The sequence below is a fragment of the Halovenus halobia genome (assembly GCF_051414135.1).
GTDB lineage: Archaea > Halobacteriota > Halobacteria > Halobacteriales > Haloarculaceae > Halovenus > Halovenus halobia.
In genome coordinates this window covers 112181-165975 of record NZ_JBLKOA010000006.1, presented here as the reverse complement: position 1 = coordinate 165975, position 53795 = coordinate 112181, and the positions used below count along the sequence as shown (strand labels likewise).

The window sequence follows — 53795 nt, the reverse complement described above, 5'->3', positions numbered from 1 at the left end:
CGAGGGCGGCACGATTCACGAGGGCGAGGTGCTGGGCGTCGTCGGTCCGAACGGAATCGGGAAGTCGACGTTCGCACAGATGCTCGCGGGTCGACTCGAACCAGACGAAGGCGAGGTCGATTCAAGACTCGATATCGCCTACAAGCCACAGTACATCGAAATCGACCAGCCGATGCGGGTCGACGCGTTCCTGTCGACGATTACCGACGACTTCGGGAGTTCGTTCTGGAAGACCGAGATTGCCCAGCCCCTGCAACTGGAGGCGATTATGGAGCAGAACCTCACCGACCTCTCCGGCGGCGAGCGCCAGCGCGTTGCGATTGCAGCCTGTCTCTCCGAGGACGCCGACCTCTACTTGCTCGACGAGCCGTCGGCCCATCTGGACGTCGAACAGCGCGTGCTCGCTACCTCGGCCATCCGTCGATACGCCGAGAACAACGACGCGACGGCGATGGTCATCGACCACGACATCTACATGATTGACTTGCTCTCGGACCGCCTGCTGGTCTTCGAGGGCGAACCGGCAGAGCACGGGCTGGCCGCCAAGCCAGAGGGAATGCGCGAGGGGATGAACAGTTTCCTCTCGAATCTGGATATTACGTTCCGCCGCGACGAGCGAACCTCCCGGCCGCGGATTAACAAGCCCGGCAGTCAGTTGGACCGCGAGCAGAAGAACGCTGGGGAGTATTACTACTCGCCGTAAGCGAGGCCGACCGCAGGGAGGCCTCGACAATGCGAACGGCGACGGTAGGAGCCGTGAGCAGCGAGATTCGAGCCACGCGAGAATCTCGGTATTGCGAGCGGCAAAGCCGCGAGCAGCGAGGACGACCGAAGGGAGTCCTCCGAAACTCGAACGGGGAGCGTAGCGACCCGTGAGCAGCGGAGGGGCGAGCACCGCGAGAATCTCGGTATTGCGAGCGGGGAGGCGTAAATCGGAAAGACAACTGAAGTTGGACCTCGGGAACGCGAGTATGTAATGGACATCCGCCACCGCCGGACCGTATCGGCCCGCAACGACCTCGGTGGTACATCACCAGAATGCACTTGAGAGACACAGACGAATAGGACGGTAATGCGACTCGTTGCCCATCGCGGCTTCGACGAACAATACTCTGCAAACTCTGTCGCAGCAATCAGGGGAGCGATTCCACACTCCGATATGGTCGAGGTCGACGTTCGCCGGTGTGCGTCGGGTGAACTCGTCGTGGCACACAACGCGCTCGTGGACATCGGTATCGACGGTGTAGACGAGGTAGACGAGTTGACCGCGTCGGAACTCGCCGCGCTCGACGCCCACGACGGCGAGGGTATCCAGACCCTCGAAACTGTGCTGGACTCGATTCCCGCCGATGTCGGCGTCAATCTCGAACTGAAAGACCCCGAAATCACCGAGCAGGCCCTCGACGTGGCCAGTTCGATACCGCACGATGTCGTGGTTTCGTCGTTCGACCCCGAGGCACTCCGTGGTGTCAGTCCCGAAGCGGACGCGAACGTCGAACTGGCCTACGTGCTCGGAGCGACACCAACCGACAGTCTCGCGGTGGCGAAGAATCTCGACTGTGCGTTCGTGCATCCGAATGCGTGGCTCTGTCTGCTTACCGGCATCGTCGGGGACGCTCACGACGCTGGTCTGGAGGTCAACGCCTGGACCGTCGACTCGAGACCCGGCGCCTGGGCACTCACGCGGCGTGGCGTCGACGGACTCATCGCAAGTTCACCACACGTGACCGCCTGGGTCGACTAACAGCGGGAGCGACGGCAAACAGACCCACTCAGTCAGCGGTCAGCCGTTCGGGCTGTGCTTCGGTCTCGCGGTAGATTGCTTCGAGTTCGCTCTCGTAGGCCTCGTAGATGTTGCGTCGTTTCTTCTTCATCGAAGGCGTGAGCAGGTCGTTGTCGGGCGTCCACTCCTCGGCAACAAGCCGGAACTCCTTGATCTGTTCGTGGCCACCGAGGCGGTCGTTAATCCGGCCAACCTCTTCGGCAATCCACTCCCGGGCGCGGTCATCGTCGACGATGGCAGCGTGGCCCTCCGGCAGGTCAATCTCCTCCTCCAGTGCCCACGAGCGAATTTCCTCGAAGTTCGGGACGATCAGCGCGCCGACGAACTTCTCGTTGTCTCCAACCACGACAATCTGGTCGACGCGGGCAGAGGTGGCAAATTCGTCTTCGATGGGTTCGGGCGCGACGTTTTTGCCCGTGTCGAGCACGAGCAGATTCTTGAGTCGGTCGACAAAGCGGAGGTAGTTCTCGTCTTCGCGGGCAACGATGTCGCCGGTGCGGAACCAGCCGTCATCGAACGCTTCCGCCGTCTTGTCGGGTTTCTCCCAGTAGCCGTCGAAGACATTCGGTCCGCTGACCAGCAGTTCGCCGACTTCGCCGGGGTTGTCCTCACGAGTGCGTTCGTCGACAGCCGCCGAGTCAATCTTGATGTCGACCTCACAGAGCGGCGTGCCCATCGTGCCGACACGGATGTCTTCCGGTGGGTTGAACGAGACGCCCGGCGCAGTCTCGGTCAGCCCGTAGCCCTCGATAATCGTGATTCCCATGGCGCGGTAGAGGCGAGCGAGGTCCTCTGAAAGCGAGCCACCGCCGGAGATGAACATCTCGATGTTACCGCCGAGCGCGTCTCGGACGGACGAGAAGACCAGTCGGTCGGCGACAGCGAGTTTCCCCTTCTGGACGAGCGTGGGGCTGTCAGCGCGGTCGTACTCCTGTGCCGCCGACACCCCCCACTCGAAGATGCGCTTTTTGACGGTCGATTCGCTTGCCTGCTCGCGGATGCCGTTGTAGATGCGTTCGTAAACACGAGGGACCGCAGCGGCAAACTCCGGCTCGAGAAGCTCGATATCGTCGCCGATGGTGTCCGTGCTCTCGGCGTAGCCCAGAGTTACTCCCGACGCGAAGTTCTGGAAGTGATTCGAGCGCTCGAAGGCGTGTGCCAGCGGGAGGAAGGCGATCGAGCGCTTGCCGGGTTCGAGTTGTGGCATATCGGCGGGTTTGTCGGGCCGGGGGCCGATCCGGCGGTGGACCTGATTCAGACAACTCCGCCAGTTTTTGTGCGTGAGTTTGACACCTTTGGGGTCGCCGGTCGTTCCGGAGGTGTAGACCAGACTGGCGAGGTCGGTCCAGTCCTGGTCGTCGATCCAGCCGTCGACAGTGTCGTCGTCGTCGTACTCTGTGCCGGCGTCGTAGACATCTGCCAGTGTGTACAGGTCAGCGTCGAGGTCCCAGTCCTGAGTTGGCTCGTCGATCAACACGACAAACTCCACGTCAGTCTCGCCTTCGACCTCAGCCAGCGTCGAGAGCAGGGCTTCGTTCTCGACGACGACTCCGGTCGCTCCGGGGTCAGTCAGCAGATACTTGGCCTGCTTGGGCGAGGATTCAGTATAGACAGTTGTGACGACTGCACCGGTGGTGAGCAGGCCAAGGTCGGCCTGAGCCCATTCCATGCGGGTGTCGGCGTAGATACCGACTCGGTCCCCCGGGTCGACACCGAGAGACCGAAACCCACCAGCGAGGTGGCGGACAATCTCGGCAACGTCTGGATACGGCAGCGCCGCGTACTCGCCCGGCGGAGCAGCCCCCACGATATCCCCGGCGACGAGCGAGCGGTCGTAGACCCCACCCTTGTACAGTTGGCAGTCGATGTCGGCGTAGCGCTCGGCGGCGTCGAAGAACATCCGGGGGATGGTTGTCTCGCCAAGCACATCGTTGTCGTACTCTCGTTCTGCCTGAAGCCAATCCATGCTTATTTGTGACACACACCCAATACTTGAATCTAGCTGACCGTTGATTTACAAGACAGCGCCGCTCGGGGCAGATAGCGGCCGCTACGGAGCGAAGCGCGTGGCCGCCGAAAAACCGGCGGCGCAAATGTCCCGGACGCCGTCAGAGAGGGCGGCGAATCAGTCTGACGGGCGATGTCGTGGAGGGCGGTCAGTGACCCGTCATGCGTTAACCAGAGGTATCGCCGGGGTCGCCTGCGTCGGCTTCGGCACCCTCGATGGCGTCAGTGAGACCGTCACGGACGGCTTCGTCGATCCGACTCTCGCCGGGCAGTTCGCGGTCCATCGTGTCGTCTTCCTGCTCTTCGGTCACTTCCTCGTCACCGGTGACGGAGACGAAAATGTCGCTCAGTTCTTCGGTGCGTTCGGCGTTGGATTGTGATTTGCTCATGAGCGTCTATATCTATAACACGAACTACTAAAGAGATTATACCAAACTGGTATGGTGTATCTGTCTCGTATGTATACCTACCAGATTAGGTTTGTATGGTAATAACACACAAGAAGTGCGATATCGTCAGTATTGTCAGAACGAGGAAGTCCACGGACTGATTCGGTTGGTGAGAGAGAGGCTGCGTTCAGAGTGTGCTTCGCTGGCAGGACCCACAGAGCGTCTCTTCTTTGACGTCGACTTCACGGACCGTCGGCGAGAAGTTCATCACACAGCGCTTGTTGTCACAGTGCTCCAGTCCGAGTGTGTGACCAATTTCGTGGACGACCTCTTTGCGGACGCGGTCTGCGAAGATATCGTTGGCTGACCGGTTCGAGAACCCCCCATCGGACGATGTTCGGAGTCTGTACGTCGAGATGACGCTGCCGCTGCCCCCCAGATAGGCAAGTCCGAAGACGTAGTTGCGGCGGTGATAGAAGAGGTCTTTCGGCGTGATGGCGATGTTTTTCTCGCCGCTGCCGGTCCGTTTTGCCAGATCGATGAACTCCTCGGCGCGATACTGTTCTCGGGAGGAGTCGTATGCTCCCGCTGGTACCGGTTCGGCGTCGTGAACGGTAACATCACAGTCGTAGACAGACCGCAATCCCGTTGAGGCCTGACGTTTGACGACTGCATCGACGTCGCCGACCGGCACGATGTCGACGTGCATGTACCTATATATTGGCCACCCCCCAATAAAAATCCAGTGCGACCAGCAACGGTCGAAGCGCTCGCAGACCGGCTCGACCAGTACGACCGTATTGTCGAGATTGGGATTGGCCGTCGCCCGGCAGTCGCTGGCGAACTCGCGGCTCGCGGCGTGACTGTCACCGCGACCGATATTGTCGACCGCGACACACCCCCTGGCGTCGATTTTTACCGCGACGACGTGACGGACCCCGAACGCTCACTCTACAACGGAGCCGAGGCGGTATTTGCCCAGAATCTCCCGCCAGAACTGCACAGGCCGATGGCACAGCTGGCCCACGCCGTCGGAGCCGAGTGTCTGTTCACCACGCTCGGCGGGGACCCGCCGCTTGTCGAAGTCCGACGAGAGACGGTGTCCGGGGAGACGCTGTTCGTCGTCCAGTCGATACAGGGGGCCGGCCGCGAGTGACTATCCCGTCCCGCAATCCCCTTCAACCAGGAACTCATCAGGATTGGTAATGAACGTCGGGGCAGTCGTTCTGGATATCGACGGTGTGCTCGTCGATGTCGAGAACTCCTATCGGCGCGCGATCATCGAGACAATTGACACACTGTACGACGCGGATATCGACCGTGAGACCATCCAGCGATTCAAAGACGCTGGTGGCTTCAACAACGACTGGGAACTGACCGACGCAATTGCGTTGTTCGTGCTTGCAGACCGAGAGGGTGCAGACCTGACGATGGACGAGTATATCGACACCATCGCGGGCACTGGCGGCGGCATCCCGGCGGCAACGGCGGCCGTCGGAGAGTCGCTCACCCCCGCTGCTCGGGAACTCGTGCTCGCGAACTGGGACACCGACCGCCACCGCGAGGTGTTCCAACAGCTGTATCTCGGGGCGGAACTCTACCGCGACATCGAGGGCAAAGAACCGACCGACGAGACAGAGGACTACATTCACGACGAGCCACTGCTTGTCGACCCGGCCACGATCTCGGCGCTAACCGACCGTTTCGAGGTCGGTGTGCTAACTGGGAGACCAGCCCCAGAGGCCAAGATTGCGCTGGAGCGAGTCGGACTGGACTTGCCCGAGGAACGAATTATCACGATGGACGACTGGGACGAAGGCAAACCAGACCCGACAGCGCTGATTGGCCTCGCCGAAGAGTTCGGCGTGGAGTCGACTGTCTTCGTCGGCGACACGCTAGACGATGTGCGAACTGCGGTCAACGCCGAAGCGGCCGACGACCGAACGTATCACGGGATTGGTGTCCTGACCGGCGGGTTGAGCGGCGAAACGGGGCGCACAAAATTCGAGCGTGCGGGAGCGGCGGCGGTACTTGATTCGGTGACGGAACTGCCCGCGTTTCTGGAGTAACCGTCACACCTAACGGTTACCAACCCCTCTATTTGGTATGGATTGGCGCGCGCTCGCCGCTGTTGCTGCAGTTGTCGTCGTTGCCGGGCTCGCCGCACCCGGCGGGGCGGTTCCCAACGCCCAGTTGACCGTCTCCGGCGTGACCACCGCACCCGCGCAACCGGCGGTCGGGGAACCGGTAACCATTACGCCCACAGTCGCAAGTTCTGTCGGCAGTGACGAACCCGTCGAAATAACGACGGTCACCGCAACGGTCGACGGCGAGGAAATCGACACGAAGCGTAATCTCGGGACCCTTTCGCCCGGCGATTCGTTGGGTGTTCCCTTCACCACGACATTCGACGAACCCGGGACATACACGGTGACGTTCAGGTTCACCGGGACCGACGACGCTGGCGAAGAAGTCAGCGTCACCCGCGAGGAGACCATCGTCGTCTCGGCAGTTCCAGCAGTTCGGTTGACTGTCGATGACGTGAACGTCCAGCCCGCAACTCCGACCGCCGGAGCGCCGGTGACCGTCCCAATTACTGTTGGGAACTCTGCGGGGAGCACGCAGCCGCTTGCAGTGGATACGGTCGAACTGCTCGACGGCAACCAGACGCTCATGAGCACGGGCGGCGTCGGGTCGGTATCGGCCGGTGAGTCGATTACCGTCCCGCTGACGACGACGTTCGCGCGCCCGGGAGAGAAACAACTCACGGCCAGACTGACTGGCACGAACGCCAACGACGAACCCGTCACCGTGACGCGACCGGTACAGATTGTCGTCGAGGCCGGTGCGCCAGCGCTCGAAATCAACAACCGGTCTGCCATTCAGGAGACGGCTTCGACCATCTCGATGACCGTCTCGAACCCGACACAGAGCACACTCAGGAATATCGTCACGACAGTCAGTGTCGACGGTGCTGAGACCGTTATCAACCGCCGGGTGGTGCCGACGCTGGCCGCAGGCGCACAGTCCGACATTACGTTCACGATTCGCCCAGATGTCGCTGGCGAGGCGTTGCTCCGGACGAACGTCTCGTATACAACAGCAGCGGGCACGGCGGCAACTACACAGCGCTCGACGGTGCTCTCAGTCTCACCACTTGAGACGGATGTCTCTGTGCGCGTCGAGACACAGCGCGCCGACCAGAATCAGCAAACCCAGAACCTCGGTGTCGGCGTCGATGGCATCCTCAACGCCAACAGCGGCCAACAAGAGGAGAGTGACCAGCGAGGAGCGGTCAGCGTCGTCGTCAGCAACCTCGGCAACGCACCGGTCAGCAACGTCGTGCTCGACCCGCGGGCCGGTAACCGCTCGCTGGGACCACGCCCAGTGACCGACGTACTCGCGCCCGGAGAGGAGGAATCCGTAACCGTCTCACTCGCCCGGACGCCGCCCAGTGAGGTCGTCTTCGAGACGTTCTACAACGCAGGAGCGAACCGGTCATCTGCGACAGCTACCTTCGACCCAGCCGGGAGTCGTGGCGCGGTCAGCGTCACCGGCGTCGACCTCGAAACCAGCGGCCAGGAGGTCGAAATTACCGGCGACATCGGCAACCCCGGCGCCAGCCCAGTCTCGGGCGTCGTCGTCGCGGTGGCCGGAAGTGAGGAGGTCAGCCCAGTGTATCCGAACCGGGATTTCTTCGTCGGCGAGGTTGACGAAAACGCCTTCGCTCCTTTCGAGTTGACCGCCGAAGTAACCGAAAACGCGACGGAGATTCCACTGCAGGTGACCTACTTCGTCGACGGTGACAGGCGAACCGAACAGCTCACCCTTCCGCTGGAGGACCCGGTTAAACCGGAGGTAGACAACACCCCCTCGCCGGTACTCGTCGCCGGAGTCGTCGGGATGTTGCTGCTCCTGTTGAGTGTGATTGTCCTCTTTGTCCGGAGACCATGAGCGAGACGCAGCGAGCCGCCGACCCGGCGCTGACGCTGGAATCAGTCACCAAGCGCTACGTCGGCGCAGAGACAGTAACGGCGCTGGCTGACGTCGACCTGCCCATCTACGGCGGAGAGTTCCTCGCTATCGTCGGCCCGAGTGGCAGCGGCAAGTCCACGATGTTGAATCTGCTCGGGTTACTCGACGCGCCGACAGAGGGCGTCGTCCGGCTGGGTGACCGCGACGTAACCGACCTCTCAGAGTCGGAGTTGACCGACGCTCGCCGGGAATCCATCGGCTTCGTTTTCCAGGACTTTCATCTCCTGCCGACGTTGACCGCCGTCGAGAACGTGACACTGCCGACAGCGTTCACGAGCGGTCGGTACGCCGACCGCGCGGTCGACCTGCTCGGCCGGGTCGGACTCGGTGACCGACTCGACCACACCCCAGACCAGCTCTCCGGCGGCCAGAAACAACGCGTCGCGATTGCTCGCGCGCTCATCAACCAGCCCGAGGTTCTGCTGGCTGACGAACCGACAGGCAACCTCGACCGTGACACAGGCGTCAAAATTCTGGAGGAGGTCAGGCGCATCTGTGAGCGCGGCGTCGCGGTGGTTGCCGTGACCCACGACGAACTCGTGACCGAGTACGCCGACCGGACGGTCAGGCTGGTCGACGGCCGCCTCGGGGAGGGTGACGATGGCTTCGCCACCTGACCCAGAGCCGGCTGCCACCGAGCAGTCGGCGATGTCCGGCGGGCTCTGGAAGTTTCCCGCGCTGGCGCTGGCCTGGCGCAACCTCCGGCGCAACCGGCTGCGTTCGATTCTCGCTGCGCTGGGCATCGCTATCGGCGTGTTCGTCATCGTCGTGCTGGGCGTGTTCGGGACCGTTCTCCAGCTCTCGGCGAGTCAGGAACTCGGCGGTATCGGGAATCAGGTAATCGTCTCACCCTCCGCCGAGACGGGGACTGACGCGCTGACGCCGCGGCAGATCCAAACTGTCGAACGGGCCGCGGTCGGTCGCGGGACAGCGGTGCCCGTCTACATCGAGAACAGCCTCGTCACTGCCGGCGGGGAGCGCGCTCCTGCACAGATTTATGGAATCGACAATCCGGCGGCGCTGTTCACAGGGGAAGGTGAGTCGCTGCCGGCCCGCCATCGAGGTGGTGCCTACGTAGGAACGAGCGTCGCGAACTCGCTGGACCTGCAGGTCGGTTCCACTGTGGATGTCGAGGGCGAGCAGTACCGAATCGTGGGGTTGCTCGCTTCGAGCGAGGACATCACGCCGATTCAGGCAAACAACGCTATTGTCCTCGCAGAGCGAGAGTTTACCGGCGGCTACGACCAAGCGGTCGTCGTTGCCGACTCGCCAGACGACGCCAGAACCGTCGCCGCAGAAATCGACTCCCAGATCAACGTTCGGACCGAGCGAGTCGACATCTTCGAGCTCTCAGAGTTACTGGCGACGATTTCTGAGTTCTTCACACTGCTGAACCGGTTTCTCATCGCACTCGGGAGCGTGTCGCTGATTGTCGCCGGCGTGAGTATCTTCAACCTGATGCTCATGTCTACCGCCGAGCGACGTGGTGAGATCGGACTGATGCGAGCGGTCGGCATCCACCGTGAGAGCGTGCTCAGACTGCTACTTGCGGAGGCAATGCTGCTCGGCGCGATCGGTGGCTTCCTTGGGGCAGTGCTGTCGGGACTCGCGGCGCTGCTGTTGTGGGCAGTCACGCCAGTTGGACTCGACGTGGTGCTCGTCTCACGCAACGGCGGGTTCCTCGTCGGCGGATTCGTCTTCGGAATCGTCGTTGCGCTCATCAGCGGTGCCTATCCAGCGTGGAAAGCAGCAGGCGAACGCCCGGTCGAAGCGCTCCGTGGTTAGGTCCACTCGGTGTAGCCGCACTTACCCCTCAGGTCCATTCCGTGTAGCCGCACTTGCCACAGTGCAGGCGGTCACCATGGTCTGCAAGGAAGGAGTCGCCGCAGCGAGTACACTGTTCGCGGTCGGTCGAGCCGTCGTCCTCGTAGAGTTCGTGTCGGGCCATCTTATGCCTCCTCGGCCTCAGTCTCTTCCTCAGCGCCGATCTTGTTGCGGTCGAGCATGTGGTCCTGCTCGACATCCTGTGCGTGTTCCGGCGAGTCGTAGACCTTCGCAGCGCCGATGGTCGTTCGCATGCCGTACTTGGTGTCGAGTTTCCGGATTACGACTTCGTTGGCGTCCTTGTTGAGCGTGGCCGCAAGCGAGTCACGCACGGAGAGTCGCGACGGCGTTGCTTCCTCGTGGGTGAGTTCGAAGGTCACGTCTGTCCTGTGCAACATCGGATTCTCGGTTTCCTCGATGATGTCGATATCCATAGTCTTGTCATATACTCCCGGCGAACCGGCTAAAAGGATTTCGAAGGCGAGAGTAATCAATCAAATACCCCGGACAGTTTCGATAACGCCGGTGGATTCGAGCGTCATCCAGAGGAGAAATAGTCCGTAGAGGGCGAGAAAGCCGTAGGACTCCAAGTTTGTCAGTTCGAGGTCAGTTCGGGTGAAGACGATGAAGACGAGCGTCGCAACGCCCAGAAACCCCATCGTCGGGACCGCAACGAGGAAGTTTATTGTTGCCGAGCCAGCCAGCAAGACGCCGAGCGGGATGGCGACGAGGAGATTGAACGTGTTGCTCCCGAGGACGTTTGTGAGACTGGTGACACTGTCGTCGTTCCGGGCGGCGCGAACGCTGACGAAGGTATCCGGGAGGCTCGTTCCGGCCGCGATGACGGTCAACCCCCACAAGAAGGATGGCGTGTCGAAGATGTCGCCAAACGAGAGCGCCGCACGAACCAGCCCCTCGACACCGACAGCGATGACCACCAGCGCAACCGCGAGTGTTCCCCACTGCTTGAGCGGGCTAATCTCGGGCCGCGTGTCGGCGACGTAGTCGGCAGCGTCCTGCTGGTGGAGGAAGATGTAGACAGCGTACGTGGCAAGCGGCAGGATGGTCAACTGCGGGGTGAGAATCGCCGCGCTGTTCGTCCCGCCGGGGACGTAGGTCGCACCGAGTGCAAACGTGAGAAACAGGATGAGAATGCTAATCGCGTAGAACTGGGCGTCCTTGTGAACGAGGGTGCGGGTCGCGCTCAGGTCTTCGCTGGTGAGTGCAGAGACCGCAGGAATCACGAGAATATTGAAAATCGCACTCCCGACAATAGCCCCGACGCCAAGGGCAAACTCGCCGTGAACAACGGTGCTGATAACGATAGAGCTAATCTCGGGAAAGCTAGAGCCGACAGCAACGACGATGGCCCCGTGGACTGCGACCGGCAGCCCGTAGTACTTGCTGAGCTGTTGAGCCGCGCCCTCGAAGTACTCGCTGCCCTTCCAGATGACGAGCACTGCAACGCCAGCAAGCGCGAGCGAGCCGAGCAGTCCAACCATCAGAACCTCCGTCTCGCGGCCTCGCAGGTCGAGCGTTCGAGAGTCACTCTTTGATGCGGATGGCTGGCCGGCCGGGTTCGGCCTTGCCGGTGAGGTCGCTGCTGGCTTCCTCGCCGCTCAGGACTGTCACCTCGGCGTCGAACTCCTCGGCGACGAGCCACGTCGCTCGGGCGAGGACGTCCTGCTCGCTCTCAGGGGTGAGCTGGCGCGTCAGCGACTGGCGCTCGGCCTGAAGATCCTTGGCGTACTCCGGTGCACCGTTGTACTCGCGGAACTCCTCGCGACCCATAATCTCGCCGACGAGGTTGTCGCCGTCGAACTCACGGGCGAGTTCGTGGGCTTCGTGTTTCCACTCGGGAGCCACCGCGATGACAACTTCCGATGGGTCTGCGATGTCGGCGACATCGACAATCTGGCGAACGTCCTCGCGCGTCTCCTCGATGAGCGCGCGTTCGAGTTCGAGGTCGGTCAGGTCGCCGTCGAAGGCTGGCCACGAGGCATTGACAACGAAGTCGTCGTAACCGAGCGTCCGCCACAGTTCCTCGGTGATGTGGGGCGCAACTGGTGCGAGAACGCGAACAATCGTCTCCAGCGCTCGCCGCACAGTGTCGGGCTCTGGTTCGGTGTAGCGACCGTATCGGTCGAGCAGCGAGAGGAGGTCCTGGGCCTCCCGCAGCGCCGCCGTGAAGGTCATTTCTTCGTAGCTCTGGCTGGCAACGGCGGCGACGTAATCAGATTCGCGCTCGACGTAGTCGGTGACAGCACCGCCGTCGCCTGCCGGCGGGTCGGCGGCGAACTCCTCGACAGCGTTGTACAGTTGCGTGAGGAAGCGATGGCTGGACTCGACACCTTCGTCGGTCCAGTTGAACTCTCGCTCCGGGCGAGCAGCCTGCATCGTGAACAAGCGGGCGGTGTCAGCGCCGTACTCCTCGACGATATTCTGCGGGGAGACGACATTGCCCTTCGATTTGGACATCTTCTCGCCTTCGAGCAGGACCATCCCCTGCGTGACGAGTCGCTCGAAGGGTTCGCGGTGGTCGAGCATCTCCATGTCCGCGACGGCTTTCGTCACGAACCGGGAGTACAGCAGGTGCATCACGGCGTGTTCGATGCCGCCGACGTACTGGTCGACGGGCATCCAGTCGTTGGCACGCTCGGTGTCAAAGGGCGCGTCCTCGAGGTCCGGCGAGACGTACCGCAGGAAGTACCACGAGGAGTCGACGAAGGTGTCCATCGTATCCGTCTCTCGGCGGGCAGGACTGCCACACTCTGGACATTCTGTCTCGACAAACTCGTCGACTTCTTCGAGTGGGTTGCCCGTCGTCTGGACGAACTCCGGCAGTTCGACCGGCAACTGGTCGTCGGGAACCATCACCGGCCCACAGTCGTCGCAGTGGATGACGGGAATCGGCGTCCCCCAGTAGCGCTGTCGGGAGACACCCCAGTCTCGCAGTTGGTACTGGGTGTCGTGGCTCGCGCCGGGCAGGTCGTCTTCGAGTTTGGAGCGAGCGTCTTCGCTCGTCAGCCCGTCGTACTCGCCGGAGTTGACGAGGACGCCGTCCTCGGTGTAGGCTTCTTCCTGCACTTCGGGAACGTCGCCGTCTTCGGGTTTGACCACTGGCTCGATGGGGACGCCTTTTTTCGTGGCGAAGATGTGGTCGCGTTCGTCGTGGGCGGGCACGGCCATCAGCGCGCCAGTGCCGACGTCTGAGAGCACGAAGTCCGCGACAAAGACGGGAATCTCCTCGCCCGTCGCGGGATTAGTGGCGGTGAGGTCTGTGGCGACGCCGTTTGGTTCGTCGCCGTCAGGGTCGGCCTCGTGGTCGATGAACTGTGCCACGTCGTCGTCTTCGGCGGCGATATCCTGTGCAATCTCGCTGTCGGGCGCGAGCGCGAAGAAGGTCGCACCGTGAATCGTGTCGAGTCGGGTGGTGAAGATGTCGACGTCGCCGTAGCCCTCCACCTCGAAGGGAACGACAGCGCCGTGCTGGCGGCCAATCCAGTCACGCTGCATCGCGCGGACGCTGTCCGGCCAGCCCTCCAGTTCGTCGATAGCGTCGACCAGTTCGTCGGCGTAGTCGGTAATTGTGAAAAACCACTGGTCGAGGTTGCGCTGCGTAACCGGTGTATCACAGCGCCAGCAGAGTTCTGCGTCGCCTTCGACCTGTTCGTCGGCCAGCACCGTCTCACAGGAGGGACACCAGTTGACCTCGGAGGCTTTGCGCTCGACCAGGTCCTCCTCGTGGAAGCGTTTGAACAGCCACTGGTTCCAGCGGTAGTACGCTGGGTCACAGGTCATGACCTCGCGGTCCCAGTCGTAGCCAAAGCCCATCGCGTCCATCTGCTCGCGCATCGTCTCGATACAGGACAGCGTCCACTCCTCGGGGTTCGTGTCGCGCTCCTCGGCAGCGTTTTCAGCTGGCAGTCCGAAGGAGTCCCAGCCCATCGGGTGAAGGACGTCTTCGCCCTGCATTCGCTTGTATCGGGCGAAGGCGTCGGTAATCGTGTAGTTCCGGACGTGGCCCATGTGCAGGCTGCCGGAGGTGTAGGGGAACATTCCCAGCACGTACGCGGGGTCCTCGGCGTCGTCCGACGTCCGGAAGACATCTGCCTCGTCCCACGACTGTTGCCACTGGTCCTCAATCGCACCCGGGTCGTACTCGCGCTCGCTGTCGGCCATATACCGTCTAACAGTACCGCGACTCAAATTAGTATTTATTCACGTGCGGGAACACGGACCACACGTTGCAGCGAGCGGCAATACTTTGCTGATGGAGGGCAACAATCGAGATATGCGATATGGAGACCAAGTGCTGAACCGAATCTATCGGGAGGGGATGCTCGAGGACAAACGACCGGATTTTCCGGTGGGTTACGAGGACCTGCGCGAGCGCGCTCACGAGGAAATGAGCGAGGAGGCGAAAGCCTACATTCACGGTGGAGCGGGGTCGGAGACGACCTTCGAGCGCGAACAGGACTTCTCGGCGTGGCGAATCGTGCCGCGGATGCTGCAGGGTGTCGAAGACCGTGACCTCTCGACGGAGTTCATGGGGCAGGATATCGACTTCCCGCTGGCAATCACACCGCTGGGCATCCAGAACCTCGCACACGAAGAGGGGGAACTGGCGACGGCACGGGCCGCCCGAGAGATGGACGTGCCCTTTATTCTCTCATCGCTGTCCTCGACGCCGATGGAGGATGTCGCGGAAGAACTCGGTGACACGCCGAAATACTTCCAGTTCTACTGGTCCTCGGACGAGGATATCGCCCGCTCGTTCCTGAATCGTGCAGAGGAGTCTGGCTACGACGGTATCGTCGTGACAGTTGACGCACCAATTTTGGGCTGGCGCGAGCGACTCATCGAGCGCGGCTACTACCCGTTCCTCAACGGCGACGGCGTGGCCAACTACTTCAGCGACCCCGAGTTCCGCTCACAGCTCGACAACCCGCCGGAGGAAGATACCGAAGCCGCAGTCCAGCACTTCCTCGACATCTTCGGCGACTCCTCGCTGACGTGGGAGGACCTGTCCTTTGTCTTCGAGAACACCGACCTCCCGGTCCACATCAAGGGCGTCCTGCACCCCGACGACGCCGAGAAGGCTGTCGACGCAGGTGCGGAAGGTATCGGTGTCTCCACCCACGGCGGCCGGCAAGTCGACGGCTCGATTACCGCAATCGAGGCGCTGCCGGCGATTGCTGACCGCGTGGGTGACGAGACGACCATCACCTTCGATTCCGGGCTCCGACGCGGGTCGGACCTGTTCCGTGCGCTTGCGGTCGGCGCGGATGTCGGGCTACTCGGGCGACCGTTCATCTACGGACTGGCTGTCGGCGGACAGGCCGGCGTCGAGCACGTCCTGCAAAATACGCTCGCCGACTTCGACCTGACGATGGGACTTGCGGGCCGAGACGCTGTCTCGAAAATTGACCGGAGCGCGGTTACGCACGAGAGCGAACTGTAAACTGGTGGCCAAACTGTCGGACAACGATCCAGCCGGTTGTTGTTTTCTCGGAGAACTGGCTGAATACGCTGGTACGTAGCGAGGCATATTGAGTGATTTGCGGTGTGTTGAGCATACGCCGAGCGAAGCGAGGCGTTTCACCGACGGCGAGGAATAGCCGAGCCGTCGGCCTTTTTCACCCATGTTTTTCAAGGAGTCTTCCCGCAGCGGCCGAAAGGCCGCGAGGAAAGGCGACGATGAAAAAGATGGCTGTACCAACCAGTTCAACGGGTCAAAAGGTCGGTGTGGGACTTGTTCGATGACAGTCTACTGGGAGCGGTACATTCTGAAAATAGCCGACACACCGGTGTGAGTTTTTGTACAGCCACCAGTATGCGGCCCAACATCTTGGCCCAATTCCTTTTTCAGTTGCCGACGAAGCGCAGTTATGTCACTGGAGACCGGTATAGTACTCGGCGTCCACGTACTGGCTGGCGTCCTCGCGCTGCTGGCGGGCCTGGGCGCAATCGCGACTAAAAAAGGGAGGAATCGACACAACACGGCCGGAAAGGCCTACGTCGCGGCGATGGGCGTCGTCGTCGTGACTGCCGTCCCGCTGGCCGTGTGGATCGAGAGCTGGTTTCTGCTCGCAATCGCAATCTTCAGCGGCTATCTCGTCGTTTCGGGTTATCGGATTATCCGTCGACGACGCCGTCGGGTCGAGCGGCCGACCAAGCGAGATTACCTGTTACAGGGATCGATGCTCTCCGCGGGGGCGGTGATGCTCGCAACGGGCGGTCTTGGGACCGTCGAACTGGGACCGGTACTCGTCGTCTTCGGCGTGATTGGTATCGTGCTCGCGGTCCGGGAGTTGTGGACACTGCGGCGAGCCGGCGGCGCGCCGTGGATCGACCGCCATATCACCTACATGGGCGGGGGCTACATCGCAACCGTCACCGCAACAGTCACTGTCAACCTGACCATGCTGCCACCACTGGCGCGCTGGCTTGGACCGACGGCAGTCGGGACACCGCTGATTGTGTACGCGGTCAACCACTACCGCCCCGTGTTCGCGCCGAACGCAGGGACTTAGAGTAGTCCTTCTTCAGCGAGTGCGAGCGTGACCAGCCGTTTGTACGCGAATTCTTTGGGCGTTGACGGCGACGCCAGCCCCATCCGGTCGAGATACGGGAGCGCTGCACTCGGTGTAAACAACGCTTTCGGGAGATTTCGGGCAGAGATGTCGGGGAGACCGCCGCCACCCACAGCAGACTCTAACCCTTGCAGCGAGCGGGCCAGCGCCTGTTCTTCCTCGGTGAGGTCCGAGCCGTACGGAAACCGGGGGAGCGCCCCGTCGTCGCGGTAGGGCGCCAGCGCCGACTCGATTGTTTCGGGGTAGTTGTTGCGAGCGTCTTCGGGGAGTTCCCACTCCTTCGGGAGTTTGCCGGCGTCTTTGGCCTGTTCGATGAGTTTGTCCTGAAATCGTGAGTCAGCAATCGAAATCATCTCGGCAATCACCTCGGCGTCGGATTTCCCCCGGAGGTCAGCAACGCCGTACTCGGTGACGACGATATCCCGGAGATGGCGTGGGATGGTGATGTGGCCGTAGTTGAAGACGATGTTCGATTCGGGCTCACCGTCGCTCTGTCGGGTCGCGCGAATCATGATAATCGAGCGGCCGTCGTCGAGTTCGTGGGCCTGATTGACGAAGTTGAACTGGCCGCCGACGCCGCTGACGACCCGCCCGTCGCCAGTTCCGTCGGACGCAACACCGCCGGTGACTGTCGCCTTCATGCCCGTATTGACGAAGCGAGCGTGGCGGCGCTGGCGGCGTTTCAGTTCTTGGTTACCGTACAGCGCGTTGGTGAACTGGACGCTGGTCATCGCGAGTTTGCGGCGGCGGTCGGGCGAGAGGTCGCGCAGTCCCTCGTAGAACTGCTGGGCACCCATGAAGAAACCGCCGTGCAGGACACGACCACCAGACAGCGAGTCACCAAGAGCGTGCTCGGCGATGGCACTGCGGGCTTCGCTCCGACCGAGGTTCGCCGGGATCGATTCGCCAGCGACCTGTAGACGGTCGTCGTCGTAGGTGACGTCCTCGGAGAAGATGCCCCACTGCTTGAGGAACGCAACATCGTCGGCGTCGAGGTCCGGTGAGAGTGTCCCCTCGGCGAGCAGTCGGTCCAGCGTTTCGAGGGTGATGCCTTCGGCAAAGACATCTTCCTCGGCGAGACGCTGGATTGTCGGGTCGTCGTAGACTTCTCGGGAGAGAACACCCGCGTTATAGAGTTCGAGAAAGGCCTGTACGAACATCTCCGTTGCGCCGTACAGCCCTTCCTCGAAGGGGTCGAGGCCGCCGAGTTCGTCGACGAGCGAACCGTCCGTGGCGTCGATGTCTGCGATGATGTCGCGGTAGGTGTCGTTGTCGGTGTGTCGGAGTTGGGTTGCCCAGCCGATGGCGTCACCGAGCGAGCCAATTCCAATCTGGAGTGTACCGCCGTCACGCAACAGCGTACTGACTCGCAGGCCGATCGCCTGGTCGGCGTAGCTGACCGCCTCGTTTGGCGGGCCGAACAGCGTGGTTTCGGTGTCGCTGTCGAGGACGGCGTCGAATTTGTCGGTCGGAACCGGCGCGTCACCGTACATGAACGGCATCTCTTCGGAACGTTCGCCGACGACCATCGTTTCGCGCTCGCCACGTTCGCGGGCCTCTCGCATCGACGCGATGAGGTCGTGGGAGATGTCGGTGTTCGAGCCAATGTTGTAGTGCATCTCGCCCTCGTATTCGCCCGCGCCGACGAGCTGGAGCAACAGATTCGGTTCGGCCTCTCGGAACGCCCGCAGTGCGTGGGTGTAGTTGACGCTGTGGTGGGCCTGCTGGGCGTCGGGGTTGTCCATGTGCCGACCCGGCGGGAAGTAGAACTGGTGAACTTCGATATTCTCCGGAAGTTCCTGCTCGTCCAGCAACTCGGCGTAGCGGAGGTTCGGGTACGAGCCGAACAGTCGGTCGAGAATCGGGTCGAGGAGGCGGCGTTCGAGGTCGCTTCCGGGCTCAGGTTTCGAGAGTGTCAGTGCCGTCCAGATAGAGAGTTCGATCTCCGGGTCCGCCAGCGCACGGTCGACGAGTTCGTTGAGGATATGATTCGCCTTCCCGATGCCAAGCGGTGTCCCGACGACGATGTCGGTCCCGAGTTCGTCCAGAATCGCGTCGACAATCGCCTCGGGGTCGTCGTACGTAGTCGCCATGTCGGCCATCTTTAGCACCCGCCTACATCAACGGTTTGGAACCGATGTCACGTCACAACACATTTTCCGCGTCGTCGCGTTCGTTCAAGCATGAGCGACGAATTCGACAAAGAAGCCGAACGTGAGAAGTTAGAAGAAAAATACGAGCGAGACAAGCAGAAACGCCAGGCGACCGAGCAGATGAGCGAACTGCTCCTGCAGGGCGCGACGATGACCAACGCCCACTGCTCGGAGTGTGGCGACCCAATCTTCCGCTACGAAGAACAGGAATTCTGTCCTACGTGTGAAAAACCAGTCGACAGGGAGACCCAGAGCGACGACGAGGAGGACAGTGAGGATGATGACAGCATCCAGGTGACGACACCGAGTAACGACGCGCGCGTCTCCTTCGGGCAGAGCGAAGAGGGCGAGCAGCCAGCCGAAAACGGACAGGCAACGTCCGACCAGCCCGTCAACGAGGAGACTCCACAGCAGCCGCGTCAGCCCGCCAACCGCCAGACTGAGCCGCCACAGCAGACCCAGCAGACTGGAACCCAAAATCAGCCAGCGCAGCCGACCCAGCCACCCGCCAGTCCACAAGCCAGTCAGCAGGCCGGAGCCGAACCAGGCGTCGCCGCGGCACGAGAGTCGCTCGTGCAAACACTCACCCGATTTAGCCAGCAGGCCGCCGCCGCTGACGACCCGGCCAGAGCACAGGAGCATCTTGCCGCCGCGCGCGAAGCGGCCGAGGCACTGGCAGCACTGCGCCAGTAGCGAGTCTTAGTTTCGTGGTGTCGGGTCGAGATACCGCGCCAGTTCAGTTCCAAACGAGTCTGCGAGTGTTGCAACGTCCTCACCGACGAGCAGGTCGTACTCCGATTGGAGTGCAGACTCGACGTGCGCACCGAGTGCGACATCGAACAGCGCGTCGCTATCGAGCAGGTCGACTGCCGAGGTGACCGCGCGCTCGCGCTCGACGACGTAGCGGTCGCCCTCGATGAACGGCCCGTAAACATCATCGTCGGCGTAGGCGTCGTAAAAGCGCTCGGCGTGCTCCCCGACGTGGACCGGCGGTCCCTCGTGGCGCTCGACAGCGGGTCGCTCGGCGACGGCGAGTTCAAGCAGGAGGACGGCGGTGCCGTCGTCGGCGAACGCAGCCGCCCGGAGCACGTCGAAGCCACGTCGGTCGAGTTCCTCACGAATCCCCTGTCTGGAGCGTTCGAGTTGGGGCCAGAGTTGGTCGTCGACGATATCCGGCGCGGCGAAGCGGATCGCCATCGGCGTCGTCCCCCGGCGCTCGAATTCCGCCGCGACAGCGTCCGAAGCGAGTGCGTCAGGCTGTGCCTCGGTGAACAGCGAGTCGCGGGGGGCAGCGAGTAGTTCCCGGGCGAAGTGTTGGACCCGGGCAACGTTGGAAGCCGAGAGGACAGCGGCGACGTTCCGTCCGGGGTCAGTCGGGTCGATCATCACCATCGGGTCATCGAACGTCTCCGTAGCGTGTTCTTCAGGGTCGAATTCGACGGGCGGTTGCCACGCTGTCGCGGCTTCGACGAGCGGCCGGAAGCCGCCATACTCGACGACGAGCAGTTCGGTCAGAAAGCCAGAGAAACCACGCGTTTTCAAATCACTGCCGTAGGCGCCGATTCCGGTGAAAAACTGCTTGCAGACGCGGACATCACTCGCGAGGTCGGGCGTCAGGCGCTCGCTGATGTACTCAGTATGAAACGGCGTTCGGTCGACGGCCGACCGAATGTCAGCAGCGTCCTCGACATCGTAGCAGGGGACGAGGTCGACCGCGAAACCCTCGAACTCGCCGACGACGTAGGGATGTTCGGCGTACTCTTCGCGGCCGTCGGGCAGCACCTCGTGGCCGATGGCGAGACCGTGAGATTCCAGCTCCTCGCGGTCCAGATCCGACGGAAAGCGGACAAACAGGTCGATGTCGCGGTCGCCAGCCAGCCACGTATTCCGGGCTGTCGAGCCGACGCGGACGACATCTGCCTCGACTGCGCGGTCAGTGATGGCCTCGCGTGCGCGGTCGGTTAGCTCCTCGGTCACGGCTGCCAGTCGCTCACGCTCGTCGTCAGCGGGCTCGACGCGCTCGCGGACGCGCTTGACGGTTGCGTCGAACTCGTCGCTCATGTCCATCGCTTGCCGGCAGGTGCGTGAAAGCGTGTCGGTGCAGGACGGAAGCGAAACGCCTATCAAAAAACCCCATCTATCAAAGAATGCGTGCCGCCGTAGCTCAGTTGGTAGAGCACCACGCTGTTACGGTGCGTAGGTTGTCTGCGTGCCGCAGATACGTGGTTGTCCCAGGTTCGAGTCCTGGCGGTGGCGTGTTTCTGTCGTGAACAACACGGTGAGCGGAGCGAACCGTCAGTGAACGACGAAACCGCGACTCGGCAGACTCGAACACGCAAGTCGCAGTCCGCGCAGCCGAAGAACTGAGGCGAGCAGAACCGTCTTACCTCGGTTTGAGTCCTGGCGGCGGTCACAGAGAACGACTTTCTCGCGGACGGACCAGCATAACATTTATATAGAACCGCGAACAATTATCTCATGTAGTGAGGTGATCAGTAATGGCATTGCCACGAACAGCACCAAGCTCCTGGATGCAGAGTCTCGATTTCCCAAGCCAACTGCTCGAAACTGGTAGTAACGACTACGAACTGTACGAGGAGGACAACGAGTTCGTGCTCAGCGTCGAGCTTCCGGGCTTCGACCCCGAGGAGATAACCGCCTCCTGGGACAGCGGCGTACTGAATATCGCGGCGGAACACGACGACGAACAGCGAGGGGAACGGCGCACCTATCACCAGCGGTTCCGCTTCCCGAAATCGGTCGCTGACGAGGAAATTACCGCCGAGTACACGAACGGTATCCTCGAAATGCGGCTTCCAGTCGAGGAGGCTGTCGTCTCCGGCCGTGAAATCGAGATTACGAGCTAACACTCACTCCCGACACCCATTTTTTCCGTCGCGACCCCTCGTGCAGTGATAACTACGGGCTACTATTTTACCGGTCGCGTTCGAGTACCGAGGTATGGTGTATTCAGGGGACCACCGGTGGGAGAAATGAAAATCAATATCGACGCACCACCGGACGAGGAGAGTGCACGCGCAATCGCGAGCGCGCTCGCGAACCATCTCGGGCAGGAGGTTGACCTGGTCGTCAACGACGAGTCCGTCGCCAGCGCCGGCGGCGAGAAGTACGGCGACCCGGTTATTACCGACCGTGAGCAGCAGTTACGGGACGAAATCGAGCAGATTCTCTCCGGGGGGCCAGAGCGCGGTCACGAGAAAATCAACGAACTCGGAAAGCTGTTCGTGCGCGACCGACTGGACCGTATCTTCGACGAGATTAGCTACGAGGACGGCACCTTCGCCAGACACTCCGCCGGCGACGAACTGCCAGCCGACGGGCTCATCACCGGCGTCGGGAAGATTCACGGCCGGCAGGTCTTCTTCGCGGCGCACGACTACACGGTCAAGGCTGGGTCGCTGGGCCAGATGGGCGTCGAGAAGGAGATTCGACTGGCCGAGCGAGCGGTCGAGGCGGGCGCACCAATCCTGCGACTCATCGACTCGACCGGAGCGCGGTTGAACCTCGACGAGCGCGAGGAGGGCGACACTCACATGGACCGCTACCGTGGCGGCAAGATGTTCTACAATCAGTGCATCCACTCCGGCCAGGTGCCACAGATTGGGGTGCTGTACGGCCCGGATATCGCCGGGTCGGCGTACACCCCCGTCTTCTGTGATTACCTGATTATGGTCGAGGAAATCGCCGGAATGGCGATTGCCAGCCCGCGGGTCGTCGAGGCAGTCACCGGCGAGCAGACGACGATGCAAGAACTGGGCGGACCGCGCGTCCACGCTCGGGAGTCCGGCAGCGCCGACCTCGTCGTTTCTGACGAGGCTGCCGCCGCCGAGTCGGTTCGGGACCTGCTTGGCTATCTGCCACAGCGACACAACGCCGAGTTGCCGACCCGTCCACCAGCCAAGCCGGCGGTCAATCCGAAGGGGCTGGACACGGAGATTCCCGACGACCCCGACGAGGCCTACGACGTGAACAACGTCATCGAACGGCTGGTTGACGAGAATTCGTGGTTCGAGTTGAAACCGGAGTTTGCGCCCGAGTTGGTCACCGGACTGGGGCGAATCGACGGGCGACCGGTTGGCTTCGTCGCCAACCAGCCTGCCGCGAAAAGCGGTGCTATCTTTCCGGATTCCGCCGAGAAGGGAGCGGGATTCGTCTGGAGTTGTGACGCCTTCGGTATCCCGCTGGTGTATCTCTGTGACACGCCCGGGTTCATGGTCGGCAGTGCCGTCGAGAAACAGGGCGTCCTCCAGAAGGGCCGGAAGTTCATCTACGCCACCTCGAACGCGCAGGTGCCGCAGCTGTGTGTCATCACCCGCAAAGCCTACGGCGCGGGCATCTACGCGATGGCCGGCCCCTCCTTCGGCCCGGACGCGACGCTCGCACTCCCGAGCGCCGAAGTTGCTGTAATGGGACCAGACGCCGCCGTGAACGCGCTGTTTGCCGAACAGATGGAAGAGATGGACGCCGAGGAGCGTGCGGAGTTCGTCGAAATGATGCGCGCCGAGTACGACAAACAGATCGACATTCGCGCACAGGCCTCGAAGATGCAGGTAGACGAGTTGTTGCCGGCGGGCGACCTGCGCGACCAACTGGGCGCGCGGCTGGAAACGCTGCAGAACAAGCGCCGCACCGACCGCGACCGGTATCACGGGACAGTGCTGTTCTAGTCGTCAGCTTCGAGGCGTTTGTAGGTATGCCGCAGCGTGACGGGCGTGACATCCGCGACGTCGGCCGCTTCTTGCTGAGTGAGGTTGTGGCCCGCCCGCTGTGCCGCGGTGTACAGGCAGGCCGCCGCGACGCCGCCGGGGTTGCGTCCGGTGTCCTCGCCACGTTCGCGCAGGCCCGTCGCGAGTTCGCGGGCGTGTTGTTCGATGTCCGTGGGGATATCGAGTTTGCTCGCAAAGCGAGCGAGATACTCCCGTGGGTCGATTGGGCCGGTCGGCAGTCCCAGTTCGCGGTTCATCGCGTCGTAGGCGGCGTCGAGTTCCGCACGGGTCGACTTGGCCGCGTCGGTGATTTCGCTGGCCGTCCGAGAGACTGAAGCGGTGCGGCAGGTAGCGTAGACGACTGCCGCCGCGAATCCCTCGATGGAGCGGCCCTGCAACAGGTCCGCTGACTGGGCGGACTCGAACAGAGCGCAGGACTGTTCCTGCACGTGTTCGGGCAGGTCGAGACGACTCACCAGCCGGCGGATTTCAGTGAACGCATACACCTGGTTGCGTTCGGCTTTGCTCCGAATCTGGGTCCGTTTGTGCTGGCGGCGCATCCGGGCGACGCGTCGGCGTTTGCGGCCAGTGAGTCGGTTCGAGTGACCAATCTCAGTGGAGAGTCCTTTGTCGTGCCGGGAGCGTGTCAGCGGTGCGCCGGTGCGCTCGGGATTTTCGCTGTCGTCCTCGAACGAGCGCCACTCTGGGCCGGGATCGATTGCGTGCTCGTCGACGACCAGCCCACACTGGGTACAGACCGTCTCGCAGTCGTCTGCTCGCAGGCGACCCTCGCATTCGGGACAACTCTGGGTGACCGTAGCTGTCATCACGAGAGAGTTGGGGCCGAGTGAGCATTTAAACAGAAGGAGGAACCGGAGCTTGTTGCTGGTTGGCCGAAATCGAACCTACCGGTAACCGGTAGGTGATAGCCCGGTGAGTACTCAGCCGGCCCGCAGCGAAAGCTATCATTTAATACGGAAGAACAGCCGACATACACACGATGGGACTGTCGGAAATCGCGGCCGGCATCGAGGTCACGGAGAGCCAAGAGGAACACAGTCCGGCAACGGTGGACACGACCGACGCGAGCCTCGCCGAGCGGTTAGCGCCATTTGCTTCGGAGTTTCCCTGTTCGGCAGAGGCGGCAGCGACTATCCTCGAACGGTACAGCGAAGGGAAGTCAGTCGGCGAAGCGGGACGTGCCGCCGGCGTCGCGCCAGTAACGGCAGCAAAGACACTCCACCTGCTCGGTGAGTCAGTCTCGCCGGTGAGTCCACTCGGGGCAGAGATCATCCAGGACTGGATTGCGGGGCAACTCTCGCGGACGGAGGCCATGGAGTTGAGCCAACTCGGTGAGAACGAGTTCGGACTTGCGGTCTACGTCGAGACACACGACCCACTCGAAGACGCCTGTGCAGCAGTCGAAGGCGTGCTCGCGGCACACCAGACCAACAAGCAGCGTCCGCTGGCGGAGACGATGAGCGAGACGACCGACCTGCTCTGATCAGTGGTGAGAATCGGGAGCCAACGCTTTAGTAGGCCGGGTGAAGATGTTTCGGTATGACACACTGGACGTGTGGTATCGACGGGGACAACGCGACGTTCGACCGCGTCGAGGACCTGATGACCCACCAGGCTGCCGAACACGACCGTATCGAGTGCAAGGTCTGTGGCACGGTCGTTCCGGACGGCTATTTTGCGATCAAACACGCATTCGAGGAACACTCCCGGGCGGAGTACGTCCGCGCCTACGAGGCCTCTGCCGCCGAAGTCCGCCGCCGCGAGGAGGTCAAAGAAGAAATCGAAGACGCTGCCGACATCCGGGAAGTGGTCGACCGACTCGACGGAACCCGGTAACTGGGTCGAGCGCGATTTCTGTTGTTGTATCCCTTACAACAATAAATCCTGATAATCGTGCGTCGAATTTATCAGCGTCCGTAAAGTGCTCTCGATCAATGGGTACCAACGAGAACAGTACCGCCGATAGAATGACGGCCGGAACCGACCGACCGGACGTGCCGCTGGATTACCACGCGATTCTCGACCACATCGACACGCCGCTGTTCGTGGTTGACGGGAAAGGACGGTTGACGCACTGGAATCGCGCCTGCGCGCAGTTGACCGGCGATTCGATGGAAGACGCGATTCGCAAAGACAGAGAGACGGGCTACGTTGGCCCCGCGTTCTATCACGACGGCCGGCGGTCGATGACACTCGCCGAGAAGGTTGTCGAAGCACCCGAATCCGCCGACGAGGAGTACGGTGTCCCCCGCGTTGGGGATGTCGAGTACACGTTGTACGCCGACCAGAGTGTAATGCAAGACGCCAACGGCGAGAGTCGCCACATCGAGTTCAGCGCAGCCCCGATGTACGATGGCGGGGAACTCGTCGGCGTCGTCGAAATGATTCACGACCGGACAGAAGACGAACACCAACAACAGCAACTCCGGGGGATGGTCAAAGAGTTACAGGCAACGATGAGCGAAATCGAGGCCGGTAATCTCGACGCCAGAGCCCACGTCGAGGAGACCGACTATCTCGACGCAGAACTGCTCGGCGTGGTCGAGTCACTCAACGAGATGGCGAGCCGGCTGAAAGGGATTGTCGCCGATGTCGCGGACCGTACCGGCGACCTCAACAGCTCGGTCGACGAGGTTGCCGACAGCAGTGAACGAATTTCAGAACTCTCCAGCGACCAGTCCGACGCCTTGGCACAGGTCAGCGAAGAGGTGAGTTCGCTCTCGGCGACCATCGAAGAGATTGCCTCGACGAGCGACCAGGTTGCCGCCACCGCGACCGACGCCGAAGAGGTCACGGCCCGGATTCAGGAGACCACCGAGACGACAGAGTCGGTGATGACCGACGTTTCCGACTCGGCCGATACCGTCGCTGAAGACGTCCAGCGCCTCCGCGACCGGACCGAGGAAATCGACCAGGTCGTCGAGGTGATCGACGACATCGCCGAGCAGACCAATATGCTCGCGTTGAACGCCTCGATCGAGGCCGCACGCGCAGGCGAGGCCGGCGAAGGGTTCGCTGTCGTCGCCGACGAGGTGAAATCACTCGCCGAGGAGTCCCAGCAACAGGCCGGAGAAATCGAGTCGATGGTCGACCAGATCAAAGCTGATACCGAAGAGACAATCGAGAGTCTGCAGGAGACGAACGAGCAGGTCGAAAAGGGGATCGACCAGGTGCAGGCAGCGACCGACGAACTGACCACAGTTGTGGAAGCCGTCGAGGAAACAGCCCGTGGTATCGAGCAGGTTTCGGCAGCGACTGACGACCAGGCGGCGAGCACCGAGGAAATTGCGAGTATGCTCAATCAGGTCGTCGACCGAGCAGAAGAAGTGTCCGACGAGGTGTCACACGTTGCTGACGTGAGCCGTGAACAGGCCCAGCAGGCGGACGATATCCACCAGACGGTCAGTCAGCTTAGCGACGGTCGACAGTGATCAGTCGTCGGCAGGTGCGGCGGTCGACGAAGCACTGATCCGGGCCGTCGAGCGGTTTGCGGTGCGAATCTCGTCGGCTGTCCGGGCCATCTGGTCCGAAATTTCTCGCTGTGTTTCGCTGAGGTCCTGTGTCGAGTCTGCAAGTTTCTGTGTTGCACGTTCGAGGCCACTCATGTCGGTGCTGAGTCCATCCATCGACTCCTGCAGGCGCGTGACTGCTTCGCCAAACTCGGTGTAACTTGCTTCGTCTGTGTCAGCTGCGTTGTCGGTGTTCATCATACTCTATACAATGTACCCTACCCACCTATCTCTACCACCTATCCAATTAGGTGCTAGTTGCAAAACGAACACTAACAAGTTAGGTGTAGAACAGGGGCAAACCGAAAATACCGTTTACAGGCCGTCTTCGCGGCGACACCCTACCGCTCTTCAGAATCCAGCACGCGAATCTGGTCGCCTCGCACAGTGACTGGAATCGGGACCGTCGCCTCGTACAGTTCGACTGTAACCTGGTCTTTGCCCTCGTCGATGCGCTGCACCTGTGCCTTCTCGCCCTTGAACGGACCGGCGATGAGTTCGACAATGTCACTTTCGGCGATGCCCTCGACGTCAGGCGTCGGCGAGAGGAAGTGCTCGACTTCGGCCATCGAGGTCTGACCCTCCACGACACCGTTGGCGTGGGGAATTTCGTCGAGGATGCGGTCGAACACCGAGAAGTCGTCGGCTTCGACCATCACGTAGGAGGTGACCGAGTCAGGAGCCAGCGCGGCGTGGATTGTCTGCTCCTCGCGGTTGATGATCATATCCGCGACAGTCTGTTCTTGACTTGCGGTGGTTTTGACGGCGTAGATACCCATCAGGGACCACCCGGGACGAAGCTCATGAAGACGAAGATGAGAAAGCCCATGAGGCCAACGAGCGCGATGCCCCCACCGGCAATCTTCGCCACCTGCCAGAACTCCTCCCGAGACGGCGTACTCGCGAGTTTCAACACTCGCGTGTACGAACTCAAATCTGTCGGCGTATTCATATTCGAATGTACTCTTGCGGATCTATTTGACTCCTTCGACACGACCTTTTTCTGCGTCGGGTTCGCCTTCGGCGAACCGCTCCTTGAAAAACGTCGATGAAAAAGGCCGGAACTTCGCTTCGCTCAGTTCCGAGAACCGCGCTCGCTCCGCTCGCGCGGATGCTGCTCCGCTCGAACTATCAACCGACGACTCCGGCAGGTCGAACTGCGGTCGACGGTCTCTGCTGCGCCACCCTCACTCCGCGTCGTGCAGCGTCTCGCCGCGATGGAGTCGGCGTGCGATATTGAACGTCTGGTTGGCCTCGCGTCGCGTCGGGTAGTGGGCGCTCATGTAGCGGGCGGCGGCAACGAGCGGCAGTTGCTTGCCAGCCGTGCTATCCGCACGGTCGAACCGGCGGATTGCTCCCTCAAGATTCTGCAGCGTGTGGAACTGCGGGTCCTCGCGCAACAGTCCCGTCCCGAGTGTTTCGATGAGTGTCTCGGCGTCTCCGTCGCTCGCGAAGTGTTCCGCGACGAGTCGGCCAGCGTCGTTGACCCGCCCCTGTTCGTCGAACGCGGCGAGTAGTTCGGTACGAATCGCATCCGGATTGCGGTTGGTCGATTCGGGGTCGGGCAGCGGTGCCGCCGGGGAGTTGAGAAATCGGTCGAGATAGACGCTCATCGCGGCGTCGAAAGCCGGGCGGTACGCCTCGATGGCGTCTGTTCGCCGCGCGAGTTCGTGGGCTGCATTCGCGTAACTGAACGTGTGATGGACGGTGTTCCAGTCGTTGAACTCGTTGCTGGTGGCGAACTGTGCGACCCGCCGCGTCGCTGCTCGTGCAACGGCGTCGGTCAGTTGTTCGGCACTCGCACCCGCCTCGATAGCCGTCGTCAGGTAGTCGATGATGGCTTCCGGGTCCTCGGCGAGTAACTGCTCGACAAAGTCCCCGGGTCGCTCCCACTCGCGGCGGCGGCCGGTGTCGACGAGGTCAGGCAAGCGCTCGTGGGCGTCGAAGACCAGCGACGCAACATCGACGGGTTTGCGCCACGCCTGCTGTTCCTCGGCCCGGCTCGCGGCGGTTATCTGTGGAACGACAGCGCCGAGCACGTCGGGCGCGCGGTCCCAGCCGACGTGGTCCAGCGTCTCGCAAGCTTTGTTGATGAAATCCAGCGTGTGACTCTGGTTGAGATAGAGATGGTCAGTCGCCCCAGCCAGCAGGAGTTCGACCGTCTCCGCCGGCGACAACACCGCGGCGGCGGTCCGGAGTGTGCGCTCGGCCCCGTTCTCGTCACGGACCTCGCAGTTCTCTCGGAACCACTCTTTGAGTCGCTGCTTCGAGAGGGTCTGGTTGGTGAGTTCGTACTGCTCGAACCGTGGCGGTTCGCCCGCACAGTTCGACGCAACCTCCCGCGCGCCGACGTACATCGCCCGCTGTTTGTCCGAGCGTTCGAGCCAGCGGTGTAACGTCGCCATCGCGCCAAGCGTGGTCAGCCCTCGCCCCCAGCCAGCGTTGCGGTAGCTGACACCAAACTCCAGTGTCGTCTCCAGTGGCGTCTCGAACCCCTCGCCCAGCGAGTCGAGATTGATTACCCCCTTCGCCATCACCAGCGAGAGATTCTCGCGCAACCCATCGACAAGTCGGTTGCGCCAGTACGTCTCCGGCGGCACGTCGGGTTCCGGGTTGGGGTCGAGCAGGACCTTGCCGTCGCGAACTTTTGTCGGGTAGGTCTGGACATCGTCAGCCCAGATGTCGAAGGTATCCCCGCAGGCCAACTCGAAGCGGGCGTGATGCCAGTGACAGGTCAACACCCCCTCTTCGACAGTGCCCTTCGAGAGCGGAAATCCCATGTGTGGACAGCGGTTGTCGACGGCGTAGACCGACCCTTCGTGGTAGAACAACACGACGGACTGCCCGTCCGCAGAGACGACTTCCCGCCCCTCGTCCTGCAGTGCGGCGACATCGGTGACATGTGTGTAGTTCGTGCTAGACATACGCTCACTAAGGGCCGAGACGAACCTAAAGGTTTGCTGAGATGAATTTTTTAAAATACACCAATACGTTCCGACGGCGGTGTTATTCGACGTAGTCGATATCGTCGCCCATCTGCTTGGCGGCCTGTTCGCGTTCGGCCTCGCTTTTGCCGTAAATCTGTGGGCTCTCGACGCCCGTGACGACAATCATCGTCTCCATCTTGCCCTCGAACTCCTGGTTGACCGACGCGCCCCAGATAATCCGTGCGTCCGGGTCGATTCGGTCGTAAATCTCTTCGACGACACCTTCGGCCTCTTCGATACTCATGTCGGGGCCACCGACGACGTTGACCAGCGCAGAGTTCGCGCCGTCGAACTCGACGTCGAGCAGCGGCGACCTGAGTGCAGAACGGATCGAGTCCTGTGCTTTGTTCTCTGAATCAGATTCGCCCAGTCCAATCATCGCGACGCCACCATTCTCCATAATGGTCCGAACGTCAGCGAAGTCGACGTTGACCAGTCCGGGTTTGGTAATCAGTTCAGTCATGCCCTTGACCGAGCGCATCAGCACGCGGTCACAGATTTTGAAGGCGTCCTGCAGCGGCATCGACGGTGCGTAATCGAGCAGTCGGTCGTTCGGCACGACGATGACAGTGTCAGAGACAGAGCGGAGGCGTTCGAGACCAGCGTCGGCGTTTGCACGGCGTCGCTCACCTTCGGCGGTGAACGGAATCGTAACGATCGAGATCGTCAGTGCGCCGGAGTCCTGTGCAGCCTGTGCGACGACCGGTGCCGCGCCGGTTCCGGTCCCACCGCCGAGTCCGGCAGTGACGAAGACCATATCAGAGCCGTCAATAGACTGCTGGATGTCCTCGATATTCTCCTGTGCGGCCTCCTCACCGATTTTCGGGACCGAGCCTGCTCCCCGGCCGCCGGTTCGTTTCTTGCCGATGAGAATCTTGGTGTCAGCCTGGACCTCGTCCGCGAGGTGCTGAGCGTCGGTGTTTGCCGCAACGAGTTTCGCGCCGTGGATTCCTTCCTCCATCATTCGGGTGACGGTGTTCCCCCCGGCACCGCCACAGCCGACGACCGTAATCTTCGTTTCGAGGTCTTTAACGACCGATGCCAGCTCGTCATCGGTCATCTGCCCCGACGTTGACGGTTGTTCGTCCGTGCTTGTTGTCTCCTGCTCTGCGGGGTCGGCCTCCGCAGACTCGTCTTCTTCTTCGGCTTCGTCAATTGCATCATCGATTATGGAATCCATTATTTGTACGCGCATAGCAGGAGGATTCTTATAGGTTTTCCCCATTGTCTGACGCTTGTCTGACGGGTGCTTGCCGAAACCGTGAGTCGATACGCGTTTATCCGTCGGTCACCCAGCATCTGACGATGCGAGTGACCTTCCTCGGGACCAGCGGCGCGGTTCCGACGACCGAGCGCAATCCGACGGCGATTCTCGTCGAGCGCGAGGGCGACCGCCTGCTGTTCGACTGCGGTGAAGGGACACAGCGACAAATGATGCGCTTCGAGACTGGTTTTGACGTTGGCCACATTTTTCTGAGCCATCTGCACGGCGACCACGTTCTCGGACTTGCGGGACTGCTCCAGACGTGGGATTTCAACGAACGCGACCGACCGCTGGCCGTCCACGCCCCCGCCGGAACGCGCAGTCGCGTTCAGCAACTCATCGCTCCGACAGGCGAGCAACCCTCCTACCCGGTCCGAATCCGCCAGGTCGAAGCAGGCGATACCATCGTCGACCGCGAGGAGTACGAGGTTCGGGCTATCGGCGTCGACCACCGGACCACTGCCGTCGGCTACGCGCTCGTCGAGGACGACCGGAAGGGTCGGTTTGACCGCGAAAAGGCCGAAGAAGAGTTCGGCCTGTCACCCGGCCCGGAGTACTCGAAACTCCACCGTGGCGAGGCTGTCGAGCACGACGGCCGGACAATCGAACCCGAGGAAGTTGTCGGGCCACCCCGCCCCGGTCGTACGTTCGTCTACACTGGCGACACCCGCCCAGCGGAGTCGGTTATCGAGGCTGCCGAGGGTGCGGACCTGCTCGTCCACGACGCCACCTTCGGCGACGACCACCACGACCGCGCACAGAAAACCGCCCACTCCACGGCACGAGAAGCCGCGACTGTCGCCCGTGATGCCGGGGCAAAACGGCTGGCGCTGACTCATCTCTCGACGCGATACACTGGCAGGGACTGGCAACTGGAAGACCAGGCCGAGGAGGTCTTCGACGGTCGTGTGTTCATGGCCGACGACGGGATGCGCGTCGACATTCCCTATCCCGACGCCGACCGAGCGTTCTCGATGGAGCGACTCGATTGAGGCTGCGACCAGAAGAGCAAAGCCGCGGCCGTACAGAGTACAGGGCAATGCGTGACCGACGGGACCAGACAGGGAGGCAGCGATGGTGAAGTGGCGGCCGCCACGGCCCCGTCGACCTCGCGGCTTTCGACTTGCCGACTCTGCCCAGCAGATTGTCGGCGGCTTCTTGCTCGCCGGCCCGTTCGTCGTCACCGAGGAGGTGTGGGTGCTGGCGTCGAATATGAGTATCTGGCACGCGCTGGCGACTACCAGCGTCGTCTTCGCGATTGGCTACGCCACACTGTACAAAGCCGACACGACCCGCGATATCGACGACGAACAGGAGATTGCTGGGGTCCCGGTTCGGTTCATCTCGCTGATGGTCGTCTCCTTCGGCGCGGTCGCTATTCTGGCGTTGTTGTTCGACGCTCCAGACACGTTTCTCGGTGACCTCGAAACGCGCAGAGAAGTGCTGCTAGTGACGCTCAAAGCAATCAGCGTCGGCGCACTCTTCAGCGTCGTCGGCGCGGCAACCGCAGACAGCGTGTTCGCGAAGTGAGCGTCAGTTACCCGGCTCGACCCACTCATCGGCCCAGTCTTCGAGCGTGTCCATGACCGGACAGAGCGCCTCGCCTTTCTCGGTGAGGCTGTAGTAGGTCGCAATCGGCTGTTCTTCGACGCGGCGGTCGACCAGCTCGACATCTTCGAGGTCGTCCAGTACCCGCGAGAGCGTTCGCGAACTCGCGCCTGTCGAGCGTTTCAGTTCGTTGAACCGCTTTTCGCCCTCCTGCAGGTCGTGGAGAATAACGAGTCGCCACTGCGAGCCAATCTCTTCGACTGCCTCGACGACCGGACACGCACCCTCGTTCTTCTCTTCGATACTCTCCTCAGGAGTGGCTGCTTGCTGTGACATAGTAACGATGTGTTAGTGACTTATCGGTAGAGAGATAAATAGGTTCCGAACCGAACCAGATAACACGCTGTTACGAGACGGTCAGGCTCTTGTGTCGGCGCTCGGAGTGTGAACTATGACGGAGTGGGAGATTCTCGTCCCAGTGGAAATCGATCCAGCCGGGCCGGAGTCTATCGCGGATTTCGCGACCTGTACCGGGATGGACGAGTACGACAGCTACGATGCCGCACTTGCGGATATTGACAGTTACGACGCCGCAATCGTGCGAGTCGCGAAGTTCGACAGCAGGGTCATCGAGCGAGCGGACAAACTGCAAGTCATCTCGAAACACGGCAGCGGACTCGACAACGTCGATGTCGACGCCGCCTCACGTCGGGGCATTGTCGTCTGCAACACGCCGGGTGCGAACGCCCCTGCAGTTGCTGAACACGCCATCGCGCTGGTGTTCGGACTCGCGCGAAATCTTCGGGCTGGGGACAGACACGTGCGCTCGGGCGGGTGGAATCGGTCAGCGTTCACGGGGATGGAGCTACGGGACAAGAGGCTGGGAATCTACGGCTTCGGTGCCATCGGACGGGAGGTCTTCGACCTCGCCGAGGGTATTGGTCTCTCGGTCGCGGTGTACGACCCCCACAAGGCCGCGGGCGAGTTGCCCGAGCGTGTCGAGCGCGCCGAGACGCTGCCGGGGCTGTTCGACCGCTCAGATATCGTCAGCATCCACGCACCGCTGACCGCGGAGACAGAAGAGTCGGTCTCTGCCGAAGAACTGCAGGCACTGGGGCCTGAGGGGCTACTCATCAACACCGCACGGGGACGGATTATCGACGAGGAGGCGCTGGTCGACGCACTCGAAGCGAGGGCCATCGGCGGCGCGGGGTTGGATACGTTCACCGAGGAGCCACCCGCGGAAGACCACCCGCTGTTCGAGCGAGATGACGTGCTCCTCAGCCCGCACGTCGGCGCGAACAGTCACACCGCGCTCCGGCAGATGAGTTTGCGCTCGACGGCAAACGTCAGGACAGTTTACGAAGGCGGGATTCCAGAATCGACGGTGAACGCCGACAAGCTGGACCGTTGAGGTTTTTGCCTTCGTAGGCAGATTTGAGCGGTGATTCCGAGTCGTGTCAGCACCTCCCGCGCAGTCTTCTTACTCGTACAGGCCCTACGATGGGTAATGCGTTCTTTCGGAAATGGGTGGTCACGCTGACGCTCACAGACAGCGTCTCGGCGCGGCATCGAGACGCCATCCTGTTCGTGATACTCGCCAGCCTCTTCGGTATCTCATTCGTCGCAATCAAGACTGGGCTCCGTCAACTGCCGCCGGTGCTGTTTGCCGGACTGCGCTTCGACGTCGCGGCGATTATTCTGCTCAGCTACATCGCGGTGACACGCGACCGGTCGACGTGGCTGCCCCAGACGGGCGGCGACCTGCTGGGCATCACCGTCGCGGCAGTCTTTCTGATCGCGCTGAACAACGGCTTTCTGTTCGCGGGGCAGGTGACGACGACGCCCGCCGCCGCCTCCGTTATGTACGGGCTGAACCCGATTCTCGCGCCGGTGTTCGCGTGGTGGCTACTCGGTGACCGAATCTCCTGGGTCGGTGCGCTCGGAATCGGCGTCGCGCTAGCGGGCGTTATCATCATCGTCCAGCCGTCGCCGTCGGCACTGACCGACACCAGCACCGTCGGCCAACTGCTCGTGTTGGGCGCGGCCGCCGCAGTCGCCTTCGGGAGCGTCGCGCTCCAGCGCGTCGGCTCGCAGATGGCGAGTCTCCCACTGACGGCGTGGGCGATGGGCGTCGGGGCCGTCCTCCTGCACGCCGCCAGTCTCGGAATGGGTGAACCGCTTGCTGCTGCATACGACCCCACGCCGGCGACAGTCGCCAGCATACTCGTCGTCGCCATCTTCTCGACAGCAATGGCCTACCCCATCTACTTCGGGCTCATCGGCCGCGTCGGCCCGGTCCGGACGAATCTCGTCGCCTATCTCGTCCCAATCGTCGCGGCACTTTCTGGCTGGCTGTTGCTCGGCTCCGCTATTTCACTCGGTACCGTCGTCGGCTTCTTCGTCGTCGTCGCAGGCTTCGCCCTCGTCGAGCGCAAGGTCTTGCGGGAGGAACTGCGGCGACTGGACCGGCGATTCAACGGTCCCGACTCCGGGACGACTGTTTCCGAAGACGACTGATTAGAGTCCGGCAGTGCCGCTGTCTGCGTCGGGCAGGTCGTACTCTGCAGCGTCGATACCGAGTTCGTCGAGCGCCTCGCGCATGTGTTCGGTCTGGGCGTAGTCTGCACCAGCCTCCTCGCGGATGCGCTGGGTCGTGGCGAGGACTTCGCCTGTCCGCTCGTCGGGGAAGTCGAACTTGTCCGCGGTGAGTTCGATGATGAGGCCGTCGTGGTCGCGGGTGTACAGCGAGTAGAAGATGCCACGGTCGAAGACGTTGTACGAGTAGCCCTCGGCCTCTAGGGAGTCGGCAACCTCCTCGAATCGCTCGGGGTCGACGTTGAAACAGAGGTGATGCACACCGCCAACATCGGTTCGCTGTGGCTGGCGGTTCGAGGGGCGGTCGTCGCTGACGAAAAAGGTGAGAATCGTGCCGTCGCCGGTGTCGAAAAAGAGGTGTGTCTGTGAGGGGTCGTCGAGATTTGGCTGGCGAAGGACCAGCGGCATCCCCAGTGTATCGCGGTAGTAGGCAATGGTGTCCTCGGCGTTCGAGCCCCAGACGGTGATGTGGTCGGTGCCGGTGGTTCGGAACGGGCTTTCTGGCGGGTCGGCTGAAACCGGAATGTCCTCGTTTGCCATACACGCGTTACAGCCGCGACCGGCAAAAATGTGTGCAGAAACCCGAAAACAGCAGGCGCGTCGCTTTCGGTTTCCTTCGTAGCGAACGGGCAGGTTTAACAGGATACGTAGAGATTGTGGTGGTATGGCAGAACAGACACCAGTTGTAGTCGAAGCGGTGCGGTCACCACAAGGAAAGGAAGACGGCGTCTACGCTGACGTCCGCAGTGAGGACCTCTCGATTCCGCTCATCAACGAAATGCTCGACAGCACGGGCCTCGACGGCGACGACGTCGAGGACCTTATCTGGGGCTGTGCTCAGCAGCGCGGCGAGCAGGGTAACAACGTTGCTCGCGTCATCTCGCTGCTCTCGGACCTCGGCGAGTCCGTCCCGGCGACGACGGTCAACCGCTGGTGTGCCTCCTCGGCGGAGACCATCATGCGCGGTGCCGACGCCATCGCCGCCGGCCAGCGTGACTGCGTCATCGCCGGCGGGATGGAATCGATGAGTCGCGTCGCCATGGGCGAGAACACCGCGAACGTCCACCCGCGACTCAACGAGGATTACAACGTCGCCGAACTCCAGATGGGGATGACCGCAGAGAAGGTCGCCGAAGAGTACGACATCAGCCGCGAGGAGCAGGACGAGTACGCCGCACGGAGCCAGCAGCGCGCGGCCGAGGCAACTGACTCCGGTCGCTTCGAGGACGAAATCGTCCCGATCGAAACCGAGGACGGCCTCGTCGAGGAAGACGAAGGCATCCGCCGCGGAACGACCGCCGAGAAACTGTCCGGCCTGCCGACGGTCTTCAAGTCCGACGGCTCGGTCACGCCCGGGAACGCCTCCCAGATTTCCGACGGTGCCGCCGGTGTGATGCTCACCAGCGAGGAGTTCGCCGAGGAACACGACCTCGACATCCTCGCAGAAGTTGGCAATCACAACGTCGCCGGCGTCGACCCGACGGTCATGGGTATCGGTCCGGTCCCAGCAGTCGAAGGACTCCTCGAAACGGACGGCCGTGATACCGACGATTACGACCTGGTCGAACTCAACGAAGCCTTCGCAAGCCAGTGTCTCTACTGCAAGGACGAACTCGGCTTCGACGACGACATCTACAACGTCAACGGCGGCGCAATCGCCGTCGGTCACCCACTCGGCGCGTCGGGTGCCCGCCTGCCCGTGACGCTCATCCACGAGATGCAGAAACGCGACGCAGAACTCGGTCTCGCGACCGAGTGTGTCGGCTTCGGTCAGGGCGCAGCGATTGAGTTCCACCTGCGATAGAGTTTCCTCATCGCGAGCACGCGGCAGCACGCTCGCGGCCTTTTTCGCCACCGAAAGACTCGCTGTGCTCGTCTTTCGAGCCCTGTCTCGCGGTGCTCGACAGGACCACGTGTTTGCCGAGCGGTCGCGAGCGAAGCGAGCGACCCGAAGGAAAAGAGATGGCAGCGGTGCGGCCATTGAATTCCACCTGCGAAAGGGTTTCTCCACCGCGAGCGCGCTACTGCACGCTCGCGGCCTTTTTCGCCCACGTTTTTCGAGGAGTGGTGGTGAGCGCCGCGAACCACCCGACGCTGAAAAAGGTGGTCGGCCAAAACTTATCACAACGACAGACATACGCTGACATACACTGACAGCAATGCCGATTAGTCTCAACCCAGACGACAAGACACCACCGGTGAAACCCGGAACGAACGCCCATGAACTACTCGCCGCCTTACTCGCTCATCCAGAGATGGGATTCACCCCGAAAGAACTGTCCGAGATGACCGAGGTGGAGCATTCGAGTGTTCACAAGACCCTGGCACGGCTCCGAGAGAAAGGACTCGTCCGGAAGGTCGACTCGTACTGGGCGGTCGCCGAGGATGTTGCCGCCTCGCGGGTGGCCAACATCGTCAGTCTCCAGCAAATCGAGTCGGAGTACGGCGACGACGCCTACGGCGAAGACGACGACTGGACCGAGACGGTACCGGACCTCGGCGAAAACGCCTGAGATGGCGTACGCACAGGGGAGCGTCGTCCTCGCGCCAGCGACGTTCAAAAGCGGAAGTCGACCGTATCTGGTCGTCTCGAACCGACACCGACCGTTCTACGGCGACCGGTACACGGTTGCAGTGATTACCTCAACTGGGCGTGAAACCGCTGTCGAATTGACCGAGGAGACCCTGCCAGAGGGTGAACTGAAGACGTACCCAAGCTACGTGAGTCCGTGGTCGCTACACGTCTTTCCCCATCAGGAGATTCACAAGCGCGTCGCGCAGGTAGACGACACGACGATGGAACGCGTGGCGGAGACGATTCGGGAGTTGACGAGAGTGCTCTGAGTGGCAACTGTCTCGTGACAGGCGGTCATTCGAGGGTCGTTTCGCGCAGTTTTTCCCGGCGGGACCGGAGGATAACGTATGGCGACTGGTCTCACAGAATTGTTCAATCAGATGCCGTACGCGGAGTTACTCGGCATCGAAGTCACCGACGTCGGCGAAGGTTACGCCGAGGGTGTCCTCCCGTTCAAAGACGAACTGCGCTCGAACCCCTACGGCGAGGTGGCCCACGGCGGCGCAACCTACGCACTTGCAGACACCATCGGCGGCGCGGCGGTCATCTCACTCACTGAAGACGTCTCGCCGACCATCGATATGCGCATCGACTATCTCGCGCCGGTCAAAAGCGACATCTACGCGACCGCGGAGGTGATTCGCCACGGCTCCAGCGTGTCGATGGCCCACGTCGAAATCGAAGACGAGGAAGGCACGCGCGTGGCGACGGCACAGGGTACCTACAAGACCGGCGGGCAGGGCGAGAAGACCGACTGGGATGGCGACGAGGACCGCGACCGCCGCCACTCTGTCGATTAGACTGTCTCGACACCAGTAATCTCGAAGCGTGCGCCCTCAGCCTCGACAATCTGTATCTCCCAGCCGTGGGCTTCGACAATCTGCTCGACAATCTGCAGCCCCAGTCCGGTTCCGTCGGCAAGTCCAGAGTAGCCAGTCTCGAACACTGCCTCGCGCTGGTCTGCGGGGATTCCCGTCCCATCGTCCTCCACGTAGAAGCCGTCAACAAGCGAGCCGACATTAACCGTTACGTGGCCATCGGTATGCTCTCCAGCATTCTGCTGAGTCTGCGAGTTGGAAGTCGTCGACCCGTGTTCGACGGAATTCCGAAAGAGATTCTCGAAGAGCTGTCGGAGTCGGCTGGGGTCCGCGTGAATCCGTCCGGTAACTTCGCAGTGAAGCGTCGCGTCCCAACTGGCGACCGACTCCCAGCAGTCGCTGACCAGTGGTTTGAGAGCGACGAGTTCCGTCGGGCCAATCTGTTCACCCGAGCGAGCGAGCGCGAGGACGTCGGTAATCAGCGCGTCGATGCGGTCGTGGGCGTCGGCGACGGCGTCGAGGTGGTCGCTGGGGTGCTCGTCGGCGGCCAACTGGAGGCGGAGTTGGGCGACCGTCAGGGGGTTTCGGAGGTCGTGACTGAGCACACTCGCGAACTCGTCAAGGCGTTCGTTGGTCCGTTCGAGGTTGCGCTCGCGCTGTTTGGCCGCGGAGATATCGCGAGTGTTGACGACGTAATATCCCTCGGGAGTTGGGTTCGCCGAGGCAGCGGATTCGACCCAAAGATAGGTTCCGGCGGCAGTTTTGTGGCGAAACTCCGCGGACTCGACCGTCCCATCGTCGTCGGCGACGACCCGGCGAAACGCCGCGAGTGTCCGCTCGCGGTCGTCGGGGTGGACGTAGTCCTCAATGTGGTCGCCGACCAGCTCGTCTTGCTCGAAGCCGTAGAGACACTCGACGGCAGGGCTCTCGTACTGGATGACACCCTCGGTGTCGAGGACGGTAAGCAGGTCCGTCGAGTGGAGGGCGAGTGTATCGAGCGAGACGCTATCGACGGGTGACGGCGTGCCGTCGCGGTGCTCGGCAGTCATACTACTCTCTCAGTGGGAGCGAATATGGAGTTTACTGCGGGTCGATGACAGGTGTTACTCGCGGTTGTCGAGGTAGTGCAACACGCCGCGAGTGTTCATCCGCGCCTCGCCGCGGGCGTGCTGTGTCGTCCACGGACTGTCGGTGTCGACCTGATTTGCGAAGTACTCGAGGACAGCCTCGTCGTCGCCGAGGTCCGCCCGCTTGGCTTCGACGCGCTCGACCCACTCTGTGATAACTGTCCTGTACTCATCGAGGCGGTCGTCAGTTTCTGAGTCGCCAAAGTGGCCGTAGTACAGCGCGGCCGGGTCCAGCTCTTCGAGCGTCTCGATGTCAGCGAGACAGCCCTCCAGGTCGAATCCTGGCGGCGGCGATGTCTCGTGGACACCGGGACGGTTTGGGACGTTGATGCCCGCTGCGTCGGCGGTGAAGACGCCCTCATTTTCGGGGTCGTAGAAGACCGCCTGGTGGAAGGCGTGGCCGGGGGCGTGGTGAACGTCCAGCGCGTGGTCACCCAACTCGACAGTGTCGCCGTCGGCGAGTTCGACAATGCGGTCTTCGGGAACGGGCTGTGGTTCGGCGTAGTACTCGATGCGGTCGCCGACGACGTCTTTCGTGCCCGCCCAGATTTGCGCCGGGTCGACCAGAAACTGTGCGCCGCTCTCGTAGACACAGACATCGGCATTCGGACAGGCCTCGGCGAGATAGCCGACACCGCCGGCGTGGTCGAGATGGACGTGGGTCGGTGCGAGTACCCCCACATCCTCGGGGGCGATACCGAGTTCGTCCAGCGCGTCGAGAATCCACTCGTAGTTGCGGCCAGTTCCTGAATCGATGATTGCGGGCCGGTCGTCGTCGATGATATAGACCGCGCCGTACTGCGGACTGCCGTACAGTTCGATGTCGACACAGTACAGGTCGGTCGTCCCCGCACTCGTGGCCTCGTAAATCTCCATGTGGTAGCTCCGCCGGCCCACTGAAAGTATCTTACTGCTCTTCGAACAGTCGCTCGGCCCGTTCGAGCGTGTCGGCGTCGCTCGGAGCCAGCGTCTCCCGCCGACGCAAGAAGCGCGGAAACCGCAGGGCATAACCGGAGTCGTACTCCTCGGAGCGCTGGATTTCCTCGTACTCGACTTCGAGGACGACCTCCGGCCGGAGTTCGACCGACCGGGCGTCCCGGGAGACGATCAGTTCTTCGAGGCGGTCGGTCAGCGCGTCGAGTTCCTCGTCGGTGTAGCCGGTCGAGAGTCGCCCAACTTCGCGGAATTCCTCGGCCGAGTCGTCGTAACAAGCCAGATAGAGTCGTCCGAGCCAGTCGCTTCGCCGCCCTTCGCTGTACATGGCTCGGGAGACGACCAAATCGAGTGGCTCCATCGTCGGCTTGACTTTCAGCATCCGGCCGACGCGGGTGCCGGGCTGGTAGGTCGCCGCCGGGTTCTTGACCATCAGCCCCTCGTGGCCCGCGTCGAGCGCCTCGCGGTAGCGTTCGGTCACGGCGTCGGGAGTCTCCATTTCCTCCGGGTCGGCGTCGACACTCGCCGTGAGTGCCCGGGACCGTTCCAGCCCCGCCAGGGGTTCGTCAGGGCGAACGGCAACATCCTCGAAGGTCGCTTCGAGGCGGTCGATTCGCGTCGAAAACGGCGTCTCGATGAGTGTCTCGCCGTCGTACAGGCAGTCGAAGAGGTGGACGACGACCGGAACTTCGCGGGCCATTTTTTCCACACCATCCTCACGCTTGATGCGCTGGGAGAACCGCTGGAACGGCACCGGTTCGCGGTCGTCGAACTCGACCGTTTCGGGCGTGTAGCCGACGAGTTCGCCGTCGAGGATGGCCGACTCCGCCGTGACCCCCTCACGGACTGCGGCGACCACGTCGGGAAACTGTTCGGTGATATCTTCCAGCCGTCGCGTAAAGAGTCGAATCTCGTCGCCCTGCTTGTGAATCTGGACGCGTGCGCCGTCGTATTTTACCTCGCAGATCGCCTCACCGTCGGTCGCTGCGTCGGTGAGCGCTTGCTCCAGTGACTCGCCTTTCTCGGCGAGCATCGCCTGCACGGGACGGAATAGTTGCACGTCGAGGTCAGCCAGTCCGTCTCGCCCCTCGTCGCGGGCAGTCTGGGCGACAACCCGGTAGTCGTTGGTGACCTGATAGGCGCGCTCGACGGCGTCGATTGCCTCGTCGCTGCCGTCGAGAAAGGCCACAGCGATGGCGTCGCGAATCGTCCCCTCGCCGATACCGACGCGCATGTGGCCCAGTGCCGTCCGGACGACGTAGCGGGCTTCTGACGGGTCGGCGTCCGACAGGAGTCCAGCAATCTCGTCGACTCGGCGGCTCTGGCTTCCATCACCCTCGAAGGAAGTAATTTCGCGCAGTGAGTCGTGGACGCGTTCGACGGTCAGTAGTTCGGAGAACAGCGTCTGCTGGGTCTGGTTCTCGACCGCCCACGCGGCCACGTCGCCGAGGTCGCCGGTCTCGCGCCAGCGCTCGCGCAGGTCGTCGTCGGCGATGCCGGTTGCTTTGGCAATCGCGTCGCGGGTGAGCGAGGAGGAGACGCCGAGTTCCTCACGCTGGTGGGCAGCGAACAGTCGCCCGCGGACGAGTTTCACGACGACTGGGAGGAGGTCGCCGGCGTCGGCGAACGTCTCGGCGAGAATATCGCGTTTCTCGTTGTTCGAGTCCGTGCCGGCCAGTCGCTCGTAGACCCCGACGAGTTCGGCGTACTCCATTAGACTGCGGTAAGGCAACGGCGGTCAAAAAGACCTCGACAGCGACCCAGTGGACCGCTGTCAGTCTGGCGCGGAGTATATATTCATCCCGTCCGTGGACCGGATATGATGGATATCACACTGCCGGACGAACTCAGGGGCCACGTCGAGAACGAACTGGACGGACTCATCGAGCACATCGACCACTTCCAGGCGGAGTGGCTGGCACAGGCCGACATCGACCCCACCGACGACGAGGCTGTCGTCGGGTTCGCGCTGGGTGCGATGATGGTCGAGATGGAGCACTACCTCGACGAGGAGTACGGAGACGACGAGTCCGACGAGTACCTGCAGGAGGCGGCGAAAGTCGTCAAGAAACGGCGGTCTGAGATTCTGAGCGCGATTCGTGAAGAGAAGATGACCTGAAAACGCAATCACTACGTGGCCGCCCACACAGGGGAGCGTATGGAACTCGGTATTGTCGGACTCGGGCGGATGGGACAGATTGTCGCCGAGCGAGTCCTCGACGACGGCCACGACGTGGTCGCCTACGATGTCGACGCTGACGCAATCGACAGCGTCGCGGAGGCGGGCGCACGACCAGCAGAAACGTTGGACGAACTCGCCGAGAAACTGGGCGAACACAAACGTATCTGGCTGATGGTGCCCGCCGGCGACCCCGTCGATATGGCACTGGACGACCTGAGCGAGTATCTCGACGACGAGGATATCGTCATCGACGGCGGGAACTCCTATTTCGAGGATTCAGTCCGGCGAGCAGAGTCGACCGACGCGGCCTATCTGGACTGTGGCACCAGCGGCGGACCGGCCGGCGCAGAACTCGGCTTCTCGCTGATGGTTGGCGGCCCAGAGTGGGCCTACGACGAGTGTACACCAGTCTTCGACGCCGTGGCGACGGGTCCCGACGGTCACGACCGGATGGGGCCGAGCGGGTCAGGCCACTACGTGAAGATGGTCCACAACGGCGTCGAGTACGCGCTGATGCAGGCCTATGGCGAGGGCTTCGAGTTGCTGCACAACGGTCGGTACGACCTCGACCTGGAGGCCGTTTCCCGGACATGGAACAACGGTGCCGTCATTCGCTCGTGGCTGCTTGAGCTCTGCGAGGAGGCCTTCCGAGAGGAGGGCAACGACCTCGGGACTGTGGCCGACCACATCGCTGGCGGGTCGACCGGAACCTGGACAGTACAGGAGAGTCTCGAACAGGAGGTGCCGCTGCCGCTAATCTACCAGTCGCTTGCAGAGCGCTTCGCCAGCAGAGCGACCGGCGACGGCGAGGGACGACTCTCGCGGCGGCTTGCGAATCGTCTGCGGTACGGCTTCGGTCGCCACGACATCGAGCGACTGTAGCGGCGGTGTTGTTTTGCCCTTTGAGGGCGAGAGTTCAGCCATGATACGAGGGTACGAGGACAGAGAACCAGAGATTGCGGAATCGGCCTATGTGGACCCACAAGCAACGATTATCGGCGACGTGACAATTCGCGAGGACGCGACAATCCTGCCGGGCGCTGTGTTGCGCGGCGACGGCGGCGAAATCATCCTCGAGGAGAAGGCAAATGTCCAGGACAACGTCACCATTCACGCCGACGAGCCAACAAATCAGGTCCATCTCAAAGCAAACGCCGCTGTCGGGCACAACGCAATTGTCCACAACGCCACCATCGGCGAGCACTCGCTGGTCGGGATGCATGCGACTGTATTGGACGACGCTGTCCTCGAACCGCACAGTGCCGTGGGCGCAAAAGCACTCGTCATGGAAGAGCAGCGAATTCCCTCCTATACGATGGCTGGCGGCCAGCCAGCCGAGACAATCAAGGAGGACATCCCCGAGGACAGTATGGTCTTTCAGGCTGCGGAGTTCTACGTCGAGCGAGCGAACGGACTGAAAGCCGGCAGAATCATCGAGGAGTAATCAGGCTGGTCTTGGTCCAATTGTGAGGTCACGACAGAGGGTATCGTCGACGAAAATTCGCCCGTTGCCACGGATTGTGACAGTGTGGTCTGGCACCTCGAAGGTGAGCTCCCAGTTAGTATGATCTGCAGTGACGAGCGTCAACACCGCGCCGGTGTCGATGTAGTCATGCAGTGAGTACTCAATCTCGTGGGGCTCGCAGTCTGCTGCCTCTGCGAGAGCCTCGACGATGGCGGTGAGAACCTCGTGACGGCGGGTCATGAGTCCACCTCCTCGCCGTGAAAGTAACAGCCCTCAATGAGGTGCTCGGGGATATTGTCGGAGTCGTCGATAGCGAGCAACACCCGTCCAATCTCGTCGAACCGCGACCCGCGCCGTACACGAAACGGGTTTTCGTCCCACTCGATAAACGACGCGTCTGCCATCATCGGCAGATGTTCGTGTTTCAAATTCGTCATAAGCAGCGTGGGGTCGAGTCGGTACTCCGGGGAGTTAGCCGCCTCCGGTAACGGCAGGGATTGCCCCGCGTCTGCCTCTAATAGCGACCCGACGAGTTGGCGTCTCGTGCCGGACGCTAACGTCCGGTAAATTAGCCGCCACCGGTCAGCGAGGTCTTCGATTGACTGCATTATCCAACCATCTGTCAACAAATAATATAGTTTTTTCTACTAGCATCGTCGTGAAACCGGCTGTAAATAAGTGGGTCGGGAAAACCGACACGAGCGCGCCACACTGCCGGAACAGAGACGACGGTAGGGTTAATCGTCGGCAGGTTCGGCAATACCGTCGACGGAATCGAGTTCGAGGCCACCACCGATGGTACGGTTCGGATACGGGATATCGATCCCTTCCTCGTCGAACCGTTGTTTGACTGCCGTGACGTATTCACCGCGGGTCTTGACGAAATCGGACCGACTCGGGTTCGAGATCCAGATACGCGACTGGAGGCCAACCGAGGAGTCGCCGAGTTCGACGAGTCGGACCGATGGCGCGGGCTCGCTGAGGATGTCTTTGTGTTTCTCAGCTTCTTCGATGATAATCTCGGTCGCTTTCTCGATGTCGTCGTCGTAGCCGATGCCGAAGACGAACTTCAGTCGGAGTTCATCTTTGGCAACCGGATTTTTGATCACATCGCTCATCAATACGCCGTTGGGGACAGTCAGCAGTTCGTTGTCGAAGGTTCGGACCCGCGTCACGCGGAGGCTAATGTCCTCGACGACGCCGGAGTTGCTGTTCCACTCGATCCAGTCACCGATGCGGAATGGTTTGTCAGTGTAGATGAAGATACCGGCGACGAAGTTTTTGATCACGTCTTGCAGCGCAAAACCGATAGCGAGTGTCGCGGCCGCGGCAATCGTGGCGACTGCCTGCAGGAAGTTGCCGAGTCCGGCCGTCCCGAAGGCAACCGACAGCGCGACCAGGAAGATGAGGAATTTCTTGAGTTTCTGGAGGGGTTTGCGGGCGTGTTCGTCGAGTCCGCGGGCGCGCATCGCTCGCGTGACCAGCGGGCCAACAGTGGCTTGGCCGACGAAATATATGAAGAGGAAGACACCGGCGAAGACGAGCAACTGAGCGAGCGTCCCGGCATAGGGGACACCGAACTGACCGAGCTGGTCGGCGACGGGACCGACCGAGGCGACGACGGGACTCACCGTTCTAGCACCGCGGTGTGCCCGCGCGTCTGGACGACAGTCGCGTTCGTCTGCTCGGCCAGTTCGGTCGCCAGTTCCTCCGCGTCCCCGTCCGCTCGGGCGGCACGATGGAACTTGATCTTGACGAACTCCTGTTCGGCGAGTTGGTCATTTAGTTCCTCAGTGACTGCGCTGGTGCCGCGCTTGCCGACCCAGACCGTGACGTCGAGATTGTGAATCCGCTGTTTCCGCGTGCTCATACTGTGTGGCTTTCGCCGCTCAAGTAATTAAAAGTAGGCAAGTCGTTCCAGGACGTTACTGGTCGTCGTAGGGGTATCTGTCGTGTTTGCCACAGTCACAGGTAATGACCACGTGGCCGTCCTGTAGGCGCACCCGAGCGTTCGCCCCCGGACGGAGATACGCGTCACAGCGGTCGCAGGTGTACCGGACGAACCGTCGCGGCAACGCGAGACGGTTGCGCTCGGCAATCCGGCGGGCGCGGCGGACGTACCGGCGGGCGCGTTGCTCGTCACCGTCAGCAGTCGCTTCCCGTGCGAGGTCAGTCAGCCGCTCGATACGTTCGGTCGCAATACTCACACCCGGCAGTAGGCGGGTCCGGCGCATGAGCGTTGTGTCCGAGGACGCAGATTTTTATTGGGGAGTCACGTACCCACTCGCATGACGGCGCTTTCTTTCGACGAACACGGTGTCGATGTGGTCTACGAAGGGACTGAGTTTCGCCTCGAAAAGACGCTCATCGAAGAGGCGGTCGAGAAGGAGTATCCAGATGTAACTGACCATGAAGTACTCCAGATGATTGAAGAAAATCCCGCCCTCTCGGGCGAGCCGCAACGAATCGAAGAAATACTCGCGTAGTGACTTAGGCTTCGACGGAATCGACGGCCTGCTCGGAGGCTTCCTGGACCTGGCTCTGGATTTCCTCGGCCTGCTCTGCGATTTCGTCGACCTGCTCGGCAATCTCGTCGACTGCCTCGACGGACTGGTCTTCGAGTTCTTCGTGTGCGTCGAGCATCATGTCGAGCTGTTCTTTGAGCACGTCGAGGTACTCCTCGCTCAGCTCGTCGATGCTGTCGACGCCGCCTTCGACTTCCTCGGTGAGGTTGGCGAACAGTTCTTCGTGGTTGTCCAGCAGTGTCTCGTACTGCTCGTCGATGGAGTCTCGCAGTTCGACGACGGTGTCTTCCGTCCCTGGGATGTTCGCTTCAACAGCGTCGAGGAGGCTGTTGACGATATCCTGGTTGAATTCGACGGCACTGCGCTGGACCGATTCCGAGGTGCCGAGACTGTCGACAGCTGCTTCGCCGACGCGTTTCTGGAGGTCGACTGTCTGTTCGAGTGCGTCCTGGCCCTGTTCGAGTGATTTCCGCTGTAGTTCGAATGTCGCTTTGACGGGTTGGGTGTAGTCTACCATTGTATTAGTACATACGAGTGACACCTATATAATACTTTCCTTCATAGACCACTCTCTACCACTGAATACCATAGCGAGGGTTTTTCGCCTGGTGAATCGGGAAACAGCCAATATTTCTCGCGTAGGAAATGTCTGGGAAGACGTTGTTATGATTCTGGTCAAGAGCGGAATTAGTAGGGGAATAAAAACAGGAATACACGCCTGAGCGTCGTGAATTTTTCCGTTTGGCCGGCAAAATTAAGTGCAACAACAAGAAATGGTTTGCTACGATGGAACAGTCAGATGTTCATGCCGAGACGAACCACGAGGTTCTGCGGGCCGGGCTAGATGGGGCCACGGGGGACGTACTACTGGTGAATCCGACAGCAGAGACACTGAGTGCCGCCGTCGAAATGTATCGTGATGACGACTCGCTACCACCGCTGAAGGTATTTGTGGACAGTCAGCCGCTGAAACGGCTGACTGATGATTTCATCATTGCGAGTGGCATCGCTGATTTGGTTGCCGAAGGGCTGTTCGAGGTGCGAACGCTCTCGACGGTACCACGACACTCACTGTTGCTCACCGAGGACGGCGTTCTCTCGTTCGTCCAGGATGTCAACGCTGTCGCCGGACTCCGGACGACTGAAGAATCGTTCGTCTCGCAGTTGTACGACGACTACAGCGACCAGTGGAGTGAGGCCGAAGCGTTCTCGCTGCGCACCCCACCACTCTCGCACGTACGCGAGACGCTCGAAACCGATATCGGCGCGGCCGCAGTCGAGGACTTCGACCGGATTCTCGACAGTCTCGAGGCGGCGATTGGCGACGGCGAGGGCCTCGATGAGGTGACCATCTCGCTGCTGGTGGCGGCGAACAACGGCGAACTACTCTACGACATCAGCCGCTGGGGGGAAGATATCAGGCTGGCGAGCAAGGCCACCTTCTCGCGAAACAAGAATCTCCTCGAAGAAGCGGGACTCATCGATACCGAAAAGGTCCCAATCGATATTGGACGACCGCGGCTTCGTCTGCTACTTGGCGATGGCTCGCTAGAGTCAGCCTCGATCGAAGAGGTCGCCGAAGAGGCCGAGCAGCGACTCGGCGGGAACTGACCGAGTCGGTTCCACCTGTTTTTTGCCTCGGGTCGCCGTCGATGGAGTATGACAGTCGGGATCATCGGCTCGGGGCCTGCCGTCGTCGCCACGCAGGCGGCACTGGTCGACGCCGACACCGAACAGATAGACGTGACAGCCCTTGGATCGGTCGAACTGGCCGTCGTCATCGGGACAGCCGGTGACCCAGTCTTCTCCAGAGCGAACGAGCAGGCGCTGACGGCTGACACACCCTGGATTGCCGTCGAACTCGGCGGAGTTGGCGGTCTCGCCGTCGCCGACGCCTCGGTCGCCTGTTTTGTGCCCGACGGCGCCTGCTACGAGTGTCTCAGCGGTCGCGTGGCAGCGAACTTGGATGGGCAACCAGAATCGCGCGCACCTGCGAGACGGACCGCCCGCTTCGCCGGCGCGGTTGGCGGCCGAGAAGCCGCCCAGTTCCTCGACGGCGAGAGTATCGACGGCCGAGTAATCACGCTGCCGTACCAACAGCGCCGGCTGCTGGCGTTGCCTCACTGTGGCTGTGACCCGCGAGCGAAACGCAGTCTCGACCGGGAGGTCACAGAGCAAACCATCGACGAGTCACTTGCACGGGCCGAACAGGGCCTCGACGAGACGATTGGAATCGTCCAGGAGGTCGGGGAAGCCGAGTCGTTCCCGGTGCCGTACTACCTCGCACAGGGCTGTGAGACAGCCGGATTCAGCGACGCAAGCGCCGCCCGCGAGGCCGCCGGCGTCGACCCGGACTGGAACGCCGCGTTCATGAAAGCCCTCGGCGAGTCGATGGAGCGGTACTGCGCCGGCGTCTACCGAACTGACGAACTGGACCACGGGGCGCCAGCTGACCTCGATGCTGCTGTTGCACCCTCGGCCTTCGTCTGTCGAGACGAGCCAGACCCATCGACACCGGTCGAGTGGGTCCGGGGCGAGCGCCTGACTGACGGCGCCGAGCGAGTGCTCCCGGCGGAGTTCGTCCACTATCCGCCGCCGGAGAGTCGGTATCACCCGGCGGTGACGACCGGTCTCGGACTCGGCAATTCGACGGTCGAGGCGCTGTTGTCCGGGCTGTACGAGGTCATCGAGCGCGACGCGATGATGCTCGCCTGGTACAGCAGTTTCGAGCCACTTGGGCTGGCACTTGACGGCGGCGAGTACGAGACGATGGTCAAGCGGGCCGACTCGGAGGGCTTCTCGGTCCAGACACTGTTGCTGACACAGGATATCGACGTGCCAGTGGTCGCCGCTGCGGTCACCGGCGACGAGTGGCCACAACTGGCACTCGGGACAGCCGCGAATCTCGACACGCGCGCGGCCGCCGAGTCCGCACTCGCGGAAGCACTCCAGAACTGGACGGAACTGCGCGGGATGGGTCCCGAGGACGCTGCCGACGCCGCGGGTGCAATCGGTCGGTACGGTGCCGACCCCGGCCCGGCGGCGACGTTTGTCGACCCGGAGACAACAGTGCCGGTCGATTCGGTCGGTCCGGCGGACGTGCCGTCAGGAACAGCCGAACTCGACGCTGTCCTCGACCGACTTGGGGACGCTAGCCTCGACGCCTACGGCGCACGCCTCACGACGCGGGATGTTGCTGACCTCGGGTTCGAGGCCGTTCGGGCCGTCGTTCCGGCGGCACAGCCGCTGGCCTTTGGGTCAATGTACTTCGGTGAGCGGGCACGGACGGTGCCCGAGGACCTCGGCTTCGAGGCTCGGACCGACCGCGACCACCACCCGTTCCCCTAGATGCCGAAGGCGAGACGGATCATATCCCGCGTGCCAGGGCCGAGTCCGACCGCGACGATTGCGCCGAGAAGCATGATCGCAAAGCGAGGACTCTCCTCGAAGAACTCTTTGTCGAACACCGAGAGAATCAGCAGCGGGACGGCAATCTTGACGAGAAAAAAGGGCCAGGCGGTGCCGACGTAGACGCCGGCAATCTCGGTGCCGCCCTGGAGTGTGCCCGTCGCGTCGATGATGAACCGATTGAAGGGGTGTTTCGCGCCGTACTCGCCGAGGCCCCAGACCTGTGACCAGTCGTTGGCGAGAACGTTCGCGATACCGTCGATGGCGTGGCCCCAGAGCACGACCAGCCCCATCAGCCCGGTGCCGGCGTTGACTTCCGGGCGGAACTGGTCGGCGCCCAGATAGGTCAGTGCGGCCGCAGCGATGGCGATGCCGAGTGAGATGACCAGCACGCTGCCGTGCAGCGTCATCCACTCGTTCGTTTGGGAGAGAGAGAGCAGATAACCAAACGTACCGACCAACCAGCCAGTTCCGATGAGTCCGAACGGGTAGTAGAAAGTGTCAGTGACATCTGCACGGACCAGCCACTTCGTAAACAGAAGCGACGACAACCCGATTGCGAACACAGTGAAGTAGATGAACGGGCTAATGAGCGCAGCGCTGGCCGGAAACTCGATGGCAGGCACCTCGTTGGCGCGCTGGGCGGCGACAAAGGAGTCCTCGACGACCCGCAGGGCCCCGCCAAAGAGCATGAACGGCACGAGCGCGTAGAAAAAGCGGTCGTACGGCCGAAGGTCAAGTCGTTCGAGGAGGAGGTAAACGCCGCCGAGCATGAAGACAAGGATAAGGATGTAGCTAATCGTCGAGACGATGGTATAGCCAGGTTCGGCGACGAAGGCATTCTGTGCGTTGGCACAGGCGTTGGCTCCGCCCGAGACGACTTCGCCGCTGTCGCGCTGGTAGATGAGACAGTTCGCTCCCTGGGAGTCGGCCTCGACTGGCCCCCAGAAGAACCGCCAGAGAAAGCCGTAGTAGACGCGCTCGGTGAACAGCACTGCCGCGGTTATGACAGTGACGACCGCACCGAAGAAGGCGCTGAGCCAGGCCACCTCGGGGCTGAGTCCGTACCGGTCGAGCAGTTCCATACCCGACAGGCGGAGGCGAACCCAATTGAGGATTCCGGTCTCCTGTCTCGGTCACACACGACCGCAGACTACGACAGGGCCTGCTGTGCAGCGTCGAGAACAGCCTCGTGGCGAGTGTCGTTCGAGACGATCAGCGCGTCGTCGCCGTCGCTGAATCGCTCACCGGAGAGTGTCGTTGCCCGCCCGCCGGCACGGCGGACGAGGTGAACGCCGGCCAGCGAGTCCCAGGCGTTCGGCGGGTCGGGCATAATCGCCGCCTCCATCCCGCCGGCGGCGACCAGCGCGAGCAGCCCCTGGATACAGCCAAAGCGCCGGGCGTCCCCGAAGTGCTCGGTGACTGCCCGGACGATTTCGGCTGGCGTGTCCGGGTCGCTGGTCGACCACCGGCCGGTCGTCCCGACGGCGAAGGCGTCCGGGTTGGTCTGCTCGCTGACGGTCATCGGCTCGTCATTACGAGAGACGCTCTCGGGACCGGCGGTGTAGATATCGGTCATCGACGGCATGGATGTCGCGCCCGCGACTGGCTCACCGTCGACGACGGCGGCGACACTCGTCGCCCAGAAGCCGATTTCGCGGACGAAATTCGCCGTCCCGTCGATGGGGTCGACGACCCACGCCGGTCCGGTCTCGGGAACCACCTCGGCAACCTCGACTTCGCCGGCCCCGACTGTGGAGACATCTTCCTCACAGATGACCGTCGCCGCCGGAAACTCCTGTGCGATGGTCGCGAGCACCTGCTGTTGGGCGTCGCGGTCGGCGTTCGAGACGACATCGGTCGGACTCTGCTTTGTCTCGATAGTCAACTCCGTGCGGAACGCTTCCCGGGCGACGACACCGCCGGCGCGGGCGGCGCGCTCTGCGACCGCCGCGCGGTGAGTTGCTTCGCTCATAGCAGTGCCCACCGGGGGCGAACAGATAGCCTCGTCGGTTCTGGCAGTTCCAGCCGTGGCGGTGGCTCGCGGTGAAAGTGCGGTTTACGGAAGAACGTCGCGGAATTGGGCAGGCTTATTCGCGGAGGCGGTGGCTCAGGACTACCTCTTCGAGGTCCTCGGATCGGCCGCCGTCGGTGGCAATGTCTTCTGGCTCTTCGACCATCGGGACCAGTGGGGCTCCCGTGTTCTCGGCGTCTGTGTAGTGCTCGTACATGGTTCGGAGTTTTCCTTCATGGTTCATCATGAAGGATGTAATTGTCTGGTTGTCGGTCGTGAATATAAATGTAATGATTGTTCGTGCACTTTGGGAATAGATAACACGAGTCTAACTTGTGTTATTGGCACAGAAACCGCTGGTCGGCTGAGAACCCCCGGCATCTCGCCGGGAGAGAAATTTGCGAGGGAAGATCGCTCCGTTCGCGGGATTGCATCCCGCTCACAACGAGGTCGGGCGAACCGACCTCGCAGATCTTCCTGCACTGTTTTGCGAGGGGCCGCGAGGCCACACAGTGCGAGGGATGCGATTTGAACGCATGGACCCCTACGGGAGCGGATCTTGAGTCCGCCGCCGTTTCCAGGCTTGGCTACCCTCGCACGCACATGTCGGTACTCCGTACAGCAATGTGAATCCCGCGGTTCCGACCCGCAGTCAGTGTCGCCGAACCTCATTGTCCGCCGAGTCCGCATTCTCGTCCGATTCCTCGGCCTCGCTGACCTCACGCTCCGGGGGCGTGGCGTCTTCGCTCGACTGCACTCCCAACGGCTCGGAATCGAGCGTGATTTCGTGGTGCGTGTCGAGTTCTGCGAGTTCTTCTGCGGAGGGAAGCCCCTCGTCAGGCGTTGGTGCCTCGTCGGCAGCCGCCTCCGTCGAGTCTGGTGTCGCGTCAGCGGGCGGGTCCTCTGCTGCTGGTTCGGCGTGGCGCATCCGCAATACGGCGTCGGCCATCGTCTCCAGTCGCGGTGCGATAGTTTCGACACGGTCGGGCGCAAACTCCTCGGCGAGTTCGTGTGCGCGTTCGAGATGACGCTGCGCGTCGAGACAACACTGCAGTGCTGCCTTCTGCTCGCCGTCGGCCTGGTGCTCTGCGCCTGCATTCCAGCAGTCGTCGGCAAGACTGCTGTGCAAGTCGGTCAACCGCGTCGCGGCATGTTCGAGTTCAGGGCGAACTGTCTCCGGGCCGCCAGCAAGGTTGCGCTTGTCGCTGCCCCATTCGAGTGTGAGTACGCGGCCGTACCCCTCGAAGGCCTGTTCCCAGTGTTCGACAGCCTCTCGGGGGTCCTCCGCAGACTGACCCGCGATTTTC

59 protein-coding genes and 2 tRNA genes (2 of these 61 running past the window's edge) are annotated in these 53795 nt (G+C 62.0%); 30 read left to right on the top strand and 31 right to left on the bottom strand.

The genetic code is table 11. The annotated features are described in order from the left end of the window. Together ACMGFM_RS13765 and ACMGFM_RS13760 are read left to right on the top strand one after the other, a co-directional pair. On the top strand, positions 1–703 hold the end of the coding sequence (locus ACMGFM_RS13765) for a ribosome biogenesis/translation initiation ATPase RLI (protein WP_436903222.1). It extends 1127 nt beyond the left edge of the window; 703 of the gene's 1830 nt are visible here — the last part of the coding sequence; its start codon lies off the left edge, out of view; it ends in the stop codon at positions 701–703. A 369-nt stretch (positions 704–1072) separates the two neighbouring features. Further along, positions 1073–1744: a glycerophosphodiester phosphodiesterase gene (locus tag ACMGFM_RS13760; RefSeq protein WP_436903221.1), complete on the top strand. Its 672-nt coding sequence runs from the start codon at positions 1073–1075 to the stop codon at positions 1742–1744. Positions 1745–1772: 28 nt separating this feature from the next. On the opposite strand, the gene ACMGFM_RS13755 is transcribed toward ACMGFM_RS13760, so the two are convergent. The 3 genes from ACMGFM_RS13755 to ACMGFM_RS13745 all read right to left on the bottom strand — a co-directional run bounded on the left by ACMGFM_RS13755 (position 1773) and on the right by ACMGFM_RS13745 (position 4888). Then, positions 1773–3749: an AMP-dependent synthetase/ligase gene (locus ACMGFM_RS13755; protein ID WP_436903220.1), complete on the bottom strand. Its 1977-nt coding sequence runs from the start codon at positions 3747–3749 to the stop codon at positions 1773–1775. Between the two features lie 208 nt (positions 3750–3957). Then, entirely contained in the window at positions 3958–4179 is a 222-nt protein-coding gene (locus tag ACMGFM_RS13750) for a hypothetical protein (protein ID WP_436903219.1), read from the bottom strand. Between the two features lie 187 nt (positions 4180–4366). Further along, complete coding sequence (locus ACMGFM_RS13745; protein WP_436903218.1) at positions 4367–4888, bottom strand: archaemetzincin family Zn-dependent metalloprotease; 522 nt, start codon at positions 4886–4888, stop codon at positions 4367–4369. Between the two features lie 36 nt (positions 4889–4924). Here ACMGFM_RS13745 and ACMGFM_RS13740 point away from each other — a divergent pair, with 36 nt between their 5' ends. Genes ACMGFM_RS13740 through ACMGFM_RS13720 form a run of 5 tightly spaced genes read left to right on the top strand, consistent with a single transcriptional unit; the run spans position 4925 to position 9999 of the window. Continuing rightward, a complete protein-coding gene (locus ACMGFM_RS13740; protein ID WP_436903217.1) occupies positions 4925–5335 on the top strand; it encodes a UPF0146 family protein in 411 nt (136 codons plus the stop codon). A gap of 49 nt (positions 5336–5384) precedes the next feature. Continuing rightward, positions 5385–6248 carry a TIGR01548 family HAD-type hydrolase gene (locus tag ACMGFM_RS13735; RefSeq protein ID WP_436903216.1) on the top strand — a complete coding sequence of 288 codons (864 nt, stop codon included), beginning with the start codon at positions 5385–5387 and terminating at the stop codon, positions 6246–6248. Between the two features lie 37 nt (positions 6249–6285). Then, positions 6286–8133, top strand: coding sequence for a CARDB domain-containing protein (locus tag ACMGFM_RS13730; RefSeq protein WP_436903215.1), 1848 nt, complete (start codon positions 6286–6288; stop codon positions 8131–8133). Next, entirely contained in the window at positions 8130–8831 is a 702-nt protein-coding gene (locus ACMGFM_RS13725) for an ABC transporter ATP-binding protein (RefSeq protein ID WP_436903214.1), read from the top strand. Before ACMGFM_RS13730 ends, ACMGFM_RS13725 begins: the two co-directional genes overlap by 4 nt. Beyond that, complete coding sequence (locus ACMGFM_RS13720; RefSeq protein ID WP_436903213.1) at positions 8815–9999, top strand: ABC transporter permease; 1185 nt, start codon at positions 8815–8817, stop codon at positions 9997–9999. The genes ACMGFM_RS13725 and ACMGFM_RS13720 overlap by 17 nt, the downstream gene beginning before the upstream one ends. A gap of 28 nt (positions 10000–10027) precedes the next feature. Here the strand turns inward: ACMGFM_RS13720 and ACMGFM_RS13715 are convergent, their stop codons facing one another. From ACMGFM_RS13715 to leuS, 4 genes are read right to left on the bottom strand one after another with little or no spacing between them, the layout of a single operon-like run. Further along, on the bottom strand, positions 10028–10162 hold the full coding sequence (locus ACMGFM_RS13715; RefSeq protein WP_436903212.1) for a 30S ribosomal protein S27ae: 135 nt from the start codon (positions 10160–10162) through the stop codon (positions 10028–10030). Position 10163: 1 nt separating this feature from the next. After that, a complete protein-coding gene (locus ACMGFM_RS13710; protein ID WP_436903211.1) occupies positions 10164–10472 on the bottom strand; it encodes a 30S ribosomal protein S24e in 309 nt (102 codons plus the stop codon). A gap of 60 nt (positions 10473–10532) precedes the next feature. Continuing rightward, positions 10533–11540: a sodium:calcium antiporter gene (locus ACMGFM_RS13705; RefSeq protein WP_436903210.1), complete on the bottom strand. Its 1008-nt coding sequence runs from the start codon at positions 11538–11540 to the stop codon at positions 10533–10535. A 43-nt stretch (positions 11541–11583) separates the two neighbouring features. Beyond that, complete coding sequence (gene leuS, locus ACMGFM_RS13700) at positions 11584–14220, bottom strand: leucine--tRNA ligase (protein WP_436903209.1); 2637 nt, start codon at positions 14218–14220, stop codon at positions 11584–11586. A 112-nt stretch (positions 14221–14332) separates the two neighbouring features. On the opposite strand from leuS, the gene ACMGFM_RS13695 reads away from it, so the two are divergent. After that, positions 14333–15502, top strand: a complete 1170-nt coding sequence (locus ACMGFM_RS13695; protein WP_436903208.1) for an alpha-hydroxy-acid oxidizing protein — start codon at positions 14333–14335, stop codon at positions 15500–15502. 427 nt (positions 15503–15929) lie between these two features. Beyond that, positions 15930–16574 (top strand): DUF2306 domain-containing protein, encoded by a 645-nt coding sequence (locus ACMGFM_RS13690; RefSeq protein ID WP_436903207.1) that lies wholly within the window; start codon positions 15930–15932, stop codon positions 16572–16574. Here ACMGFM_RS13690 and ACMGFM_RS13685 read toward each other — a convergent pair. Beyond that, the gene (locus ACMGFM_RS13685) at positions 16571–18727 is read right to left on the bottom strand and encodes an acetyl-CoA hydrolase/transferase C-terminal domain-containing protein (protein ID WP_436903206.1); all 2157 of its coding nucleotides are present in this window, start codon (positions 18725–18727) and stop codon (positions 16571–16573) included. The two genes, ACMGFM_RS13690 and ACMGFM_RS13685, sit on opposite strands and share 4 nt — an antisense overlap. 90 nt (positions 18728–18817) lie before the next feature. Between ACMGFM_RS13685 and ACMGFM_RS13680 the strand changes: the two genes are divergently transcribed. After that, positions 18818–19480, top strand: coding sequence for an Sjogren's syndrome/scleroderma autoantigen 1 family protein (locus ACMGFM_RS13680; protein ID WP_436903204.1), 663 nt, complete (start codon positions 18818–18820; stop codon positions 19478–19480). 6 nt (positions 19481–19486) lie between these two features. Here the strand turns inward: ACMGFM_RS13680 and cca are convergent, their stop codons facing one another. Continuing rightward, a complete protein-coding gene (gene cca / locus ACMGFM_RS13675; protein WP_436903203.1) occupies positions 19487–20848 on the bottom strand; it encodes a CCA tRNA nucleotidyltransferase in 1362 nt (453 codons plus the stop codon). A 92-nt stretch (positions 20849–20940) separates the two neighbouring features. Here cca and ACMGFM_RS13670 point away from each other — a divergent pair. The 3 genes from ACMGFM_RS13670 to ACMGFM_RS13660 all read left to right on the top strand — a co-directional run bounded on the left by ACMGFM_RS13670 (position 20941) and on the right by ACMGFM_RS13660 (position 23475). Further along, a tRNA-Asn gene (locus ACMGFM_RS13670) sits at positions 20941–21043 on the top strand. 242 nt (positions 21044–21285) lie between these two features. Next, positions 21286–21654, top strand: coding sequence for an Hsp20/alpha crystallin family protein (locus ACMGFM_RS13665; protein ID WP_436903202.1), 369 nt, complete (start codon positions 21286–21288; stop codon positions 21652–21654). A gap of 126 nt (positions 21655–21780) precedes the next feature. Then, complete coding sequence (locus ACMGFM_RS13660; protein WP_436903201.1) at positions 21781–23475, top strand: acyl-CoA carboxylase subunit beta; 1695 nt, start codon at positions 21781–21783, stop codon at positions 23473–23475. Here ACMGFM_RS13660 and ACMGFM_RS13655 read toward each other — a convergent pair. Continuing rightward, positions 23472–24341 (bottom strand): transcription initiation factor IIB, encoded by an 870-nt coding sequence (locus tag ACMGFM_RS13655; RefSeq protein ID WP_436903200.1) that lies wholly within the window; start codon positions 24339–24341, stop codon positions 23472–23474. The two genes, ACMGFM_RS13660 and ACMGFM_RS13655, sit on opposite strands and share 4 nt — an antisense overlap. A gap of 173 nt (positions 24342–24514) precedes the next feature. Here ACMGFM_RS13655 and ACMGFM_RS13650 point away from each other — a divergent pair, with 173 nt between their 5' ends. The 3 genes from ACMGFM_RS13650 (at position 24515) to ACMGFM_RS13640 (ending at position 26966) form a co-directional block, all read left to right on the top strand. After that, on the top strand, positions 24515–25018 hold the full coding sequence (locus ACMGFM_RS13650) for a DUF7858 family protein (RefSeq protein WP_436903199.1): 504 nt from the start codon (positions 24515–24517) through the stop codon (positions 25016–25018). A 56-nt stretch (positions 25019–25074) separates the two neighbouring features. Then, a complete protein-coding gene (locus ACMGFM_RS13645) occupies positions 25075–25371 on the top strand; it encodes a DUF7565 family protein (RefSeq protein ID WP_436903198.1) in 297 nt (98 codons plus the stop codon). A 98-nt stretch (positions 25372–25469) separates the two neighbouring features. After that, on the top strand, positions 25470–26966 hold the full coding sequence (locus ACMGFM_RS13640) for a methyl-accepting chemotaxis protein (RefSeq protein WP_436903197.1): 1497 nt from the start codon (positions 25470–25472) through the stop codon (positions 26964–26966). Here the strand turns inward: ACMGFM_RS13640 and ACMGFM_RS13635 are convergent, their stop codons facing one another. From ACMGFM_RS13635 to ftsZ, 5 genes are all read right to left on the bottom strand, one after another. Next, the gene (locus ACMGFM_RS13635) at positions 26967–27245 is read right to left on the bottom strand and encodes a hypothetical protein (protein ID WP_436903196.1); all 279 of its coding nucleotides are present in this window, start codon (positions 27243–27245) and stop codon (positions 26967–26969) included. Between the two features lie 140 nt (positions 27246–27385). After that, complete coding sequence (locus ACMGFM_RS13630; RefSeq protein ID WP_436903195.1) at positions 27386–27823, bottom strand: transcription elongation factor Spt5; 438 nt, start codon at positions 27821–27823, stop codon at positions 27386–27388. Then, positions 27823–27996, bottom strand: a complete 174-nt coding sequence (locus ACMGFM_RS13625) for a protein translocase SEC61 complex subunit gamma (protein WP_436903194.1) — start codon at positions 27994–27996, stop codon at positions 27823–27825. Before ACMGFM_RS13625 ends, ACMGFM_RS13630 begins: the two co-directional genes overlap by 1 nt. 235 nt (positions 27997–28231) lie before the next feature. Next, entirely contained in the window at positions 28232–29968 is a 1737-nt protein-coding gene (locus tag ACMGFM_RS13620; RefSeq protein ID WP_436903193.1) for a Rieske (2Fe-2S) protein, read from the bottom strand. Positions 29969–30050: 82 nt separating this feature from the next. Continuing rightward, positions 30051–31211: a cell division protein FtsZ gene (gene ftsZ / locus ACMGFM_RS13615; protein ID WP_436903192.1), complete on the bottom strand. Its 1161-nt coding sequence runs from the start codon at positions 31209–31211 to the stop codon at positions 30051–30053. A gap of 119 nt (positions 31212–31330) precedes the next feature. Here ftsZ and rnz point away from each other — a divergent pair, with 119 nt between their 5' ends. Both rnz and ACMGFM_RS13605 read left to right on the top strand, forming a co-directional pair. Then, positions 31331–32287 (top strand): ribonuclease Z, encoded by a 957-nt coding sequence (gene rnz / locus ACMGFM_RS13610; RefSeq protein ID WP_436903335.1) that lies wholly within the window; start codon positions 31331–31333, stop codon positions 32285–32287. An 82-nt stretch (positions 32288–32369) separates the two neighbouring features. After that, positions 32370–32825 (top strand): DUF2391 family protein, encoded by a 456-nt coding sequence (locus ACMGFM_RS13605; RefSeq protein WP_436903191.1) that lies wholly within the window; start codon positions 32370–32372, stop codon positions 32823–32825. 3 nt (positions 32826–32828) lie between these two features. Here the strand turns inward: ACMGFM_RS13605 and ACMGFM_RS13600 are convergent, their stop codons facing one another. Continuing rightward, on the bottom strand, positions 32829–33179 hold the full coding sequence (locus tag ACMGFM_RS13600) for a winged helix-turn-helix transcriptional regulator (protein ID WP_436903190.1): 351 nt from the start codon (positions 33177–33179) through the stop codon (positions 32829–32831). A gap of 115 nt (positions 33180–33294) precedes the next feature. On the opposite strand from ACMGFM_RS13600, the gene ACMGFM_RS13595 reads away from it, so the two are divergent. Beyond that, the gene (locus tag ACMGFM_RS13595) at positions 33295–34257 is read left to right on the top strand and encodes a hydroxyacid dehydrogenase (protein ID WP_436903189.1); all 963 of its coding nucleotides are present in this window, start codon (positions 33295–33297) and stop codon (positions 34255–34257) included. An 89-nt stretch (positions 34258–34346) separates the two neighbouring features. Then, entirely contained in the window at positions 34347–35363 is a 1017-nt protein-coding gene (locus ACMGFM_RS13590) for a DMT family transporter (RefSeq protein WP_436903188.1), read from the top strand. Here the strand turns inward: ACMGFM_RS13590 and ACMGFM_RS13585 are convergent, their stop codons facing one another. Then, complete coding sequence (locus ACMGFM_RS13585; RefSeq protein ID WP_436903187.1) at positions 35364–35981, bottom strand: VOC family protein; 618 nt, start codon at positions 35979–35981, stop codon at positions 35364–35366. A 124-nt stretch (positions 35982–36105) separates the two neighbouring features. On the opposite strand from ACMGFM_RS13585, the gene ACMGFM_RS13580 reads away from it, so the two are divergent. The 4 genes from ACMGFM_RS13580 to ACMGFM_RS13565 all read left to right on the top strand — a co-directional run bounded on the left by ACMGFM_RS13580 (position 36106) and on the right by ACMGFM_RS13565 (position 38816). Continuing rightward, positions 36106–37245 (top strand): thiolase family protein, encoded by a 1140-nt coding sequence (locus tag ACMGFM_RS13580; RefSeq protein WP_436903186.1) that lies wholly within the window; start codon positions 36106–36108, stop codon positions 37243–37245. A 355-nt stretch (positions 37246–37600) separates the two neighbouring features. Continuing rightward, positions 37601–37954 carry a MarR family transcriptional regulator gene (locus ACMGFM_RS13575; protein ID WP_436903185.1) on the top strand — a complete coding sequence of 118 codons (354 nt, stop codon included), beginning with the start codon at positions 37601–37603 and terminating at the stop codon, positions 37952–37954. 1 nt (position 37955) lies between these two features. Further along, the gene (locus tag ACMGFM_RS13570) at positions 37956–38285 is read left to right on the top strand and encodes a type II toxin-antitoxin system PemK/MazF family toxin (RefSeq protein WP_436903184.1); all 330 of its coding nucleotides are present in this window, start codon (positions 37956–37958) and stop codon (positions 38283–38285) included. 78 nt (positions 38286–38363) lie between these two features. Then, positions 38364–38816, top strand: a complete 453-nt coding sequence (locus ACMGFM_RS13565) for a PaaI family thioesterase (RefSeq protein WP_436903183.1) — start codon at positions 38364–38366, stop codon at positions 38814–38816. On the opposite strand, the gene ACMGFM_RS13560 is transcribed toward ACMGFM_RS13565, so the two are convergent. From ACMGFM_RS13560 to ACMGFM_RS13550, 3 genes are read right to left on the bottom strand one after another with little or no spacing between them, the layout of a single operon-like run. Further along, positions 38813–39883, bottom strand: coding sequence for a sensor histidine kinase (locus tag ACMGFM_RS13560; protein WP_436903182.1), 1071 nt, complete (start codon positions 39881–39883; stop codon positions 38813–38815). The genes ACMGFM_RS13565 and ACMGFM_RS13560 overlap by 4 nt on opposite strands. A 54-nt stretch (positions 39884–39937) precedes the next feature. Continuing rightward, on the bottom strand, positions 39938–40837 hold the full coding sequence (locus tag ACMGFM_RS13555) for an MBL fold metallo-hydrolase (RefSeq protein ID WP_436903181.1): 900 nt from the start codon (positions 40835–40837) through the stop codon (positions 39938–39940). 31 nt (positions 40838–40868) lie between these two features. Continuing rightward, entirely contained in the window at positions 40869–42608 is a 1740-nt protein-coding gene (locus ACMGFM_RS13550; RefSeq protein WP_436903180.1) for an ATP-dependent DNA ligase, read from the bottom strand. 105 nt (positions 42609–42713) lie between these two features. On the opposite strand from ACMGFM_RS13550, the gene ACMGFM_RS13545 reads away from it, so the two are divergent. The 3 genes from ACMGFM_RS13545 to ACMGFM_RS13535 are packed head-to-tail and all read left to right on the top strand — an operon-like array spanning position 42714 to position 44520. After that, a complete protein-coding gene (locus ACMGFM_RS13545; RefSeq protein WP_299276638.1) occupies positions 42714–43013 on the top strand; it encodes a hypothetical protein in 300 nt (99 codons plus the stop codon). 39 nt (positions 43014–43052) lie between these two features. Next, positions 43053–43958 carry a phosphogluconate dehydrogenase (NAD(+)-dependent, decarboxylating) gene (gnd, locus tag ACMGFM_RS13540; RefSeq protein ID WP_436903179.1) on the top strand — a complete coding sequence of 302 codons (906 nt, stop codon included), beginning with the start codon at positions 43053–43055 and terminating at the stop codon, positions 43956–43958. 40 nt (positions 43959–43998) lie between these two features. Then, positions 43999–44520 carry a gamma carbonic anhydrase family protein gene (locus tag ACMGFM_RS13535; RefSeq protein WP_436903178.1) on the top strand — a complete coding sequence of 174 codons (522 nt, stop codon included), beginning with the start codon at positions 43999–44001 and terminating at the stop codon, positions 44518–44520. On the opposite strand, the gene ACMGFM_RS13530 is transcribed toward ACMGFM_RS13535, so the two are convergent. The 5 genes from ACMGFM_RS13530 to ACMGFM_RS13510 all read right to left on the bottom strand — a co-directional run bounded on the left by ACMGFM_RS13530 (position 44521) and on the right by ACMGFM_RS13510 (position 46748). Continuing rightward, entirely contained in the window at positions 44521–44781 is a 261-nt protein-coding gene (locus ACMGFM_RS13530) for a HalOD1 output domain-containing protein (RefSeq protein WP_436903177.1), read from the bottom strand. Then, positions 44778–45149 (bottom strand): hypothetical protein, encoded by a 372-nt coding sequence (locus ACMGFM_RS13525; RefSeq protein ID WP_436903175.1) that lies wholly within the window; start codon positions 45147–45149, stop codon positions 44778–44780. Before ACMGFM_RS13525 ends, ACMGFM_RS13530 begins: the two co-directional genes overlap by 4 nt. Positions 45150–45278: 129 nt before the next feature. After that, on the bottom strand, positions 45279–46172 hold the full coding sequence (locus ACMGFM_RS13520) for a mechanosensitive ion channel family protein (RefSeq protein ID WP_436903174.1): 894 nt from the start codon (positions 46170–46172) through the stop codon (positions 45279–45281). After that, on the bottom strand, positions 46169–46411 hold the full coding sequence (locus ACMGFM_RS13515; RefSeq protein WP_436903173.1) for a YhbY family RNA-binding protein: 243 nt from the start codon (positions 46409–46411) through the stop codon (positions 46169–46171). Before ACMGFM_RS13515 ends, ACMGFM_RS13520 begins: the two co-directional genes overlap by 4 nt. A gap of 55 nt (positions 46412–46466) precedes the next feature. Next, positions 46467–46748 (bottom strand): ribonuclease P protein component 4, encoded by a 282-nt coding sequence (locus tag ACMGFM_RS13510; protein ID WP_436903172.1) that lies wholly within the window; start codon positions 46746–46748, stop codon positions 46467–46469. 81 nt (positions 46749–46829) lie between these two features. Here ACMGFM_RS13510 and ACMGFM_RS13505 point away from each other — a divergent pair, with 81 nt between their 5' ends. Next, positions 46830–47027 (top strand): DUF5800 family protein, encoded by a 198-nt coding sequence (locus tag ACMGFM_RS13505; RefSeq protein WP_436903171.1) that lies wholly within the window; start codon positions 46830–46832, stop codon positions 47025–47027. A 4-nt stretch (positions 47028–47031) separates the two neighbouring features. Here ACMGFM_RS13505 and ACMGFM_RS13500 read toward each other — a convergent pair whose 3' ends face one another. Continuing rightward, positions 47032–47583, bottom strand: a complete 552-nt coding sequence (locus tag ACMGFM_RS13500) for a hypothetical protein (protein WP_436903170.1) — start codon at positions 47581–47583, stop codon at positions 47032–47034. Between the two features lie 269 nt (positions 47584–47852). On the opposite strand from ACMGFM_RS13500, the gene tbsP reads away from it, so the two are divergent. Both tbsP and ACMGFM_RS13490 read left to right on the top strand, forming a co-directional pair. Then, a complete protein-coding gene (tbsP, locus tag ACMGFM_RS13495; protein ID WP_436903169.1) occupies positions 47853–48677 on the top strand; it encodes a transcriptional regulator TbsP in 825 nt (274 codons plus the stop codon). Positions 48678–48725: 48 nt separating this feature from the next. Further along, positions 48726–50414: a YcaO-like family protein gene (locus tag ACMGFM_RS13490; RefSeq protein WP_436903168.1), complete on the top strand. Its 1689-nt coding sequence runs from the start codon at positions 48726–48728 to the stop codon at positions 50412–50414. Here ACMGFM_RS13490 and ACMGFM_RS13485 read toward each other — a convergent pair. From ACMGFM_RS13485 to ACMGFM_RS13465, 5 genes are all read right to left on the bottom strand, one after another. Further along, positions 50411–51559: a DUF63 family protein gene (locus ACMGFM_RS13485; protein ID WP_436903167.1), complete on the bottom strand. Its 1149-nt coding sequence runs from the start codon at positions 51557–51559 to the stop codon at positions 50411–50413. The two genes, ACMGFM_RS13490 and ACMGFM_RS13485, sit on opposite strands and share 4 nt — an antisense overlap. Positions 51560–51627: 68 nt before the next feature. Continuing rightward, on the bottom strand, positions 51628–52449 hold the full coding sequence (locus ACMGFM_RS13480) for an inositol monophosphatase family protein (protein ID WP_436903166.1): 822 nt from the start codon (positions 52447–52449) through the stop codon (positions 51628–51630). Between the two features lie 115 nt (positions 52450–52564). Beyond that, complete coding sequence (locus ACMGFM_RS13475; protein WP_436903165.1) at positions 52565–52705, bottom strand: hypothetical protein; 141 nt, start codon at positions 52703–52705, stop codon at positions 52565–52567. Between the two features lie 296 nt (positions 52706–53001). Beyond that, positions 53002–53085, bottom strand: a tRNA-Leu gene (locus ACMGFM_RS13470). A 55-nt stretch (positions 53086–53140) separates the two neighbouring features. Then, a protein-coding gene (locus tag ACMGFM_RS13465; RefSeq protein WP_436903164.1) for a hypothetical protein crosses the window boundary here: on the bottom strand, positions 53141–53795 show its 3' portion. It continues 734 nt past the right edge of the window; the window shows 655 of its 1389 coding nt (coding positions 735–1389); the start codon falls outside the window, past its right edge; its stop codon occupies positions 53141–53143.

Bases quoted from the DNA above. Each gene is read 5' to 3' on its own strand.
- ACMGFM_RS13690 (WP_436903207.1), top strand. From the start codon at position 15,930: ATGTCACTGGAGACCGGTATAGTACTCGGCGTCCACGTACTGGCTGGC.
- ACMGFM_RS13695 (WP_436903208.1), top strand. From the start codon at position 14,333: ATGCGATATGGAGACCAAGTGCTGAACCGAATCTATCGGGAGGGGATG.
- ACMGFM_RS13755 (WP_436903220.1), bottom strand. From the start codon at position 3,749: ATGGATTGGCTTCAGGCAGAACGAGAGTACGACAACGATGTGCTTGGC.
- ACMGFM_RS13760 (WP_436903221.1), top strand. From the start codon at position 1,073: ATGCGACTCGTTGCCCATCGCGGCTTCGACGAACAATACTCTGCAAAC.
- ACMGFM_RS13705 (WP_436903210.1), bottom strand. From the start codon at position 11,540: ATGGTTGGACTGCTCGGCTCGCTCGCGCTTGCTGGCGTTGCAGTGCTC.
- ACMGFM_RS13475 (WP_436903165.1), bottom strand. From the start codon at position 52,705: ATGTACGAGCACTACACAGACGCCGAGAACACGGGAGCCCCACTGGTC.
- ACMGFM_RS13515 (WP_436903173.1), bottom strand. From the start codon at position 46,411: ATGAGCACGCGGAAACAGCGGATTCACAATCTCGACGTCACGGTCTGG.
- ACMGFM_RS13710 (WP_436903211.1), bottom strand. From the start codon at position 10,472: ATGGATATCGACATCATCGAGGAAACCGAGAATCCGATGTTGCACAGG.
- ACMGFM_RS13620 (WP_436903193.1), bottom strand. From the start codon at position 29,968: ATGTCTAGCACGAACTACACACATGTCACCGATGTCGCCGCACTGCAG.
- ACMGFM_RS13555 (WP_436903181.1), bottom strand. From the start codon at position 40,837: ATGGAGATTTACGAGGCCACGAGTGCGGGGACGACCGACCTGTACTGT.
- ACMGFM_RS13505 (WP_436903171.1), top strand. From the start codon at position 46,830: ATGACGGCGCTTTCTTTCGACGAACACGGTGTCGATGTGGTCTACGAA.
- ACMGFM_RS13720 (WP_436903213.1), top strand. From the start codon at position 8,815: ATGGCTTCGCCACCTGACCCAGAGCCGGCTGCCACCGAGCAGTCGGCG.
- ftsZ (WP_436903192.1), bottom strand. From the start codon at position 31,211: ATGGATTCCATAATCGATGATGCAATTGACGAAGCCGAAGAAGAAGAC.
- ACMGFM_RS13580 (WP_436903186.1), top strand. From the start codon at position 36,106: ATGGCAGAACAGACACCAGTTGTAGTCGAAGCGGTGCGGTCACCACAA.
- ACMGFM_RS13680 (WP_436903204.1), top strand. From the start codon at position 18,818: ATGAGCGACGAATTCGACAAAGAAGCCGAACGTGAGAAGTTAGAAGAA.
- ACMGFM_RS13685 (WP_436903206.1), bottom strand. From the start codon at position 18,727: ATGGCGACTACGTACGACGACCCCGAGGCGATTGTCGACGCGATTCTG.
- ACMGFM_RS13745 (WP_436903218.1), bottom strand. From the start codon at position 4,888: ATGCACGTCGACATCGTGCCGGTCGGCGACGTCGATGCAGTCGTCAAA.
- ACMGFM_RS13640 (WP_436903197.1), top strand. From the start codon at position 25,470: ATGGGTACCAACGAGAACAGTACCGCCGATAGAATGACGGCCGGAACC.
- ACMGFM_RS13630 (WP_436903195.1), bottom strand. From the start codon at position 27,823: ATGGGTATCTACGCCGTCAAAACCACCGCAAGTCAAGAACAGACTGTC.
- ACMGFM_RS13550 (WP_436903180.1), bottom strand. From the start codon at position 42,608: ATGGAGTACGCCGAACTCGTCGGGGTCTACGAGCGACTGGCCGGCACG.
- ACMGFM_RS13650 (WP_436903199.1), top strand. From the start codon at position 24,515: ATGGGACTGTCGGAAATCGCGGCCGGCATCGAGGTCACGGAGAGCCAA.
- ACMGFM_RS13490 (WP_436903168.1), top strand. From the start codon at position 48,726: ATGACAGTCGGGATCATCGGCTCGGGGCCTGCCGTCGTCGCCACGCAG.
- ACMGFM_RS13660 (WP_436903201.1), top strand. From the start codon at position 21,781: ATGAAAATCAATATCGACGCACCACCGGACGAGGAGAGTGCACGCGCA.
- ACMGFM_RS13575 (WP_436903185.1), top strand. From the start codon at position 37,601: ATGCCGATTAGTCTCAACCCAGACGACAAGACACCACCGGTGAAACCC.
- ACMGFM_RS13635 (WP_436903196.1), bottom strand. From the start codon at position 27,245: ATGATGAACACCGACAACGCAGCTGACACAGACGAAGCAAGTTACACC.
- ACMGFM_RS13585 (WP_436903187.1), bottom strand. From the start codon at position 35,981: ATGGCAAACGAGGACATTCCGGTTTCAGCCGACCCGCCAGAAAGCCCG.
- ACMGFM_RS13645 (WP_436903198.1), top strand. From the start codon at position 25,075: ATGACACACTGGACGTGTGGTATCGACGGGGACAACGCGACGTTCGAC.
- ACMGFM_RS13545 (WP_299276638.1), top strand. From the start codon at position 42,714: ATGATGGATATCACACTGCCGGACGAACTCAGGGGCCACGTCGAGAAC.
- ACMGFM_RS13725 (WP_436903214.1), top strand. From the start codon at position 8,130: ATGAGCGAGACGCAGCGAGCCGCCGACCCGGCGCTGACGCTGGAATCA.
- ACMGFM_RS13480 (WP_436903166.1), bottom strand. From the start codon at position 52,449: ATGAGCGAAGCAACTCACCGCGCGGCGGTCGCAGAGCGCGCCGCCCGC.
- ACMGFM_RS13665 (WP_436903202.1), top strand. From the start codon at position 21,286: ATGGCATTGCCACGAACAGCACCAAGCTCCTGGATGCAGAGTCTCGAT.
- ACMGFM_RS13600 (WP_436903190.1), bottom strand. From the start codon at position 33,179: ATGTCACAGCAAGCAGCCACTCCTGAGGAGAGTATCGAAGAGAAGAAC.
- ACMGFM_RS13535 (WP_436903178.1), top strand. From the start codon at position 43,999: ATGATACGAGGGTACGAGGACAGAGAACCAGAGATTGCGGAATCGGCC.
- tbsP (WP_436903169.1), top strand. From the start codon at position 47,853: ATGGAACAGTCAGATGTTCATGCCGAGACGAACCACGAGGTTCTGCGG.
- ACMGFM_RS13500 (WP_436903170.1), bottom strand. From the start codon at position 47,583: ATGGTAGACTACACCCAACCCGTCAAAGCGACATTCGAACTACAGCGG.
- ACMGFM_RS13605 (WP_436903191.1), top strand. From the start codon at position 32,370: ATGGTGAAGTGGCGGCCGCCACGGCCCCGTCGACCTCGCGGCTTTCGA.
- ACMGFM_RS13625 (WP_436903194.1), bottom strand. From the start codon at position 27,996: ATGAATACGCCGACAGATTTGAGTTCGTACACGCGAGTGTTGAAACTC.
- ACMGFM_RS13565 (WP_436903183.1), top strand. From the start codon at position 38,364: ATGGCGACTGGTCTCACAGAATTGTTCAATCAGATGCCGTACGCGGAG.
- ACMGFM_RS13570 (WP_436903184.1), top strand. From the start codon at position 37,956: ATGGCGTACGCACAGGGGAGCGTCGTCCTCGCGCCAGCGACGTTCAAA.
- gnd (WP_436903179.1), top strand. From the start codon at position 43,053: ATGGAACTCGGTATTGTCGGACTCGGGCGGATGGGACAGATTGTCGCC.
- ACMGFM_RS13735 (WP_436903216.1), top strand. From the start codon at position 5,385: ATGAACGTCGGGGCAGTCGTTCTGGATATCGACGGTGTGCTCGTCGAT.
- ACMGFM_RS13485 (WP_436903167.1), bottom strand. From the start codon at position 51,559: ATGGAACTGCTCGACCGGTACGGACTCAGCCCCGAGGTGGCCTGGCTC.
- ACMGFM_RS13655 (WP_436903200.1), bottom strand. From the start codon at position 24,341: ATGACAGCTACGGTCACCCAGAGTTGTCCCGAATGCGAGGGTCGCCTG.
- ACMGFM_RS13730 (WP_436903215.1), top strand. From the start codon at position 6,286: ATGGATTGGCGCGCGCTCGCCGCTGTTGCTGCAGTTGTCGTCGTTGCC.
- ACMGFM_RS13530 (WP_436903177.1), bottom strand. From the start codon at position 44,781: ATGACCCGCCGTCACGAGGTTCTCACCGCCATCGTCGAGGCTCTCGCA.
- cca (WP_436903203.1), bottom strand. From the start codon at position 20,848: ATGAGCGACGAGTTCGACGCAACCGTCAAGCGCGTCCGCGAGCGCGTC.
- ACMGFM_RS13560 (WP_436903182.1), bottom strand. From the start codon at position 39,883: ATGACTGCCGAGCACCGCGACGGCACGCCGTCACCCGTCGATAGCGTC.
- ACMGFM_RS13595 (WP_436903189.1), top strand. From the start codon at position 33,295: ATGACGGAGTGGGAGATTCTCGTCCCAGTGGAAATCGATCCAGCCGGG.
- ACMGFM_RS13525 (WP_436903175.1), bottom strand. From the start codon at position 45,149: ATGCAGTCAATCGAAGACCTCGCTGACCGGTGGCGGCTAATTTACCGG.
- ACMGFM_RS13750 (WP_436903219.1), bottom strand. From the start codon at position 4,179: ATGAGCAAATCACAATCCAACGCCGAACGCACCGAAGAACTGAGCGAC.
- ACMGFM_RS13715 (WP_436903212.1), bottom strand. From the start codon at position 10,162: ATGGCCCGACACGAACTCTACGAGGACGACGGCTCGACCGACCGCGAA.
- leuS (WP_436903209.1), bottom strand. From the start codon at position 14,220: ATGGCCGACAGCGAGCGCGAGTACGACCCGGGTGCGATTGAGGACCAG.
- ACMGFM_RS13590 (WP_436903188.1), top strand. From the start codon at position 34,347: ATGGGTAATGCGTTCTTTCGGAAATGGGTGGTCACGCTGACGCTCACA.